At 35.8% G+C, this 57671-nt stretch carries 55 protein-coding genes and 2 tRNA genes (2 of these 57 running past the window's edge); 39 read left to right on the top strand and 18 right to left on the bottom strand.

Annotation, left to right across the window (positions count from 1 at the left end; translation table 11 throughout):
* From G551_RS0104010 to dnaG, 3 genes are all read left to right on the top strand, one after another.
* On the top strand, positions 1-390 hold the 3' portion of the coding sequence (locus tag G551_RS0104010; RefSeq protein WP_027884350.1) for a hypothetical protein. The gene continues 357 nt to the left of window position 1, outside the view; 390 of the gene's 747 nt are visible here — the last part of the coding sequence; its start codon lies off the left edge, out of view; it ends in the stop codon at positions 388-390.
* 93 nt (positions 391-483) lie between these two features.
* On the top strand, positions 484-1560 hold the full coding sequence (locus tag G551_RS0104005; RefSeq protein WP_027884349.1) for a hypothetical protein: 1077 nt from the start codon (positions 484-486) through the stop codon (positions 1558-1560).
* 116 nt (positions 1561-1676) lie between these two features.
* A complete protein-coding gene (dnaG, locus tag G551_RS0104000) occupies positions 1677-3638 on the top strand; it encodes a DNA primase (RefSeq protein WP_027884348.1) in 1962 nt (653 codons plus the stop codon).
* A 124-nt stretch (positions 3639-3762) separates the two neighbouring features.
* Here the strand turns inward: dnaG and nadE are convergent, their stop codons facing one another.
* Positions 3763-4551 (bottom strand): NAD(+) synthase, encoded by a 789-nt coding sequence (nadE, locus tag G551_RS0103995; protein ID WP_027884347.1) that lies wholly within the window; start codon positions 4549-4551, stop codon positions 3763-3765.
* Between the two features lie 103 nt (positions 4552-4654).
* On the opposite strand from nadE, the gene gldB reads away from it, so the two are divergent.
* The 3 genes from gldB to G551_RS0103980 are packed head-to-tail and all read left to right on the top strand — an operon-like array spanning position 4655 to position 6317.
* Complete coding sequence (gene gldB / locus G551_RS0103990; protein WP_027884346.1) at positions 4655-5620, top strand: gliding motility lipoprotein GldB; 966 nt, start codon at positions 4655-4657, stop codon at positions 5618-5620.
* A gap of 2 nt (positions 5621-5622) precedes the next feature.
* On the top strand, positions 5623-5958 hold the full coding sequence (gene gldC, locus G551_RS0103985; protein WP_027884345.1) for a gliding motility protein GldC: 336 nt from the start codon (positions 5623-5625) through the stop codon (positions 5956-5958).
* Entirely contained in the window at positions 5958-6317 is a 360-nt protein-coding gene (locus G551_RS0103980; protein ID WP_027884344.1) for a hypothetical protein, read from the top strand. Before gldC ends, G551_RS0103980 begins: the two co-directional genes overlap by 1 nt.
* An 11-nt stretch (positions 6318-6328) precedes the next feature.
* Here the strand turns inward: G551_RS0103980 and yihA are convergent, their stop codons facing one another.
* Positions 6329-6925, bottom strand: coding sequence for a ribosome biogenesis GTP-binding protein YihA/YsxC (yihA, locus tag G551_RS0103975; RefSeq protein ID WP_027884343.1), 597 nt, complete (start codon positions 6923-6925; stop codon positions 6329-6331).
* Between the two features lie 3 nt (positions 6926-6928).
* On the bottom strand, positions 6929-7693 hold the full coding sequence (locus G551_RS0103970) for an alpha/beta fold hydrolase (RefSeq protein WP_027884342.1): 765 nt from the start codon (positions 7691-7693) through the stop codon (positions 6929-6931).
* 283 nt (positions 7694-7976) lie between these two features.
* On the opposite strand from G551_RS0103970, the gene mraZ reads away from it, so the two are divergent.
* From mraZ to G551_RS0103895, 15 genes are all read left to right on the top strand, one after another.
* Positions 7977-8447, top strand: a complete 471-nt coding sequence (mraZ, locus tag G551_RS0103965) for a division/cell wall cluster transcriptional repressor MraZ (protein WP_027884341.1) — start codon at positions 7977-7979, stop codon at positions 8445-8447.
* Positions 8434-9330 carry a 16S rRNA (cytosine(1402)-N(4))-methyltransferase RsmH gene (rsmH, locus tag G551_RS0103960; protein ID WP_027884340.1) on the top strand — a complete coding sequence of 299 codons (897 nt, stop codon included), beginning with the start codon at positions 8434-8436 and terminating at the stop codon, positions 9328-9330. The genes mraZ and rsmH overlap by 14 nt, the downstream gene beginning before the upstream one ends.
* Before the next feature lie 3 nt (positions 9331-9333).
* Positions 9334-9651 (top strand): FtsL-like putative cell division protein, encoded by a 318-nt coding sequence (locus G551_RS0103955; protein WP_027884339.1) that lies wholly within the window; start codon positions 9334-9336, stop codon positions 9649-9651.
* Positions 9652-9654: 3 nt separating this feature from the next.
* Entirely contained in the window at positions 9655-11622 is a 1968-nt protein-coding gene (locus tag G551_RS0103950; protein WP_027884338.1) for a penicillin-binding protein, read from the top strand.
* Positions 11619-13082 carry a UDP-N-acetylmuramoyl-L-alanyl-D-glutamate--2,6-diaminopimelate ligase gene (locus tag G551_RS0103945; protein WP_027884337.1) on the top strand — a complete coding sequence of 488 codons (1464 nt, stop codon included), beginning with the start codon at positions 11619-11621 and terminating at the stop codon, positions 13080-13082. Before G551_RS0103950 ends, G551_RS0103945 begins: the two co-directional genes overlap by 4 nt.
* Before the next feature lie 16 nt (positions 13083-13098).
* Positions 13099-14328 (top strand): phospho-N-acetylmuramoyl-pentapeptide-transferase, encoded by a 1230-nt coding sequence (mraY, locus tag G551_RS0103940; protein ID WP_027884336.1) that lies wholly within the window; start codon positions 13099-13101, stop codon positions 14326-14328.
* Position 14329: 1 nt separating this feature from the next.
* Positions 14330-15664: a UDP-N-acetylmuramoyl-L-alanine--D-glutamate ligase gene (murD, locus tag G551_RS0103935; protein WP_027884335.1), complete on the top strand. Its 1335-nt coding sequence runs from the start codon at positions 14330-14332 to the stop codon at positions 15662-15664.
* A gap of 7 nt (positions 15665-15671) precedes the next feature.
* Positions 15672-16910, top strand: coding sequence for an FtsW/RodA/SpoVE family cell cycle protein (locus tag G551_RS0103930; protein ID WP_027884334.1), 1239 nt, complete (start codon positions 15672-15674; stop codon positions 16908-16910).
* On the top strand, positions 16907-18001 hold the full coding sequence (gene murG, locus G551_RS0103925) for an undecaprenyldiphospho-muramoylpentapeptide beta-N-acetylglucosaminyltransferase (RefSeq protein WP_027884333.1): 1095 nt from the start codon (positions 16907-16909) through the stop codon (positions 17999-18001). The genes G551_RS0103930 and murG overlap by 4 nt, the downstream gene beginning before the upstream one ends.
* Positions 18002-18061: 60 nt before the next feature.
* Positions 18062-19417 (top strand): UDP-N-acetylmuramate--L-alanine ligase, encoded by a 1356-nt coding sequence (gene murC / locus G551_RS0103920; RefSeq protein ID WP_027884332.1) that lies wholly within the window; start codon positions 18062-18064, stop codon positions 19415-19417.
* Positions 19407-20123, top strand: a complete 717-nt coding sequence (locus G551_RS0103915; protein WP_027884331.1) for a cell division protein FtsQ/DivIB — start codon at positions 19407-19409, stop codon at positions 20121-20123. The genes murC and G551_RS0103915 overlap by 11 nt, the downstream gene beginning before the upstream one ends.
* 13 nt (positions 20124-20136) lie before the next feature.
* Complete coding sequence (ftsA, locus tag G551_RS0103910) at positions 20137-21552, top strand: cell division protein FtsA (RefSeq protein ID WP_027884330.1); 1416 nt, start codon at positions 20137-20139, stop codon at positions 21550-21552.
* A gap of 48 nt (positions 21553-21600) precedes the next feature.
* The gene (gene ftsZ, locus G551_RS0103905) at positions 21601-23637 is read left to right on the top strand and encodes a cell division protein FtsZ (RefSeq protein ID WP_027884329.1); all 2037 of its coding nucleotides are present in this window, start codon (positions 21601-21603) and stop codon (positions 23635-23637) included.
* Between the two features lie 102 nt (positions 23638-23739).
* On the top strand, positions 23740-24186 hold the full coding sequence (locus G551_RS0103900; RefSeq protein ID WP_027884328.1) for a GatB/YqeY domain-containing protein: 447 nt from the start codon (positions 23740-23742) through the stop codon (positions 24184-24186).
* A gap of 25 nt (positions 24187-24211) precedes the next feature.
* Positions 24212-24285: transfer RNA gene (locus G551_RS0103895), tRNA-Arg, on the top strand.
* Between the two features lie 61 nt (positions 24286-24346).
* Here the strand turns inward: G551_RS0103895 and G551_RS0103890 are convergent.
* Both G551_RS0103890 and G551_RS0103885 read right to left on the bottom strand, forming a co-directional pair.
* Positions 24347-25813 carry a T9SS type A sorting domain-containing protein gene (locus tag G551_RS0103890; protein WP_027884327.1) on the bottom strand — a complete coding sequence of 489 codons (1467 nt, stop codon included), beginning with the start codon at positions 25811-25813 and terminating at the stop codon, positions 24347-24349.
* Between the two features lie 110 nt (positions 25814-25923).
* A tRNA-Leu gene (locus tag G551_RS0103885) sits at positions 25924-26008 on the bottom strand.
* Positions 26009-26181: 173 nt separating this feature from the next.
* Between G551_RS0103885 and G551_RS0103880 the strand changes: the two genes are divergently transcribed.
* Entirely contained in the window at positions 26182-27570 is a 1389-nt protein-coding gene (locus G551_RS0103880; RefSeq protein ID WP_027884326.1) for a dipeptidase, read from the top strand.
* Between the two features lie 176 nt (positions 27571-27746).
* Complete coding sequence (locus G551_RS0103875) at positions 27747-28262, top strand: hypothetical protein (RefSeq protein WP_027884325.1); 516 nt, start codon at positions 27747-27749, stop codon at positions 28260-28262.
* On the opposite strand, the gene G551_RS0103870 is transcribed toward G551_RS0103875, so the two are convergent.
* The gene (locus G551_RS0103870) at positions 28259-29365 is read right to left on the bottom strand and encodes a DUF748 domain-containing protein (RefSeq protein WP_027884324.1); all 1107 of its coding nucleotides are present in this window, start codon (positions 29363-29365) and stop codon (positions 28259-28261) included. The genes G551_RS0103875 and G551_RS0103870 overlap by 4 nt on opposite strands.
* Positions 29366-29577: 212 nt before the next feature.
* Here G551_RS0103870 and sbnA point away from each other — a divergent pair, with 212 nt between their 5' ends.
* Entirely contained in the window at positions 29578-32385 is a 2808-nt protein-coding gene (gene sbnA, locus G551_RS16385) for a 2,3-diaminopropionate biosynthesis protein SbnA (RefSeq protein WP_229797304.1), read from the top strand.
* A gap of 6 nt (positions 32386-32391) precedes the next feature.
* Positions 32392-33855: a type III PLP-dependent enzyme domain-containing protein gene (locus G551_RS0103855; protein ID WP_027884323.1), complete on the top strand. Its 1464-nt coding sequence runs from the start codon at positions 32392-32394 to the stop codon at positions 33853-33855.
* Between the two features lie 85 nt (positions 33856-33940).
* Here G551_RS0103855 and G551_RS0103850 read toward each other — a convergent pair whose 3' ends face one another.
* The 7 genes from G551_RS0103850 to G551_RS0103820 all read right to left on the bottom strand — a co-directional run bounded on the left by G551_RS0103850 (position 33941) and on the right by G551_RS0103820 (position 39586).
* Positions 33941-34936, bottom strand: a complete 996-nt coding sequence (locus tag G551_RS0103850) for a metal-dependent hydrolase (RefSeq protein ID WP_027884322.1) — start codon at positions 34934-34936, stop codon at positions 33941-33943.
* Between the two features lie 228 nt (positions 34937-35164).
* Positions 35165-36940 (bottom strand): MutS-related protein, encoded by a 1776-nt coding sequence (locus tag G551_RS0103845; protein ID WP_027884321.1) that lies wholly within the window; start codon positions 36938-36940, stop codon positions 35165-35167.
* A gap of 53 nt (positions 36941-36993) precedes the next feature.
* Positions 36994-37371 (bottom strand): MmcQ/YjbR family DNA-binding protein, encoded by a 378-nt coding sequence (locus tag G551_RS0103840; protein ID WP_027884320.1) that lies wholly within the window; start codon positions 37369-37371, stop codon positions 36994-36996.
* A gap of 1 nt (position 37372) precedes the next feature.
* Entirely contained in the window at positions 37373-38014 is a 642-nt protein-coding gene (locus G551_RS0103835) for a DUF4230 domain-containing protein (RefSeq protein WP_027884319.1), read from the bottom strand.
* Positions 38015-38047: 33 nt separating this feature from the next.
* Positions 38048-38398, bottom strand: coding sequence for a DUF4260 domain-containing protein (locus G551_RS0103830; RefSeq protein ID WP_027884318.1), 351 nt, complete (start codon positions 38396-38398; stop codon positions 38048-38050).
* Positions 38399-38586: 188 nt separating this feature from the next.
* Positions 38587-39333, bottom strand: coding sequence for a cyclase family protein (locus G551_RS0103825; RefSeq protein ID WP_027884317.1), 747 nt, complete (start codon positions 39331-39333; stop codon positions 38587-38589).
* 67 nt (positions 39334-39400) lie between these two features.
* Positions 39401-39586 (bottom strand): hypothetical protein, encoded by a 186-nt coding sequence (locus G551_RS0103820; RefSeq protein ID WP_027884316.1) that lies wholly within the window; start codon positions 39584-39586, stop codon positions 39401-39403.
* A 34-nt stretch (positions 39587-39620) separates the two neighbouring features.
* On the opposite strand from G551_RS0103820, the gene G551_RS0103815 reads away from it, so the two are divergent.
* Entirely contained in the window at positions 39621-40007 is a 387-nt protein-coding gene (locus G551_RS0103815) for a pyrophosphohydrolase domain-containing protein (protein WP_027884315.1), read from the top strand.
* A gap of 185 nt (positions 40008-40192) precedes the next feature.
* Here G551_RS0103815 and G551_RS0103810 read toward each other — a convergent pair whose 3' ends face one another.
* Together G551_RS0103810 and G551_RS0103805 are read right to left on the bottom strand one after the other, a co-directional pair.
* Positions 40193-41896 (bottom strand): BamA/TamA family outer membrane protein, encoded by a 1704-nt coding sequence (locus tag G551_RS0103810; RefSeq protein ID WP_156876753.1) that lies wholly within the window; start codon positions 41894-41896, stop codon positions 40193-40195.
* Between the two features lie 340 nt (positions 41897-42236).
* A complete protein-coding gene (locus G551_RS0103805) occupies positions 42237-43304 on the bottom strand; it encodes a branched-chain amino acid aminotransferase (RefSeq protein WP_027884313.1) in 1068 nt (355 codons plus the stop codon).
* 110 nt (positions 43305-43414) lie between these two features.
* Between G551_RS0103805 and G551_RS0103800 the strand changes: the two genes are divergently transcribed.
* The 4 genes from G551_RS0103800 (at position 43415) to G551_RS0103785 (ending at position 46098) form a co-directional block, all read left to right on the top strand.
* A complete protein-coding gene (locus G551_RS0103800; RefSeq protein WP_027884312.1) occupies positions 43415-43948 on the top strand; it encodes a DUF4920 domain-containing protein in 534 nt (177 codons plus the stop codon).
* A complete protein-coding gene (locus G551_RS0103795; RefSeq protein WP_051191249.1) occupies positions 43948-44400 on the top strand; it encodes a hypothetical protein in 453 nt (150 codons plus the stop codon). The genes G551_RS0103800 and G551_RS0103795 overlap by 1 nt, the downstream gene beginning before the upstream one ends.
* Before the next feature lie 2 nt (positions 44401-44402).
* The gene (mnmD, locus tag G551_RS0103790) at positions 44403-45083 is read left to right on the top strand and encodes a tRNA (5-methylaminomethyl-2-thiouridine)(34)-methyltransferase MnmD (protein WP_027884310.1); all 681 of its coding nucleotides are present in this window, start codon (positions 44403-44405) and stop codon (positions 45081-45083) included.
* 112 nt (positions 45084-45195) lie between these two features.
* A complete protein-coding gene (locus G551_RS0103785) occupies positions 45196-46098 on the top strand; it encodes a TIGR01777 family oxidoreductase (RefSeq protein ID WP_027884309.1) in 903 nt (300 codons plus the stop codon).
* Positions 46099-46152: 54 nt separating this feature from the next.
* Here the strand turns inward: G551_RS0103785 and G551_RS0103780 are convergent, their stop codons facing one another.
* The gene (locus G551_RS0103780; protein ID WP_027884308.1) at positions 46153-46830 is read right to left on the bottom strand and encodes a YceI family protein; all 678 of its coding nucleotides are present in this window, start codon (positions 46828-46830) and stop codon (positions 46153-46155) included.
* Positions 46831-46990: 160 nt separating this feature from the next.
* Between G551_RS0103780 and G551_RS0103775 the strand changes: the two genes are divergently transcribed.
* The 7 genes from G551_RS0103775 to G551_RS0103745 all read left to right on the top strand — a co-directional run bounded on the left by G551_RS0103775 (position 46991) and on the right by G551_RS0103745 (position 53835).
* On the top strand, positions 46991-47575 hold the full coding sequence (locus tag G551_RS0103775; RefSeq protein WP_027884307.1) for a nucleotide exchange factor GrpE: 585 nt from the start codon (positions 46991-46993) through the stop codon (positions 47573-47575).
* Between the two features lie 32 nt (positions 47576-47607).
* Complete coding sequence (gene dnaJ / locus G551_RS0103770) at positions 47608-48738, top strand: molecular chaperone DnaJ (protein WP_027884306.1); 1131 nt, start codon at positions 47608-47610, stop codon at positions 48736-48738.
* 189 nt (positions 48739-48927) lie between these two features.
* Positions 48928-49857 carry an ABC transporter ATP-binding protein gene (locus tag G551_RS0103765; RefSeq protein ID WP_027884305.1) on the top strand — a complete coding sequence of 310 codons (930 nt, stop codon included), beginning with the start codon at positions 48928-48930 and terminating at the stop codon, positions 49855-49857.
* Complete coding sequence (locus G551_RS0103760) at positions 49850-51148, top strand: ABC transporter permease (RefSeq protein WP_027884304.1); 1299 nt, start codon at positions 49850-49852, stop codon at positions 51146-51148. The genes G551_RS0103765 and G551_RS0103760 overlap by 8 nt, the downstream gene beginning before the upstream one ends.
* 107 nt (positions 51149-51255) lie before the next feature.
* Positions 51256-52155, top strand: a complete 900-nt coding sequence (locus G551_RS0103755) for a DUF6268 family outer membrane beta-barrel protein (protein ID WP_027884303.1) — start codon at positions 51256-51258, stop codon at positions 52153-52155.
* Positions 52156-52157: 2 nt separating this feature from the next.
* The gene (locus G551_RS0103750; protein ID WP_027884302.1) at positions 52158-53321 is read left to right on the top strand and encodes a sigma-54-dependent transcriptional regulator; all 1164 of its coding nucleotides are present in this window, start codon (positions 52158-52160) and stop codon (positions 53319-53321) included.
* Between the two features lies 1 nt (position 53322).
* Positions 53323-53835, top strand: a complete 513-nt coding sequence (locus tag G551_RS0103745; protein WP_027884301.1) for an outer membrane beta-barrel protein — start codon at positions 53323-53325, stop codon at positions 53833-53835.
* 1 nt (position 53836) lies between these two features.
* Here G551_RS0103745 and G551_RS0103740 read toward each other — a convergent pair whose 3' ends face one another.
* Complete coding sequence (locus tag G551_RS0103740; protein WP_051191246.1) at positions 53837-54436, bottom strand: hypothetical protein; 600 nt, start codon at positions 54434-54436, stop codon at positions 53837-53839.
* 532 nt (positions 54437-54968) lie between these two features.
* On the opposite strand from G551_RS0103740, the gene G551_RS0103730 reads away from it, so the two are divergent.
* Positions 54969-56498 carry a GH3 family domain-containing protein gene (locus tag G551_RS0103730; RefSeq protein ID WP_027884299.1) on the top strand — a complete coding sequence of 510 codons (1530 nt, stop codon included), beginning with the start codon at positions 54969-54971 and terminating at the stop codon, positions 56496-56498.
* A gap of 188 nt (positions 56499-56686) precedes the next feature.
* Here G551_RS0103730 and G551_RS0103725 read toward each other — a convergent pair whose 3' ends face one another.
* Positions 56687-57286 (bottom strand): hypothetical protein, encoded by a 600-nt coding sequence (locus tag G551_RS0103725; RefSeq protein ID WP_027884298.1) that lies wholly within the window; start codon positions 57284-57286, stop codon positions 56687-56689.
* Positions 57287-57418: 132 nt separating this feature from the next.
* On the opposite strand from G551_RS0103725, the gene G551_RS0103720 reads away from it, so the two are divergent.
* A protein-coding gene (locus tag G551_RS0103720; protein ID WP_027884297.1) for an MATE family efflux transporter crosses the window boundary here: on the top strand, positions 57419-57671 show its beginning. 1109 nt of this gene lie beyond the right edge of the window; the window shows 253 of its 1362 coding nt (coding positions 1-253); its start codon is at positions 57419-57421; its stop codon lies off the right edge, out of view.

Raw genomic sequence — 57671 nt, 5'->3', positions numbered from 1 at the left:
ATTCAACCTGAAATAGAAATTGAAAAACCGGTTCTAGCAAGTGTAGATCTTCCCGCAGCAGAAACTAAAAACAGAGCTCAGTCGAAAGTTATTCCGCAGAAAAAGGAAGAACACAAAGCACAAGAAATTAAATTTGAATTAGAAAGTTATAGTTCTCTAAAACAATTAGCACAAACCAAAACTCCTTCTGCAGAAGAGGAAGCTGCGCAATTATTAAATGATGCCCGAGAGCGTGTGAAAATTAGAAACTTCAACAATTATTATAACAGAATTAGTGCACAAAATCTGTTAGAAAATATTGAGGTTGAAGACAAGCAAAGCTTCAAAGAAAAAGTTTTTTACGCCTTAGAAAGCGGTTTTTACAGAGTAAAAAATTCTGTTATCGAATAAATTAATCAAAATCAATCATTCATCAATCCACTAAGTTTCTTCCCTTCTAAAAAGGGAAGGGTAGAGACGAAGTGTCTAAAATCAACAAAAATCATGAAAACAATTATTATTAGTCTAGCCTTATTTATTGCTGCTGCAGTCGGTTATCAATCTCAAGCGCAAATTAATATTGAAGTGAAAAACAACATTGAGTTAAAGATCGAGGAGTTACAAAAACAGAAAAATAAAATTGAAAAAATTGAAAAAGATAAACTTCGAGAAGAAGTTCAAGAAATTAATGAACGTTTAGATAATAACGAAATTACGGCTACAGAAGCGGCAGAATTAAAAAAAGCAGCAGCAGAAAAAAGAGCTTTAAATATCGAAAATCAATTAAACATCATCGATGAAAATATTGCACTTTTAAAGCGAAATACAAAAACGGAAGAAGACGAAGATGGCGAGGAGCAACAAGAGATCGATTCGTATTATACCTCATTAGAGTTTCTAAAATTTGATGGTGAATTTGAGGATGATGAAAAAGCTTACGATTCGATACCAAAAAGAACAACTAATGGTTTGACGATGGCATTAGGTTTAAACAATACTTTGATAGAAGGTCAATCTTTAGATGATTCTCCTTACAAGATAGGAGGAAGTAGGTTTTTTGAATTAGGATATGAATTTGAAACTGTATTGATAAAATCTGGTTTTGCAAGATTAAGATATGGAGTATCATTTCAGTTTAACGGTTTAAAAGCCGATGATAATATGTACTTTGTAGAAGATGGTGATCAAACGGTTTTAGAAGAGTTTCCTTACGAGGTAGATAAAGCCAAATTAAGAATGGATAACTTAGTGATTCCGTTACATTTTGAATTCGGACCAAGAACTATAACTTATGGAAAAAATGCAGCACATTATGATTTAAGTAATTTTAAAGTAGGTTTGGGAGGTTACGCCGGATTAAATTTAAATACAATTCAAAAGTTAAAATATAAAGAAGACGATAGAGACAGAAAAGATAAACTTTCACAAAGCTATAATACTAGTAATTTTATTTACGGTTTAAGCGCTTACGTAGGTTACGATAATATTGGTTTGTACGTAAAATACGATCTAAACCCGATTTTTAAAGATAACCCAATCGAGCAAAATAATATCTCAGTTGGTTTACGAGTAGGAATATAAGCTAAGTTTCATTTTTAATTTTGAATTAGAAGAAAAAGGGTAAACCAAAGTTGTTTACCCTTTTTTTATATTTTAGTACTTTTGCAAATTGAAACTTTCCAAGATTTTAAGCTGAAATGATTAAAAAATCGACCATAGATCAAGTGTTTGATGCCGCTCGGGTAGAAGAGGTGATTGGCGATTTTGTGCAGTTAAAAAAATCGGGTTCTAACTACAAAGGCTTAAGTCCGTTTACCGATGAGCGTACACCGAGTTTTATGGTGAGCCCGGTCAAACAGATCTGGAAAGACTTCTCTAGCGGAAAAGGTGGCAATGTTGTGGCTTTTATTATGGAGCACGAGCATTTTAACTATCCGGAAGCTATAAAATACCTCGCCAAAAAATACGGAATCGAAATTGAAGAAACCGAGCAAACCGACGAGCAAAAGCAACTTGCCGATGAGCGCGAAAGTATGTACTTGGTTTCAGAATTTGCCAATAAATTTTTTCAGAAAAAACTACTAAAAACCGAACAAGGTAAAGCCATTGGTTTAAGTTATTTTAAAGAGCGCGGTTTTACCAACGAAACCATAGAGAAATTCGACCTAGGGTATTCTCCCGATATTTGGGATGCTTTTACAGAAGAAGCCTTAAAGCAAGGTTATCAATTAGAGTTTTTAGAAAAAACCGGGCTTACGATCGTTAAAGAACAAAAGAAATTTGATCGATTTAAAGGCAGAGTGATGTTTCCCATTCATTCGATGTCGGGAAGAACGCTTGGTTTTGGAGGTCGAATTTTAACCAACGAGAAAAAAGCTGCTAAATATTTAAACTCTCCCGAGAGTGATATTTACCATAAAAGTAAAGTGCTTTACGGTATTTATTACGCCAAACAAAGCATAGCGAAAGAAGATAATTGTTATTTGGTAGAAGGTTATACCGATGTGATCCAAATGCATCAAGCCGGGATCGAAAATGTGGTGGCTTCTTCAGGAACGGCGTTAACGCCCGAACAAATTCGGTTAATTAATCGACTCACTAAAAACATTACGGTACTTTTTGATGGTGATGCTGCCGGGCTTCGAGCTTCGTTACGCGGTATAGATTTGATCTTAGAACAGGGAATGAATGTGAAAGTTTGTGCGTTCCCGGAAGGTGAAGATCCCGATAGTTTTGCTAAAGCGAATACCAAAGAAGATATCGAAGCTTATCTTCAGCAAAATTCTAAAGATTTCATCAGTTTTAAGGCGTCGCTTTTGGTCGATCAAGCGCAAGGCGATCCTATTAAAAAAGCTGAAGTAATTCGAGATATGGTCAATAGTATTGCGAAAATACCCGACCAAATTCAGCAAGAGATTTACTTGAAAGAATGTACTCGAATTATGGATGTTTCAGAAGACGTTCTCTACAGTACATTAGCGCAACTCAACGCAAAAAATAATAAAGATAGCGGTCGAAAAACTTCAACACAAAAAAAGAATTTCGAGGTTATTAAGCAACCCAAAGAAGTTCGACCAAAAGTAGATCGTCAATTCGAGTTAGAGCGTAACATTATAAGTTTATTACTTCGTTACGGGAAGGTTGAAGATGAATTTGAAGAATACGTTTATAAAGAAGATCGCGATGGAAATCTAGAGCTCGAATTAGAAAAACAGGAAGCTAAAGTTTACGAAAAGATCTTTCTAGATCTTCAGGAAGATGAGATTGAATTTACCAACGATAGTTTCCGTTTGTTGTACGAGCAAATTATTTATGAATTCAACACCAAAGAAGATTTAAAGGTTGAAACTTTTATTAATCAGCTTTCACCGGAGCAGGCTTCAGATATTACTTCCATTTTAATGGCTGAAGAAAAAAATGTACTTCACCGCTGGGAAGATCAAGATATTTTTGTACAACCCCGAACTAAACTTGAAGCTCGCGAAGTAAACGACACGATTCTAAATTTACGTTTGCACTTGGTCAAACAAAAGGTGGCTGAGTTAATGCAAGACGCTAAAAAAGATATTGCAGAACATCACCAAGAAATCTTAGAACAAGTGATCGAGTACAAAAAACTGGAGATGAATATTGCTGAACGTATTAAACGCGTTCTGTAATTTTTTAGTTGAAATAACTTCTGTTCTCATCATCTCCAATGGTCACGATAACCTCTTCGAAGCGTCAATCAAAAATCTCATTCTGTTTAATTTAACCAAATATTCAAGTTGAATAAAAAATTCTTTACTTCAAATTCAACGGAATTTCACAAACCGGTATAGGTTGCATTTTATGTTGGTTAGCGGTGTTTAGTTTTTTGTAGATTTTGAAAACTTCTAATTTTCGACCTTCAAAATTATCGGCTGTTTTACCAAGATCATCCATATGCATCGCCCATTCTAACTCTGGGTAAGTTGCTCCGATCTGGTCTTCATCGGTACGATCATCACCCCATAAACCATCGGTTGGCGCTGCGGTTAAAATTTCTTCGTGAATCCCTAAATGCTCAGCGATTTCATAAACTTCTGTTTTTAATAGATCTGCGATCGGACTCAAATCTACACCGCCATCGCCGTATTTTGTGTAAAAACCAACACCAAAATCTTCCACTTTATTTCCCGTTCCGGCAACTAGCAAACTTTCTAAAGCAGCAAAATAGTAAAGCGACGTCATACGTAATCTGGCGCGAGTATTGGCTAACGACATAAACCGTTCTTCTTCATTTTCAACCTTCGGTAAAGAGGCTAATAAACTATCAAAAACCGGAGTAAGATTTACTTGTTGTAATTCAACATCATCAAAGTTTTCTTTTAACCAATCTATATGGCGTAAAGCTCGACTTACTTGATTTTCGGCTTGATGAATAGGCATTTCTAAACACTTAACTTTTAATCCTGTTTTCGCACAAAGCGTAGAGGTTACTGCAGAGTCAATTCCGCCGCTAATACCAATCACAAAACCTTTTACATTGGCTTTTTCAGCATAATCTTTTAACCAGTGAACAATATGATCTACTACTTTTTGAGTTTGCATGGACTACTATTTTAAGTTTATAAATTACCTTTGCTACAAAAATAAGCTTTTAAGTATAATTATAAACGTTTACGGGCGTTAAAGCAATCATAAGAACAGGAGTATGATTAAAAAAATAGCATTTCTATTTCTCACAATTGGATTACTAATAAGTTGTAATAATGAAAGCGCAGTTGAAGAAGAAATCTCTAAAATTCCGGTAGAAGTAAAAATCGATCGTTTCGATAAAGTTTTTGCTGAAGCTACGCCGGAAGATCTTCCGCAGTTAAAAAAAGAATATCCGCTTTTATTTCCGAAGCAATATCCCGATTCTGTTTGGGTAAATATGATGAACGATACAATTCAGCAAGAATTAAATCGGGAAACTGTAAAAGCCTTTCCGAAGTTTGAGCAAGAGGAAAAGATAGAAAGTCTTTTTCAGCATTTAAAATATTATTTTCCGCAGTTTCAAGTACCTAAGGTAATTACGGTTACTTCAGAAGTCGATTATCGCAATAAAGTGATCGTGGCAGATAGCGTGGTCTTGGTTTCGTTAGATACGTATTTAGGTGAAGAGCACAAGTTTTACATTGGTTTACAAGAATATTTAAAGAAAAACTTTCGCAAAGAACAAATTGTTCCCGATATGGCAACTGCTTATGCCGAGCAATTTGTACCGCAACCACAAGGCAGAACCTTCTTGGCAGCAATGGTTTATTACGGTAAAATATTATATCTGAAAGATCGCTTAATTCCTAATTTTTCTGAAGCGCAACGAATGGGTTATACTGAAAAAGAAATGGAATGGGCATTAACTAACGAAGAGCAAATTTGGCGATATTTTATAGAGCACGAAGTTCTTTACGATACCGATAGTGAATTGCAGCGAAGATTTATTAATTTAGCGCCTTTTTCAAAATTTAGATTGCAGTTAGATAATGAAAGTCCGCCACAATTAGGGCAATATATGGGATGGCAAATTGTGCGACAGTTTGCAGAGAAAAACCCGGATGTTTCGTTGTCAGAATTGCTGCAAACCGATGCGGAAGAATTATTTAAAAAATCGAATTACAAACCTAGAAAACCATAAGCATGTCAAATAAAAAGTCTGAAATAAAAATACAAGTTGAGGTCGACGAAAATAACGTGCCCGAGAATTTAAACTGGAGCGCGCAAGACGGCGGTATTAATAATGAAGAAGCAAAAGCAATGTTACTTTCACTTTGGGATAGCAAGCAGCAAGAAACTTTGCGTATCGATCTATGGACCAAAGATATGCCGGTCGATGAGATGAAGGTGTTCTTTCATCAAACTTTAGTGGCGATGAGTGATACGTTTTACCGCGCTACCGAAGATGAAAAAATGATGGAAACCATGAAAGATTTCTGCGATTATTTTGCTGATAAATTAGAACTGAAAAAAGAGTAATGGCAAAACTCGTAATGGTTTATAATGCAAATTCTGGTAAAGCAAACACTTTATTAGATGTAGCGCATAAACTTTTACGCCCAAGCACTTATACGTGTAATTTGTGTAAACTTACCCATAACACATTTACAGAACATCGATTATGGAGAAATTTTAGAAAAGCATCTTCGCATGAATTAGAGTTTCTCCATAAAGATGAATTTCAAAAACAATACGCATCAAAATTTGGTTATAAATTTAAATTTCCGATTGTCTTAATCGAAAATCAAGGGAGTTTAGAAGTACTTATTTCTTCGGAAGAATTAAATCAACTCACTACTACAAAAGAGCTGATTAATTTATTGAAATCTAGAGTGTAAGCGGAAGAATTTTATAGCGAATTATTAATCTCTTCGATGTAATTTAAAAGCTCGTCTCGACCAATTTCTTTGGAAGAAGAAGTAACAAAATAAGGTGGTACGCTTGCCCAAGTTTCTAAAAGCTTCTTTTGGTAATCTTCAATATTACGCTCTAAAGCATTCGGCTTCAATTTATCAACTTTTGTGAAGATAATCGCAAACGGAATCATATGTTCGCCCAACCACTGCATAAATTCAAGATCTATTTTTTGCGGTTCGTGGCGAGAATCGACTAAAATAAAAGCAGAAACCAGTTGTTTTCTGTTCTTAAAATAATCGGTAATAAATTTCTGAAAAGTCTTTTTCTCTTTTTTGCTGACTCGTGCATAACCATAACCCGGTAAATCTACCAAATGCCATTCTTGGTTAATGAGAAAGTGATTAATAAGTTGCGTTTTTCCTGGTCTGCCCGATGTTTTAGCTAAGCTTTTTCGCTTTGTTAACATATTGATCAGCGAAGATTTACCAACATTACTTCTTCCTATAAAAGCATATTCCGGTAAATTGCTTTCAGGACATTTTTTAACGTCACTGTTGCTAATTACAAATTTGGCAGATTTAATATCCATGGCTTATAATTGCTTTTCTTTTAACCAATGGTTGAGCAATTGGTTAAACTCATCTGGATGTTCCATCATCGCAGCGTGGCCACACTTGTCGATCCAGTATAATTCAGAATTAGGAAGAAGTTTATTAAAATCTTCGGCTACTTCCGGCGGAGTAACATTGTCTTGTTTTCCCCAAATAATACAAGTTTCGGTATGCATTTTTGGTAAATCTTTCGCCATATTGTGTCTAATAGCACTTTTGGCAATGGCTAAAGTTTTTACCAATTTATTACGATCGTTTACCGTTTCAAAAACATCATCTACGATCTCTTTTGTCGCTACCGCAGGATCGTAAAAAACATTTTCAGCTTTCTTTTTAATATAATCGTAATCACCGCGTTTAGGATAACTTTCGCCCATAGCGCTTTCGTAAAGCCCCGAGCTTCCGGTAATTACTAAGCCTTTAATTTTTTGAGGATATAGCTTGGTGGTCAACAATGCGATGTGACCTCCTAAAGAGTTTCCTAATAAAATTACTTCAGAATAATTTTTAAAGTCAATAAACTCCTTAATATATTTTGCAAAGTTGCTCACACTGGTTTTAAGCAGCGGCATGGAATATAGTGGAAGTTCAGGAATCACAACTTTGTAACCGTTCTCCGGAAAAAATTGTGCTACACCGTCAAAGTTACTTAAACCTCCCATTAAACCATGTAGGATAATTATTGGAGTGCCTTCTCCTTTTTCAATATAATTAAACTTTCCTTCCGATTTAATTTCTTCTTTCATCAATAAGAATTGCGGTTAGCAAACGCAAATATAGAGATTATTGTTTAAGAATGAATAAATAATCTGTTATCAACACGAAAAGCTTTTTTATTCACAAGATAAAGGCATTCTTTTAGAAAATTCTTACCACTAATCTCCACTTTTTGTAAATCGCTAATTATCAGTAATTGTAAGGGTTTTTAGGAGTTGAATACAGTTAAGGATTTAAAACTTATCAACAATGTGGTAAAATGTGGTAAAAAGTGGTAATATTTTCAATATATTTGAACTAAGAATTCTTAGCGTGGTAAATTTAATAGGCTCATACGAATGTAAGATCGATGCGAAAGGTCGATTAATGGTGCCTTCAAAACTAAAATCACAACTTCTGCCAATGTTAGAAGATGGTTTTGTTTTGAAGCGTTCTGTGTTTCAGCCTTGTATAGAGTTATACCCGATGAGCGAGTGGAATGCTTTAATGAAGAAAGTAAACTCGCTTAACCGCTTCAAAAAGAAAAACAACGACTTTATTAGAAGGTTTACCGCTGGGGTTAAAATGGTTGAGGTGGATGCAAATGGGCGTCTTCTCGTGCCAAAAGACCTTTTGAATTTTGCTGAATTATCTAAAGAAATTGTCCTGTCTTCTGCGGTGAATATCGTAGAAATTTGGGATAAGAATAAATATGAAGCCGCTATTGAAGATGCAACCGACGACTTTGCAGATCTAGCGGAAGAAGTAATGGGAGGACTCGATGAAGAACTTGGAATATCATAATCCGGTATTGTTAAAAGAAACTGTAGATGGTTTAAATATTAAACCCGACGGCGTTTACGTAGATGTGACGTTTGGCGGCGGTGGTCATTCTCGAGAAATTTTGAGTCGTCTTGGAGAAAACGGAAAATTATTGGCTTTCGATCAAGATCCTGATGCTAAGCAAAATGTGATCGACGATAAACGCTTTACTTTGATTCCTGAAAATTTTCGATTTCTACGTCAGTTCTTAAGATTTTACGGTCACAAAACTGTAGATGGAGTTTTAGGAGATTTTGGAGTTTCTTCTCATCAATTCGATGTGGCGGAACGTGGTTTTTCAACTCGTTACGATTCACGTTTAGATATGCGAATGGATCAAACCAGTAAGTTGAGCGCTTACGAAGTGATTAATGAGTATACTGAAGAACAATTACGTTCGGTTTTTTATCAATATGGTGAATTGAAAAATGCGCCAAAGCTAGCAAGAGTAATTGTTGAAGAAAGAAGCGTGAATCCTATTGAAACCGGAGATCAGTTAAAAGAATTATTAATGCCGCATCTTTTTAAACATCGGGAGTTTAAAATCTTGGCGCAAATCTATCAAGCGATTCGTATTGAAGTGAATCAGGAGATTGAAGTGTTGAAAGAGTTTTTAAAACAAACCGAGCAAGTTTTAGAGAAAGGCGGTCGCATTAGTTTGATCTCGTATCATTCCTTAGAAGATCGTTTGGTGAAAAGATATATAAGAAACGGACTTTTTGAAGGCGAGCCGGAAAAAGATGTGTTTGGTAGAGTAGAGGTTCCGTTTAAAAAAGTAGGGAAATTAGTAGTTCCTACAAAAGAAGAGATTCAACAGAATAACAGAGCGAGAAGTGCAAAACTTCGAGTAGGAGAAAAAATTTAGGTAATGAAAAACAGTATCTACGATTTTTTAAAAGGAAAGTTTTTAATAAGCGATGATGCGCTTAAAAACTGGAGTTTTATTCTGTTTTGTACGGCTTTGGCAATTGTCATGATCGCTTGTTCGCATAGTGCAGAGCGAAAAGTACATGAGATTGCAAGGTTAAATAAACAAGTAAGAGAGTTAAGAAGTGAGCATGTCGATTTAGAAAAAAATCTTATGCAGCTAAAAATGGAATCGACCATTTTAAAACAATTAGAAGGTACCGGTTTGGGTTTGTCTAAAAATCCACCACAAAAAATAGTCATCTTAAATAAGAAGTAATTCTTGGCAACAGAAAAACACATATTGTATAGACTTTACATTATCGCCGGCGGTATTTTGCTATTTGCTTTTGCGATCGCGTTTAAGTTGGTGAATATTCAGATTGCTGAAGGTGAAAAATACAAAGAGCTTTCAGATAAGCGCGTGTATAAAAACTTTACGATCCCCGCGAATCGCGGAAATTTATACGATGCTGAAGGAAATCTTTTGGCGACTTCGGTACCGGAGTATGATATTCGTTTTGATGCGTTAACCGTTTCTCAGGAAAATTTCGATTTATACTTAAATCCATTAGCTAAGGAGCTTTCAAAAATGTTTGGTAAGCCCGAGTCGTATTATGTAAATGTTTTACGAAGAGCACGCGCTAACAAAAATCGTTATTTCTTAGTGGCGAGAGGTGTTGGTTATTCACAATACGTGAAAATTAAAGAATTCCCGATGTTTCGCTTAGGAGCTTATAAAGGTGGTTTTATTTCAGAACAACGTACAGTTAGACAGCGCCCATTAGGGAAAATCGGAGAGCGAACTGTAGGTCACGGTCAAGCCGGTTTAGAAGGTGCTTACGATGAATATTTAAAAGGGAAAGATGGTCATCGTTTAAAACAAAAAATTGCTCAAGGACAATGGAAACCGATTAGTGATGAAAACGAACGTGAACCAAAAGACGGGTTAGATGTCGTTTCAACCATCGATATTAATATTCAAGATATTGCGCATCACGCATTGCTTTCTCAGTTAGAACGTTTTCAGGCAGATCACGGAACCGTGGTGGTGATGGAAACCAAAACCGGAGAAATTAAAGCGATGGCCAATTTAGGTCGAACCGATGATGGTAAATATTACGAAAAAAGAAATTATGCAGTTTGGGAGTCGCACGAACCCGGCAGTACTTTCAAATTAATGGCAATGGTCGCCGCTTTAGAAGATAAAGTGGTCGATACAGCCGATGTGGTCGATACCGAAGACGGAACAGTAAAATATTACGATCGCGTAGTTCGTGATTCTCATCGTGGAGGTTACGGTGAGATTTCGGTAGCGCGTGCATTCGAGGTTTCTTCAAACACTGCTTTTTCAAAATTTATTTATGAAGGCTATAAAGACAAACCGGAAGCTTTTGTAAATCGTTTAGATTATATGGGCTTAAACCGAAAAATTGGTTTAGAAATTAAAGGAGAAGGTTCTCCTAAAATTCCGCATCCGGACGATAGCAATTGGTACGGGACAACGCTGCCGTGGATGTCTTTTGGTTACGGAGTTTCTATTACGCCTTTACAAACTTTAGCATTTTATAATGCTATTGCAAACGATGGCGTAATGATCAAGCCTAGGTTGATCAAAGAGGTACGCGATCGCGATAAGATTATTTACGATTATAACGAGCCGGTTATTCAGAATTCGGTGTGTTCAAAAGAAACTGCAGAAAAGGTTCGTGAGATGATGAGGCAAACGGTAAAACGTGGTACGGCAACCAATATTTATAATGAAAACTTTTCGATGGCCGGTAAAACAGGAACTTGTCTAACAGGTTATGGCGCCGGGAAAGGTGGTTCAGAATATATCGCTTCGTTTGCAGGTTATTTTCCGGCAGAAAATCCTGAGTATTCTTGCATTGTCGTGATTAGTAAACCTGATCGAAGTATTGGTTATTACGGGAATATTGTGGCCGGTCCGGTTTTTAAAACCATCGCTCAAAAAATTTATACCGATACGCCAAACGTAGATCAAATCGATCAGCAGGAGGCGACAAATAATGAAGTTAATAAAGACTTCGAGAAATACTTTGCGGTTTCTCAAAAATATAAAACCATCGTTCCCGATGTAAAAGGACTTCCCGCGATGGATGCGGTGGCGATTTTAGAGAATTTAGGTTTACAGGTAAAACTTAATGGTTCTGGTAAGATCAAAAAGCAATCGATTCAAAAGGGAGAAAAAGTAAAACCCAATCAGCAAATTTTAATTTCATCAATTTGATTCAGTTAAAAGACATATTATATAAAGTTTCTATTGAAAAAGTGATCGGCGGTACCGGCGTTGCGATCAATAACCTGCATTTCGATTCTCGACAAATTCAGTTAAATGATGTATTTGTAGCGATCCGTGGCGCTTTATCAGACGGACATCAATTTATTCGTCAAGCTGAAAATCAAGGAGCTTTAGCGATTGTTTGTGAAGAATTACCGGAAACGCAAATTAGCGGAATCACTTATGTTCAAGTTGAAGATACTAAAATGGCGCTGGCATTGATCGCGAGTAATTTCTACGGAAATCCTTCAGAAAACTTAAAACTGGTTGGTGTTACAGGAACTAATGGTAAAACGACGATTTCAACCTTATTGTATCAGTTGTTTTCAAAAGCGGGATTCAAAGTTGGTTTAATTTCAACCGTAGCAATTAAAGTAGGAGAAAAAGAATACGGTACAAAATTAACCACGCCAGATTCAATCACCATCAATAAATATTTAGCTGAAATGAACGATGCCGGAGTGGAGTTTTGCTTTATGGAAGTAAGTTCTCACGGAATCGATCAGCATCGCACTAGCGGATTAACATTCGCCGGCGGAATTTTCACCAATCTATCGCATGATCATTTAGATTACCACAACAGTTTTGCGGAATATCGAGATGTAAAAAAGCGATTTTTTGATGAATTACCAAAAGATGCGTTTGCATTAACCAATGCAGACGATAAAAATGGAGCGATTATGCTTCAGAATACCAAAGCGAAAAAATATACTTATGGTTTAAAAACCATGAGCGATTATAAAGCGCAAATCCTCGAAAATAGTTTTGGCGGTTTATTACTGAAGTTAAACGGAAATGAGATCTGGAGTAAATTGGTAGGTAATTTTAACGCGTACAATTTAGCGGCTATTTATGGTACGGCAGATTTGTTAGGTTTAGCAGAATTAGAAAATCTTCAGTTAATCAGTGATTTAACGGCAGTAAGCGGAAGATTTCAGTATTTCGTTTCCGAAAAAAAAATCACCGCAATTGTAGATTACGCACATACGCCCGATGCGTTGAAAAATGTATTAGAAACCATCAACGTGATTCGTACAAAGAATGAAGAATTGATTACTGTAGTGGGTTGTGGTGGCGATCGCGATAAAACGAAGCGGCCAAAAATGGGACATATCGCTTCAGAGTTAAGTACCAAAGTGGTGTTGACGAGCGATAACCCAAGAACAGAAGATCCCGATCAAATTATAGAAGAGGTAGAAGCTGGTGTCGAGCCACAAAACGTAAAGAAAGTGGTTGCGGTTACCAATCGCAAGCAAGCAATAAAAACGGCTTGCGTAATGGCAGAACCTAACGATATTATTTTGATCGCAGGTAAAGGTCACGAAACTTACCAAGAGGTAAATGGTATCCGATCAGATTTTGATGATATGAAGATTGTAAAAGAATTATTAAGTCAATTAGAGAAATAAAAGCAAAACATATACAATGTTATATTACTTATTTCATTTTTTAGAAGAACAATACGAATTGCCGGGCGCGCAGATCTTTCAGTTTATCTCGTTTCGTGCTGCGTTGGCAATTATTTTGTCTCTATTGATTTCTACCATCTTCGGAAAAAGAATCATTAATTACCTGCAAAGAAAACAAGTTGGAGAAAGTGTTCGTGATCTTGGTTTACAAGGTCAAACTGAAAAAGCAGGAACTCCAACCATGGGAGGTGTGATCATTATTATGGCAACGCTAATCCCGGTGTTATTGCTCGCAAAACTAGATAACGTATATGTTTGGTTGTTAATCATCACGACCATTTGGATGGGAGTGATTGGTTTTATCGACGATTACATCAAAACTTTCAAGAAAAACAAAGAAGGTTTACAGGGGAAGTTTAAAGTGATCGGTCAAGTTGGTTTAGGGATAATCGTGGGAGCTACAATGTACTTTCATCCCGATATCACGGTAAAAGAGCAGGTAAGAACCGATGTGGTAAAAGAAGAAATTACCGATGCTAAATCATCTAATTACCAAGAAGAAAAGAAGTCTTTAAAAACGACCATCCCATTTGTTAAAAATAATGAGTTTGATTATTCAAGTTTAATCACTTGGATCGATACAGATTATGCAAAATATGCGTGGATCATTTTTATTCCGATCGTGATCTTTATTGTGACTGCCGTTTCTAACGGAGCCAATTTAACCGATGGGATCGATGGTCTTGCGGCAGGTACTTCAGCAATAATTGTGCTCACGCTCGGGCTCTTTGCTTGGGTTTCGGGTAACATTATTTTCTCAGATTACCTTAATGTCATGAATATTCCGAATTCTGGTGAAATGACGGTTTATATCGCTGCATTTGCCGGAGCATTAGTAGGCTTTTTATGGTATAATACGTTCCCTGCACAAGTTTTTATGGGCGATACCGGAAGTTTAACGATTGGTGGGATCATCGCGGTTTTAGCGATCGCAACTCGAAAAGAATTATTGATCCCAATTCTCTGCGGAATTTTCTTGATCGAAAATCTATCGGTAGTGATGCAGGTGAGTTGGTTTAAATATACTCGGAAAAAATTTGGCGAAGGAAGAAGAATTTTCTTGATGTCGCCATTACATCACCATTACCAGAAAAAAGGTCAGCACGAAAGTAAAATTGTTGTCCGTTTTTGGATTATCGGGATCCTGTTAGCAGTGATTACGATTGTAACCTTAAAACTAAGATAAATTGAAGCGCTTAGTAATTCTTGGTGGTGGCGAGAGCGGAGTAGGAACCGCGTTATTAGGAAAAGCAAAAGGCTATGAAGTTTTTGTTTCAGACAAAGGAAAAATAGCCGAAAAGTATAAAGATGTTCTTATAAATAATGAGATCGATTGGGAAGAAGAGAAGCATACTGAAGCTTTAATTCTTAATGCCGATGTGGTGATGAAAAGTCCGGGAATACCAGAAAAAGTAGAAATGGTACAAAAGCTTTTTCAAAAGGGGATTCCGGTGATTTCTGAAATTGAATTTGCTTCCGCATTTACCAACGCCAACATAATTGGCATTACCGGAAGTAACGGTAAAACCACTACGGCAACGTGGACAGACTATGTGCTGAAAAACGGAGGTTTAAACGTGAGTTTGGCTGGTAATATTGGCGACAGTTTCGCTAAAGAAGTGCTGAAAGATGAAGCTGAACATTATGTGTTAGAATTAAGCAGTTTTCAATTAGACGGAATTGAAAGTTTTAGGCCACACATTGCAGTGTTAACCAATATTACGCCCGATCATTTAGATCGATATGATTATAAATATGAAAATTATATCGCTTCTAAATTCAGCATTACAAAAAATCAAACCGAGGAGGATTATTTTATTTATGATGCCGATAATCCTACCATCGCAGAGTGGATAGAGAAATTTGAAATAAAAGCAAAAAAGCTGCCGCTAACTTTTCAGCAAAAAGTAAAAGAAGGCGCGTACGCAGATGAACAAAATATTATAGTAAAAATAGAAGACAACGAGTTTATTATGGCAAGAGAAGATCTAGCATTGAAGGGTGAGCATAACACGAAAAATGCCATGGCTGCATCAACAGTAGCACAACTTTTAAAAATTAGAAAGCAAACCATTCGTGAAAGTATGGGGAGTTTTCAAGGAGTTGAACATCGTTTAGAAAAAGTGTTGAAGATCAATAACGTGCAGTACATCAACGATTCTAAAGCAACCAATATCAATGCAACCTATTATGCGTTAGAAAGTGTGTCTGCAGAAACGATCTGGATTGTTGGAGGTGTCGATAAGGGAAATAAATATGAAGAATTATTGCCTTTAGTAAATGAAAAAGTAAAAGCAATCATTTGTTTAGGGGTCGATAATGCACGCATCAAAGAAGTATTTAGCAATTGTGTAGAAAATTTAGTAGAAACTCAATCGATGAAAGAAGCGGTGCAATTGGCTTACCATTTAGGAAATCCCGGTGATACCGTTTTACTTTCTCCGGCTTGTGCGAGTTTCGATCTATTTCAGAATTACGAAGACCGCGGAAGACAATTTAAAGATAACGTAAGAAACTTATAAAAAATTAGTGGCATTAAAAGATCACATATCATCTAACAATGTATTTTCCTATTTAAAGGGAGATAAAGCCATTTGGGCAGTTGCTGCGCTTTTGGCAATATTTTCATTTATTCCGGTGTATAGTGCAAGTAGTAATTTAGCTTATTTGTATGGCGATGGCGGTACTTTTAAATACCTAATTACGCATTTTGTGCACCTGTTTTTAGGTTTTGTTATTATTTATGCAATTCATCGTATTCCCTATCATTATTTTAAAGGTTTGTCTATTTTAATGATTCCTGTGATCGTAGGTTTGCTTATTTACACCTTGGCTCAAGGAACGACAATTGGTGGCGCAAATGCAAGCCGTTGGATCACTATTCCTATCATTAACAAGACATTCCAAACATCAACCTTGGCATCGGTGATCTTAATGATTTACGTAGCGCGCTATTTATCGAAGATACACGAGAAAAAAGTTACGTTTAAAGAGACAATTTTACCGCTTTGGTTGCCCGTAGGTGTAATTTTAATGCTAATTTTGCCGGCCAATTTTTCGACAACGGCGATCATATTTTTAATGGTCATGACACTGGTTTTTCTCGGTGGTTATCCTTTAAAGTATATCGGAATAATTTTAGGATCAGGAATATTATTCCTTTCCATTTTTGTTTTGTCGGCGAAAGCTTTTCCGGGTGTTTTCCCGAACAGGGTAGATACGTGGATTAGTCGTGTAGAGAATTTTGCGAATGATGAAGATACAGAAGCCGATTATCAAATTGAAAAAGCAAAAATAGCGATCGCTAGAGGCGGTTTAGCGGGAGCAGGAGTAGGTAAAAGCATTCAGCGTAATTTTTTACCACAATCTTCTTCCGATTTTATCTACGCCATTATTGTTGAAGAAATGGGCTTGTTGGGAGCTTTTGGGGTAATGCTCGCTTACCTGTTTATATTATTCAGGCTTGTCGTTATTTCAACCAAAGCGCCAACTATTTTTGGGAAGTTAGTCGTCGTGGCTGTTGGTTTGCCTATTATTTTTCAGGCATTGATCAATATGGCAGTCGCGGTAGAATTATTTCCGGTAACCGGGCAAACGCTGCCTTTAATTAGTAGCGGTGGTTCATCGATTTGGATGACGTGTTTAGCCTTAGGTATTGTGCAAAGTGTGGCGGCGAAGCGAGAAGAAATTAAAAAACAAGAAGAAGAATTAAGCTCGATAGAAGACGATAACGATAACCCGTTAGAAATTTTGAGCGAAGCAATATGAGCAAATTAAAATTCATACTATCTGGAGGAGGAACTGGCGGACATATTTATCCGGCGGTTGCCATTGCCGACGAATTAAAACGTCGTCATCCCGATGCTGAATTTTTATTTGTCGGCGCGCAAGACCGCATGGAAATGCAAAAAGTGCCAAAAGCCGGATACAAAATTGAAGGTTTATGGATTAGCGGAATTCAACGAAAATTAACGCTACAAAACTTAGCTTTTCCGTTTAAGTTGTTGAGCAGTTTACGCAAGTCGAGAAAGATTATTAAGAACTTTCAACCCGATGTAGTAATTGGTACCGGTGGTTTTGCAAGCGGACCTTTATTGAAAGTAGCGAACCAAAAAAATATTCCTACCGTTTTGCAGGAGCAAAATTCATTTGCGGGAATCACAAATAAATGGTTAGCCAATCAAGCCGATAAAATTTGCGTTGCCTATGCAGGAATGGAGAAATTCTTTCCGAAGGAAAAAATAAGATTTACAGGAAATCCGGTAAGACAAGATCTTATCGAGATTCAAAATAAAGAGAATGAAGCAGAAGCTTATTTCAATTTAATTCCGAATAAAAAAACGGTTTTAGTCATTGGCGGAAGTTTAGGAGCAAAACGTGTTAACGAATTAATTGAAGCGAATCTAAGTTATTTTGAAGCCAATAACTTACAACTGGTTTGGCAAACCGGGAAGCTGTATTTCGAAAAGTATAAAAAATACCAATCGGCAAACGTTCAAGTACACGAATTTTTAGACCGAATGGATTTAGCTTACAGCGCGGCAGATATGATTATTTCAAGAGCAGGCGCCGGTTCGGTGAGTGAGTTGTGTATGGTGGCAAAACCGGTGGTGTTTATTCCGTCGCCAAACGTAGCAGAAGATCATCAAACCAAAAATGCGATGAGTTTGGTAAAAGAAGAAGCGGCTATAATGTTGAAAGAAACCGAACTGGAAGAAAAATTTCAGCAAGAGTTTTCAGCATTGATCAGTTCAGAAACGCTTCAGCAAAAATTAAGTGCAAATATCTTGAAACTGGCAAAACCAAATGCGACAAAAGATATTGCAGGCGAAATTGAAAAATTAATTAAAAAGAATTAAAATCCTGCAACGTTTTAAAAACCTTGTAGGTATGAAAAAAGTAAGATTTTAAAATAAAAAATGAGCTTGTTTAACCACATACAAAATATTTATTTTATCGGCGTTGGCGGCATCGGGATGAGCGCTTTGGCCAGGTATTTTGTGCAACAAAACAAGCAGGTGGGCGGTTACGATCGTACACCAAGCAAGATCACAAAAAAGTTAGAAGAAGAAGGTGTACAAATTACGTTTACCGATCGTGTAGAAGAAATTCCTTCTTCATTTACCCATAAAGAAAACACTTTGGTGGTTTATACTCCGGCTGTTTCAGCGGAAAATCAATTATTTCAATATTTCAGGGACAGAGGTTTTGGGGTTAAGAAAAGAGCGGAAGTTCTTGGGATGATTACAAAAGATTTTCCAACACTTGCAGTAGCTGGCACTCACGGCAAAACAACAACTACTGCCATCTTAGCACATATCTTGAAGCAATCCGGGGTTAAGCTCACCGCTTTTTTAGGCGGAATTAGTGAAAATTATCACACCAATTTTATCAACGACGGGCACGAAGCTGTTGTGGTTGAAGCCGATGAGTTCGATCGTTCGTTCTTGCATTTACACCCAACAATCGCAGCCATCACGTCGATGGATGCTGATCATTTAGATATTTATGGCCAAGCGGAAGAATTGAAAAGAACCTTTTTAAGTTTTGCTGAAAAGGTAACCGATAAATCTAACTTTTTCTTTAAAAAAGGATTAGAGTTAGAAGGCAATTCGATTGCGATTGAAGAGAAAGCCGATTATCAGATAGAAAATGTGAAAGTTGAAAACGGCTCCTACATTTTCGATTTTGTGAGTCCGAAAGAAATTATCAAACAAATCGAATTCAGTTTACCCGGCAAACACAATTTAATGAATGCCGCAACCGCGCTTTCAATTGGGGTGAAGTTTGGGGTTGAAGGAGAAAAATTAGGCAAAGCTTTAGCCAGTTTTAAAGGCGTGGAGCGAAGATTTACTTATCATTTAAAAACTGAAGAAAAAGTTCTTATTGAAGATTATGCACATCATCCGGAAGAGATTTTGGCGGTGCATCAAGCCGTTCGAGAAATGCATGCCGGTAAAAAAGTGTTAGCGGTATTTCAGCCTCATTTATTCAGCAGAACTAAAGATTTTGCCGATGAGTTTGCAGACAGTCTTTCGAAGTTTGACGAAGTGATCTTGATGGAAATTTATCCGGCTCGAGAAAAGCCGATCGCAGGCGTCAATTCAGAATTATTACTTAATAAGATTACGAACGATAAAAAACAACTCGTTAACCGAGAAGATTTACGAGAAAAAATAACCACGTCTTCAGCAGAAGTTGTTGTGATGATGGGAGCCGGAGATATAGGAAATGAAGTAGAAACCATTAAAGTTGCGTTAAACCGTGAAAGTTAATTGGAATTACATAAAAGCTTTTGCAATATTGGCTTTGGTCGTATTTCTGTACAGTTTTTCTTCTCGAAGAAACGCTGCTAGAAAAATTACCGAAGTAAAAATTCAATTTACTAATGGTGAAAACCTGTATGTGACTGAAAATGCAGTTAATAAGTTGTTGATAGTAAATGCGGATACTCTTCATAATGAAGGGAAAGAAATCATAGATTTGAAAACGTTAGAAAATACCTTAGATACACACGAAATGATTAAAGAAGCAGACGTGTTTCTAACGGTAGATAAAAAACTAATTGCAAACATAACTCAACGAAAGCCATTGGCTAGAGTGTATGGTAGAGAGTCATTTTACATAGATACCCAAAGTAAAAAAATGCCCTTGTCTAAAATTTATTCGGCACGCGTACCGTTGGTAACAGGCATTACAGAAAAAGACATTCCTCAAGTTTACCCTTTACTTACCAAAATTGAAAACGATAAATTTTTAAAAGAACACATTACCTCAATTTCAAAAGGTAAAGAAGAGAATTATAAACTGGGCTTACGAGTGCTCGATTTTGAAGTAGAACTAGGTAAAATAGAGAATTTAGAACAGAAAATTAAAAACTTTAAAGCCTTTTATAAAAAGGCGATGAAAGATAAAAAGCTGAATGCTTACCGTCGTGTAAGTCTTCAATTTGATAATCAGGTTGTTTGTACCAAAAAGTGACATTGTTTTGACTATGAAAGATAAAGATATTGCAGTAGGACTTGATATTGGAACCACTAAAATTGTAGCCATGATCGGCCGTAACAACGAGTACGGTAAAATGGAAATTCTCGGCATCGGGAAATCTAAAAGTTTAGGAGTTCATAGAGGCGTAGTTAATAACATTACACAAACTATTCAATCGATTCAGCAGGCAGTGCAAGAAGCAGAAGCTAATTCTGGGATGGATATTAGCGGAGTAGTAGTTGGGATTGCCGGACAGCATATTAGAAGTTTACAACATAGCGATTACATTACCAGAGAAAATTCCGACGAAGTTATTTCTGAACGTGATATCGATATGTTGTGCAACCAAGTACACAAATTAGTGATGCTTCCGGGTGAAGAAATTATTCACGTATTACCGCAAGAATATAAAGTAGACGGTCAAGCCGAAATTACAGAACCAATCGGGATGTACGGCGGTCGTTTAGAAGCTAATTTCCATGTAGTAGTCGGGCAAATTTCATCGATCAGAAATATTGGTCGTTGTGTAAAAAGTTCTGGGCTAGAATTAGCTGGAGTAACCTTAGAACCTTTAGCATCAGCAAATGCAGTATTAAGCCAAGAAGAAAAAGAAGCCGGTGTCGCTTTAATCGATATAGGAGGTGGTACAACTGATTTAGCCATTTTTAAAGACGGTATTATTCGCCACACGGCAGTAATTCCTTTCGGCGGAAATGTAATTACAGAAGATATTAAAGAAGGTTGCTCGATTATCGAGAAGCAAGCTGAATTGTTAAAAGTAAAATTTGGTTCAGCCTGGCCGGGAGAAAATAAAGACAATGAGATCGTATCTATTCCAGGACTTCGAGGCAGAGAACCTAAAGAAATTACGCTAAAAAACCTTTCGAAGATCATTCATTTTAGAGTGGTTGAAATTATCGAACAGGTATTTTTAGAAATAAAAAATTACGGTCACGACGAGCAAAAGAAAAAATTAATTGCGGGGATCGTCATTACCGGTGGTGGTGCGCAATTAAAGCATTTAAAGCAGTTAGTTGAATATATTACAGGTATGGATACGCGTATTGGTTATCCTAACGAACATTTAGCCGGCGATAGTGATCCAGAAACAACCAGCCCAATGTACGCAACTGCCGTAGGATTGGTGTTGAATAGTTTAGAAAAAAATCAAAAACGAGTTGAAGAGGAAGAAGCCGCAGCTGTTGCAGAAAAACAATTACAACAAGAAGCTGAAGCACAACCGGAACAGTTTGTTGAGCAACCCTTAGAAGAGCCACAACAACCGATCAACGAAGAATTAACAGAAGAAGATCCTAAAGAAGAAGAGCAGGAAGAAACCTATAAAAAGCCTAAAAAACATCGCAAGAACATTTTTGAAAAATGGTTCGACGATTTTAAAGATTTTTTAGACAACGCAGAATAAATAGCTAGAAAAAGAAAACAAGACATTAAAACCGAAAATTATAGAATTATGAGCAGCACAGAATTCGACATTTCATTCGATTTACCAAAAAACCAATCCAATGTGATCAAAGTGATTGGAGTAGGTGGTGGTGGTTCTAACGCCATTAACCATATGTTTCACCAAGGAATAAACGGGGTAGATTTCGTGGTTTGTAATACAGACGCGCAAGCCTTAGAAAACAGTCCGGTGCCTATTAAAGTTCAGTTAGGAGTAAGTTTAACTGAAGGATTAGGAGCAGGAGCAAATCCCGAAATTGGAGAAAAAGCTGCTTTAGAGAGTTTCGACGATCTAAAAACCTTGTTAGATAAAAACACCAAAATGGTTTTTATCACCGCAGGAATGGGTGGTGGTACCGGTACAGGAGCTGCGCCGATCATCGCCAAGCAAGCCAAAGATATGGATATTCTAACCGTAGGTATTGTAACGATTCCTTTTCAATTTGAAGGGAAAATGCGTAACGAGCAAGCGCAGTTAGGAGTAGAGAAATTAAGAAAGAACGTAGATTCTCTTATTGTGATCAATAACAATAAGTTAAGAGACGTTTATGGTAATTTAGGTTTTAAAGCAGGATTCTCGAAAGCTGATGAAGTGCTGGCTACAGCTTCTAGAGGTATTGCAGAAGTAATTACGCATCACTACACGCAAAATATTGACTTGCGTGATGCAAAAACCGTATTAAGCAATAGCGGTACGGCCATTATGGGATCGGCAACAGCTTCGGGTAGCAATAGAGCGCAAGAAGCAATTGCAAAAGCCTTAGATTCCCCCTTATTAAACGATAATAAAATTAGCGGAGCTAAAAACGTATTGCTGTTAATCGTTTCTGGTTCAGAAGAAATTACGATTGATGAAATTGGTGAGATCAACGATCACATTCAAGGAGAAGCAGGACACAGCGCCAATATTATTATGGGTGTTGGTGACGACGAAAGTTTAGAAGAATCAATCTCGGTAACCATCATTGCCACGGGTTTCGATCTTGAACAGCAAAACGTAATTGTGAATACAGAAACTAAAAAAATTATTCACACTTTAGAAGACGAGCAAAAAGCTGTTCATAACTTAACGCCGGGTCAAACCACACCGAGGCAAACTGCTCCGCAAGAAAGAAAAGCGCCAGAACAAAATAGAATAGTTCATACGCTAGAAGATGAAGTTGAAGAAAAACCTGCACCAAAAAGAGAAGAGCCAAAAAATGAAATGAACTTGGTGCCAACTTCAGAATTGATTAAGAATATTGAAGTTTCTTATGAAGACATCAGCTATAACGAAGATGATTTCGTGATTATCGATGCAGATCAAGAAGCGAAAGAAGTTGAAGTAAACGAGCCGGAAGAAATTTCAGCACAAACAGAAGAAGATGAGCAACCAACGATGTTCACGTTCGATTTTCCTTTAAATGAAGAAAAAGTTGAAGAGAAGATAGAAGAAACTCCTTCAGCAACAAAAAATGAAGTGGAAGAGCCGGATCATAAAGTTTACTTCAGCCTAGAAGAAGAGGAAGTTGAAGAAGATGTTAAAAACATCGAAGTGAATAGTGGGATTGAAGTAATTTCTGCTGAACAAAACGCTAACGGAGAGAAAAGATATTCTTTAGAAGATTATATGGAGTTGGAAGAGCGTATAGAAAACGCAAAACCACAAGCAACATCGACTCCGCAACCTCAAAAACCAACTCAACCTGAGCCTAAGGCAGAAGAGTTTAAAGTTGAACGTAGAGAAGTAAAACAGGAAGAAAAGCAAGCTCCGCAGCAACCGGCTTCAGGAGAAATAGACCCTTTTGAGAATCCGATTTCAGAAGATTTAATTGCTAGAGCTGCAGAACGTAGAGCGAGAATGAAAAACTTCAACTACAAATTCAGAAACAACAATAATATCGATGAAATCGAGAAGCAGCCTGCTTATAAAAGAGCAGGATTAGACCTAAATAACGAAGGTTCTGCGACAAACGATAAGATTTCTAGAACCAGTTTAGGTACCGATAGTAACGATGAGATTACGTTAAGAACCAATAATTCGTTTTTACACGATAACGTAGATTAAGCCTAAAACACAAAAACAGAGAAAAACCCGAAGTTTACAAAACTAAACTTCGGGTTTTTTGATGGAGATTACTATCTTCGCAAGACTAAAAATTTTCTATTTATGAGTTTAGAAAAAGACGTGATGACGCAAATGAAAGCTGCGATGAAGGCAAAAGATGCTGCAGCTTTAGAAGCTTTAAGAGCTGTAAAAAGTGCTATTCTATTAGCAAAGACAGAAAATAGTCAGCAAGATTTATCTGAAGAACAAGAAATTAAAATTCTTCAGAAATTAGTAAAGCAGCGTAAAGACAGCGCTATTCTTTACAGAGAGCAGAATAGAGAAGATTTAGCAGAACCGGAAGAAAAACAAGCAGAAGTAATCGCTCAATTTTTACCGGAGCAGTTGAGTGAAGCAGAAATTGAAGCAAAAGTAGAAGCAATTATTGCAGAAACCGGAGCTGAAGGAATGAAAGATATGGGAAAAGTAATGGGCTTAGCTTCTAAAGAATTAGCCGGTAAGGCCGATGGTAAAACCATCTCGATGGTCGTGAAAAAGAAATTAGCTTAAACAAAAACTAGCTTACACAAATAAAGGCCCCGTGGCGCAACTGAATAGCGCATCAGATTTCGGCTCTGAGGGTTGCAGGTTTGAATCCTGCCGGGGTCACAAAAAAACCACGCTAATTAGCGTGGTTTTTTAATTTTCAATTTTTAAAACTTAAAGGCTTTTACTCTACTATCAATTTTTCGGTTTTTATAGCATTTCCTTTTTTAAACTGAAGAAGATAAATTCCTGAAGCTAAAGAAATCTCAAGTTGATTTTGCCCTTCTTGTAAAGTTTTAGAGAAAACTTCTTTTCCGGTTAAATCGACAATACGAACTTCTTCTACTAACTGCTCGTTATTAATAAATAGTTGCTGTTGAACTGGATTAGGGAAAAATGAGACCTGTTCAAACTCTTGTTCATTTACAGCTAAGCTTTCGCAGCCAACAGGATCGTAAAGTACTTCCCCTAAACTATTATCATCAGTTTGATGAAAAATTACACTTTCAGCATCGGCTAAAGTATTTGCTTGACCTTCGATCCAGCAGTTGTGTAATGCTGTAATAGTGTTTGGAGTGTTATTGTATAAAGCGTAAGTATTTCCGCCGTTTCCGTTGTTGGCAAAAACATTTCCGCCGGGATTGTCTTCATTATCACCTAAATTGACAGATGCTTCACCAATAACCGTAATTCCCCATAAATTTCCGCGAATTTCATTGTTGGTCGCCACAACTTCTTGCGTGTTAGAAGATGAATTCAAAGAAATACCGCTTCCGCCAAGGTTTGGGACTCCTTGTGTGTCGTTATTTTCGATCACATTATTTCGAATGTATGCGAAAGAATTTCCGCCAACTACAGTAATTCCGTAGCGATTATTAGTAATAGTATTATTATCGATAATACTTCTTATTTCACCGCCGGTTAAATTGGCAACTGCGATCCCGCCAACTAGATCGAGTGTAGGATCTCCAATAATTGTGTTTTGCGTAATTTTTAAAGTATCGATTCCCGATGGTCCCATATTAATTTGTGGTCGGTTTTGATTACTTTGTCCGTTACCTTCTAAATAATTCCCGTTAATAATTGCTGAAACCTCTTGATTAGCTCCGGAAGCAACTGCCGGTAGATCGTTTTCTAAAAAGGTGTTGTTTTCGATAATTGGCGAGCCGTAAGAAACAGAAACTACCGCTCCGGTAGCTGCTCCACTCACATTATACGCTAAATAACTATTGGTAAGCGAAAAGTTTGGCGTAAGCACTCGCAAACCACCACCGTTTTTAATGACGGTATTGTTAATGCTAATCTGCGAATCATTTTCAAATCGAAAACCTTCGTAAGGCGTTAAACTATCAGTTGCAGTGATCACCATTTCGCCACTAGACGGATTACTGCTGAAGTTACCATAAACTTGAATAAGAACATCTTGATTTACATATAAAGAATCTGCAGCATCAAGTGTAAAGGAATCGTTTTCGGAAATAATTAAATCTTCTGTAAGCGTATAGCTTGTACCATTAAATGTAAGCGGAGAAGCTGTTGCATTTAATAAATCTTGCATTGTCCAATTCACTCCGGTGTCTGGGGTAGTAAATTGTGCTTTTGCGCCCAAAAAGCATAAAAATGCCAATAGGCTGAGAGAAATTTTTTTCATAAGATTATTTATTGGATTATATAGTTTTTACTAGATAAATATAAGCCTTTGGTATTGAAAATAGAAAAGGCTAGAAATAAAAAAAGCTTCTCGATTAGAGAAGCTTTTTCTGGTGCGGGCGGAGAGACTCGAACTCTCACACCTCGCGGCACTAGATCCTAAGTCTAGCGTGTCTACCAATTCCACCACGCCCGCATAAAACTTAGCAACAAACTTAGCAACAAACTTAGCAACAAACTTAGGACGGTTTGCTAAGCGGATGCAAATATAAATAAACATTTCAATATTCAAAGAAAGTATATCATAAAATTTCAGTTTTAAAAAACATGTTGGTATCTTGGCATTTCAACAAATAAAAAAATGATCTCATGAACAAGAGCAAAGCTTATATAGAAGAGCATAAAGATCGCTTTTTACAAGAATTAATAGAACTGCTTAAAATACCATCGATAAGCGCAGATTCTGCTTACAAAGAAGATGTCCTGAAAACTGCAGAAGCGGTAAAAGAACGTTTAGCAGAAGCGGGCTGTGAACTAACAGAAATTTGTGAAACTCCGGGTTATCCTGTGGTTTACGGTGAGAAAATTATCGATAAAAATTTACCAACGGTCTTGGTTTACGGGCATTACGATGTGCAACCGCCAGATCCTATTAATTTATGGGATTCACCTCCTTTTGAACCGGTCATTAAAGAAACCGAAACTCATCCTGAAGGAGCTATTTTTGCACGGGGCGCTTGCGACGATAAAGGGCAAATGTACATGCACGTAAAAGCTTTAGAGTACATGGTCAAAAACGACGATTTACCGTGTAACGTAAAGTTTATGATCGAAGGAGAAGAAGAAGTAGGGAGTGAAAATTTAGGCTGGTTTATTGAGCGCAATCATGACAAATTGAAAAATGACGTGATCTTAATTTCCGATACAGGAATGATCGCCAAAGATACTCCTTCAATAACCACAGGTTTGCGTGGTTTAAGTTATGTTGAAGTAGAAGTTACAGGTCCTAACCGCGATTTACATTCTGGTTTGTATGGTGGCGCTGTTGCCAATCCGATCAACGTGTTAACCAAAATGATCGCTTCGCTTCACGATGAAAACAAACACATTACCATTCCCGGCTTTTATGATAAAGTGGAAGAACTTTCTATGGAAGAAAGAGCGAAAATGGCAGAAGCACCCTTCAGTTTAGAGAAGTATAAAAAAGCACTGGACTTGAATGATGTTTATGGAGAAGAAGGTTACACAACGAATGAGCGAAATTCAATTAGACCAACACTTGATGTGAACGGAATTTGGGGCGGTTATATTGGTGAAGGAGCTAAAACCGTGATCCCAAGTAAAGCTTTTGCAAAAATTTCGATGCGTTTAGTGCCTAATCAAGATTGGAAAGAAATTACAGCACTCTTCAAAAAACATTTTGAAAGTATAGCGCCAAGCGGAGTTACTGTTGAAGTAAAACCGCATCACGGTGGGCAAGGTTATGTGACGCCAATCGACGGGATCGAATACCAAGCTGCCAGTGAAGCATATCAAGAAGTTTTTGGTAAAGAGCCAATTCCGCAACGAAGTGGAGGAAGTATTCCTATTGTTTCTTTATTTGAAAAAGAACTAAAAAGTAAAACTATTTTAATGGGATTTGGCTTAGATACCGACGCCATCCATTCACCCAACGAACATTTTGGAATTTGGAATTATTTAAAAGGAATTGAAACCATTCCTTTCTTCTATAAACACTTTGCAAGACTAAAAAAATAGAATTTTTAGTAAAACCTCTTCCTTTTGAAGAGGTTTTTTTCTTTTTATCTAATTTTAAATATTAACTACGGTTTGGAATAAATATTGATTTATCTTTACGGAAGATTTATTTTTAAGCCATGAATGCGTATCGACTTTTAATTTTTGTTAGTCTTACATTTTTCTCATCATTAAAAATGCTTGGGGTAAATTCTGCTGAAATAAATGGTATTGAAATTCAGCAAATCAATCAGATCATTATTTCTGTAGATGAAAGCGGAGTAATTTTATTTAACGAAGAAAAAACCGAATTAAGTTCATTAGAAAAACAAATTTCTGAGAGAATCGATTTTTTTGTTGAAAAGGGATTTGATAAGCCTACTATAACCATTAGAATTTTTGAAGATACTTCAAAAGAAATTCTAGAAAATATTAAAGCTGAAGTAAGAAAAACTTCTATTGAGTTTTTAGACGTCCAGCAGACTAAAAAAGTTGAAAAGAAAGTTGAAGAAGTAGATAGCCTCGACATTCAGAAATACAAAAAGATCATTAGTGCTTGGAAACAACAAAGCGAAACAGATCGTACTTTTAATAAAGCCGATGTAGAATTTGTAAGAAATGTTTACAAGCGGATGAACTTTAACCAAATGATGCGTGCCGGTAAATTGCCTTCATTTGTACCAAAGGTTGAAGATCTAGATACGATAAATTAGTCTTTTTTCTTTTCTTTTTTAGCTTCTTGAAATGCATCTTTAAACTCTATATCTTCATCTACTTGCCCTTGAAAAGCTGAAATCCACGCATTTTTGAAAATATTAAAAACGGTTGGCCAGATTTTCGTTTTAGTTTGATTGAGATCACCTTCAATGGGAGCTTTGGTCGCTAGAGTGTCGGTTCCTTGATTTTTCAGAATAAATTTAAAAACGCCTACAAATCCTTCCCAAAGTGTTTTTAAAAATCCATCATCTTTTCCAATTAATTTGGTGTCTTTCAATAAGGGTTTAACGTAGCCTTTTAAATAACCATCGGAAATGGCAAATTCAGTAAAAACTCCTAAAGTTCCCTCTTCAAAATCAAGTCCGGCGTAATAATTTGTAAAGTCGTTCAAAGCGGTTACACTTGCATTTTCTAAAGAAAGTGAAACATCCATATCGGGTATTTCTTTAATTAAGTTAATTCTGGCGTCTAACTTAAGTTTTCCGTTACCAATACTGGTTCCGGTCGCGGTAACCGGTGAAGGCAACGTGCGTTCGGTCTGTCTTACATTTCTTAAGTTTTGAGCGCTCAAACGCAAATCGTTGATGTATAAATCTATGTTTGGTTCGGCTTGTAATTGTACAAAACCCAACTTTCCATTATATACTTCAAAATGGTTAACATCTAACGGAACTAAATCTGTGAGCGCTTTGGTCCAATCTTCTTTATCGGGCTCTTCATCCGCAGTTTTTTCTTGATCTTCAAAAACATAGATCACTTCCGGACTTTGCATCTCGATTTCACTTACAATCTTTCCTTTTAAAAGTGAGCTCCATTCAATAGAAATATCGGTCTCCGGAAAATTAAGAAAAGGTATTTCTGTTTCTGCGGTTTTCTTGTTGAGGTAAAGCCCTTCAATTGTGTAAGCGCCTCGAATTAAAGAAAGATCAATATCTTCAACTTGACCGTAATAACCGGGAATATCAGCCAGAACTTTGTTGACATAGTTTTTAATAAGCGTTGGTAAATACAGTCTAAACGCTATAAGAATAACAATAATAGTGATTGGTAATAGATACCTTTTTTTCTTATATCTTTTTTTAGGTTTAGACTTACTCATTGCTTTTATTTTAAGCTAATTTGTAAGTTTTTTCTGTTATTCTAGGTTAACGAAGTCATAAAAACGTAAACAATAGTCAAGCTAAAGTGCAAGATTCTTGAAAGACCTATTTTTCAAAATATTAGTAAATACTGTTATTGTTTCATTAATAAGGATATTCTTATGAGTAAATGTGTCTACATTTATTTCAAAATCAAGAAAAAACTTATTATTTGAAAATAAATACCGCTATAAGAGAACAACTTCAGGTTTCCAATTCTATTTTGGAAACGATAGGAGACACCCCATTGGTAAAATTGAAGCATATTCCATTGAATTCCACATGTGAAGTCTTTGCGAAACTTGAAAGTTTTAATCCTAGCTGTAGTATAAAAGATCGAACTGCTTACAATATTCTTCAAAAAGCAATTGAAGCTGGAGAACTAAAAAAAGGAGATACGGTGATCGAGTCTAGTTCGGGCAATATGGCTATTGGTCTTGCACAAGCTTGTTTGTTACTAGATATAAAATTAATTGTAGTTGTAGATCCTAAATTAAATAAAGCTACAGAGCAGTTACTACAAACCTATGGGGCTACTATCGAAATGGTTACAGAACCGTTAGAAGAAGGAGGATTTCTAGGCGCTCGTTTAGCCAAAGTAAAAGAATTACTCAAAACGACTGAAAATAGTTTTTGGAGTAATCAATATGGGAACCTCAATAATCCGCTTACACATCAACAGACCACAAAAGAAATTTATGAAGCTTTAGCGGGAAATCTGGATTACCTTTTTGTGGCAACTAGTACTTGTGGTACTTTAATGGGATGCGCAAGTTATATAAAAGAGCATCATCCGAAAACAAAAGTCATCGCTGTAGATGCCGTAGGAAGCGTTCTTTTTGGAGGAGAAGCCGGACCTAGAAATATACCGGGGCACGGTGCTGGAGTAAATTCTCAATTTTTGAATGAAAATTATATTTACGATTTTATTAAAGTGAATGATCTTGAATGTGCGATGGGTTGCTGGGAGTTGCTAAAGAAAGAAAGCATTTTAGTAGGTGGTTCTTCGGGTGCTATTATTAGTGCTTTCCATAAGTATGAGTCTCAATTAGAAGAAGGAGCTCGTTGTGCACTTTTGTTGAGTGACGGCGGAAATAGGTATTTAGATACAATTTACAACCAAGAATGGTTATTAAAAAATATTCCCGGAGTTTATGATTCGCTAACTCCTATTGGCGGTTGGAAAATTAAACCTGCTTCAGAATTTTCTGTGGCGATTATTGGTCTTGGTCCAAAAGGTTTATATGGTTTAGAGCGTTTATTGGCTACTATTAAAGCTTCTAAAATCGAAAATCAAATCCATATTCATCTGTACAATAAAAATCATTTTTTTGGAGCGGGAGATGTTTATAAAACTAATCAGCCTAGTTATTTGAAAATGAATTTTGCAAATGAAAAAATAGACATTCGTCCAAAATCTAAACCTGAGCCAATCACAAATCGGTTATCAAGTTATGTAAGTTGGCTAAGTGAATATTTAGGTGAAGAAGAAAGCTCATTGCTAAAGCAATTTTCATCACGCAGTACCGTGGGTAAATATCTTTCTTATTGTTTTGAAATCTTAGTAGCAGAAGCTCCTAAAAATGTAAAATTCCATGAACACACAGAAGAAGTAATTAATATTTCTAAAAGAGGAGAATTATTGAAAATTGAAACTATTTCTTCTTCCGAGAAAAAAGAAATAGTAATAGTTAACCATCTATTGTTAACCACAGGACACGCAGGTAATCGAACTTCGAGTTTAGAAAAAGAAAATACTTCATACATTAATTTTATATATCCCGTATCTAAAAAATTGTCTCCTGTTCAAGCAAATTCAGTGGTAGCGATAAAAGGGATGGGATTAACTTTTATAGATGCCGCTTTAGCCTTAACAGAAGGTAGAGGAGGAAGTTTTTTAGGGAAAGCTGAAGAAATGCGCTATATAAAATCTGGCGACGAACCTCAACTTATCTATCCTTATTCCAGATCTGGTGCGCTCATGATTCCAAGAGTAGGAGAGATGCCCGCTTCACCGTCCTTGCGTTTTTTTACTGCTGAAAATATGGATGCTTTAAAGGGAGATTCTACTTATAAATTTAATTTTACAAAAGAATTATTACCCTTAATCAAGAAAGAATTCACCTATCGTTATTATAAATTAGCATTTCAAAATGTAGGAGAAAATCTAAACAATTCGTTAGCTTATGATGAAATGAAAGCACAAATTGAAGTTTTTCATTTAAAACATCCAACTGAAAAAAAGTTCAGTTTTAAAGAACTGAAAGATCCCTTTTCAGATTCAGAAAAATATAATTCTTTTACCGCAAATCATTATTTAGAGGAAACATTGAAGCAAGTTTCATTAGGGAATAAAAGTCCGTTGTTAGCTGCTATAAGCGCCTGGCATGATATTAGTCCTATATTTAATGACATCTATAGCTTTGGAGGACTTACCGCAACATCACATCAAATTTTTGATACCGATTACGCACCATTTTTTAACCGTATTAGTTACGGTCCGCCACTAGAAAATATGTATAAAATATGGGCTCTGGTAAAAGCAGGAATTTTTGATTTCACTTTCGGTAAATCTCCTAAAATTGAAAAATCAATCAATCAACAATTAGTCTTAAGCAATTCAGTAGGAAATTTCAGTAAGCAAGTAGAGATCGATCATCATATTGATGCGCGAATCCCTAAAATGAATTTGAAAACAGATTGTTCGCCACTTTATCAGAATTTGTTGAAGAGCGGATTGGTAAGGCCTTTTCAAAATTTAAATGCTGAAGATAATTATTTTACCGGCGGAATCGATTTAACAGAAAACGGGAATCTGATAGATAAAGAAGGAAATATAATTGAAAATATAACCGCTTACGGAACTCCTACTGAAGGCGTCACCTTCGATAACGATACACTTTCTAGAAGTCGAAACGATTTCGGATCAATCTGGGCGAGCAATGCAGTGAAAACCATCATTAAAATTAATAAGAACTAGGATTAGATGAATAATAAAAATTACACAAAAGGAAATCAACAAGAAGGACTTACTCCAATCACTTCTAATTGGATGCATAAAATCATGAAAGAACAAGAAGTGGTTCAAGAGCTTTTTACGACCTATGGTTCTCCTCTAAATATTCTACATCCCGATTCTTTCGCTAAAAATTGCAATACATTTAAAGAAGTTTTTCAGCAGTATCAGGTAAAATCTCAACTCTTTTACGCAAGAAAAGCCAATAAAGCTAAAGCGTTTGTAAAACGAGCCTTTTTAGAAAATATTGGGGTAGACACTGCTAGCGAGCGTGAACTTGAACAGTCACTAGAACTTGGCGGTGATGGCGATCATTTAGTGCTTACTTCAGCAATAAAAACCGAAAAGCAAATCCGTATCTCAATTCAACATCAAGTTCCTATCATAATTGATAATCACGATGAATGTTTATTGATCAATAAATTGGCACAGGAACTCAACTGTAAAGCACGTGTAGGTTTTCGGTTAAGCGGATTTTATGTAGATGAAGAAAAACTTTATAGTCGCTTTGGGTTTGATATCGAAGAAATTGAAGAGTATTTAATCACGAATGTAGGTGAAGATAAAAAGTTGAATAAGTTTAATGTGGAAGGAATACATTTTCATTTAGATGGTTATTCAACAAAGCAAAGAAGTGAAGCTTTATTGCAATGTATCCAGTTAATAAAAAAATTGAATGCACAAGGTTTTACTTTTCGATTTATCGACATAGGTGGAGGTATTTTAATCAACTATTTAGAAAGTAAAACTGAATGGTTAGATTTTGATGCAAAACTGAAAAAAAGTTTAAAAGGTGAAATTTCTCCAGTTACATTTAATAATAACGGACTCGGTTATTGGCTCGAAGACGGAATTGTAAAAGGAGAACGAAAAACCTATCCTTATTATAATGAAATTAATACCGATAAATTTTTAAATGAAATTTTAGCTTATACAGATAACAGCGGAAGTTCCATTGCATCATTGCTCAGAGATCAAAATTTAGAAATTCGAATCGAACCAGGAAGATCCTTAGTGAATCAATCGGGTATCACGATGGCAAAAGTTGTACATCGAAAAAAAGATGCCAAAGGGCAATGGTTGGTCGGTTTAGAAATGAATATGAGCCAAATGATGAGTTCAAGCGCAGACTTTATGCTAGACCCTTACGTAATGTATGCCGATTTAGAAGATAAAGAAGCAGAAAACGAAGCTGTAGAAGTTTATTTTACCGGTGCTTATTGTTTAGAAAGAGATGTACTATTAAAGCGAAAAGTAAAATTACCCAAGCTTCCGGAAATTAATGATGTAGTTGTTTTTGTAAATACGGCGGGTTATATGATGCATTTTTTTGAAACCCAAGCGCATCTTTTTCAATTAGCGACTAATCTGGTTTATACAGAAAAATCAGATTCAATAGGAGTAACCGACTTTAAAAAAGATTCGGAAGATTAATTCTTACAAAACAGAAAATAACTCCTGAATACTGTTCACTATTTTCTAAGCGACAATTTGCCGGTACAAAATCATTCGAAGTGACTTAATTCCCCAAAATTCTTTCCCATAATTCACTCAATAATTTTTTAGCATCTCGAGTGTCTTTTTCTTTTTCAGTGATGATCACTTTGCCATTTTTCTTTTCTAATTGAAAGCTGAACGTAAAGTTTTTAGCGGAAGGAGAAAAACCTAACAAACCAAAACGTAAATCATTCAAGTAAAGTTTTTCATTCTCTTTGGTGATCGTGTACCAACCTTTAGTGATCTTGATGAGTCGCTGCACATTTTCTTCGTCTTTTAGATCTTCTAACCATTCGTGATTTTTTGGGTAAGCGGTAAATTGAATGGGTTTAGTATCAAAGAAAGAATAGTGCCCGATGAGGTAAGCGTCTTTTGTATCTACATTTGCTGTCCATAAAATCGTATTGAACGGAGAAGGCTTGGTTTCAATTTCTGAATATTGAATGTTTTGTTGCTGAAGTGCTTCCGTAAATTTTTGATAAGTAATCCCTTTCAGGATTAGCGTTAACAACATATATGCAGAACTAATGATTAATCCCAAATTATTAAGTTTTCTCCGTTTTGGAGAAGTTCTTTTCTTTCGCATCGCTAAAATCACAAAAACTAAAAAAGGTAAAGTATAAAGCGGATCGATCACAAAAATGTTCTTATAAGCTAAGCGTAAATCTAAGGGCCAAAATAATTGCGTTCCCCAAGTCGTATGCGCATCGAGTAATGGATGCGTGAGAAAACCCCAGAAAAACAGCCAAGACCAATTTTTCCAACTTACCGTTTTTTCCCAGCGGGAAACGAGCCAGCCAAAAACTGGAGCAAAAACAACTGAAAATACAATCGAGTGCGTAAACCCACGATGAATTTCTAAGGCAGTCACCGTATCGGTAAAATGGGAAGCAAAGGTGTCGAAATCTGGAATGGTACCGGCAATTGCTCCGTAAAGCATTGCTTTATTTCCCACTTTTTTTCCTAAAACCGCTTCACCAACGGCTGCTCCTAAAACGATTTGTGTTAATGAATCCATTTTCTATTTAATTTATTTTTTGAATTTGAAATCGAAAACGAAATTGAAGTCGAAGTCTTGATTTGTTTTCGTCATCCTGAACTTGTTTCAGGATCTCATCACGATGAACAAGGATAACTTTTTAAAAGTTTTAGACTGAAAATTATTTATTCAACTCAAAAATCAAATCTTCCTAACTCCTAACTCCTAACTCCTAACTCCTAACTCCTAACTCCTAACTCCTAACTCCTAACTATCGACAATATTCATTTTACGAAGTAAAAACGACGCATTCATATTTTGGCAAATCCCATCTTTAAATTGATAATCAAAATGCAATTCGTCATTAATAATTTCAGCATCAAAATAATGGTTTTTTACTTGCGGTAATTCGTTTGCTACCTCGCATAAACTTAGATCGTGCGTCGCAATAATTCCGGTAGAATGGGAGTTCACGAGTTTTTCAACAAATTTTCGAGAACCAATTGCTTTGTCGGTCGAGTTGGTTCCTTTTAAAATTTCATCGAGAATAATAAAATATTTATCATTTTTAATTTCATCAACAATAAATTTAAGTCGGCTCAATTCAGAATAAAAATAAGAAGCTTCATCGGCTAGAGAATCTACCGTTCGCATACTGGTGATGAGTTTGATGGGAGAATATTCACAAGTTTTGGCACAAACGGGAAGCCCAACATTTCCCATCACGATTTGTAATGAAACGGTTCTTAAAAATGTACTTTTCCCCGCCATATTAGCCCCGGTAATAATAAAAAATTCTTGCTGATCGATCTGATAATCGTTTGTAACCGCATCTTTCGGATTGATTAACGGATGCACCGCTTGCGTAGTTTTTAAGACCACTTTATTTTGCTGAATTTTCGGGAATGTATATTCTTGATGATTAAATGCAAAACCGCCTAACGAATTGTAGGCATCAAACTCATCGATCGCTTTAAACCAGTTATCGGTATGGTGCGAATAGGTTAAAATCCATTGTTCGAGATCGTAAGCCTTCCAAAGATCCCAAAGCATAAAACCGCTAATAAGCTGACCGAAAATCATAAAATTCTTTCGCTCTAAGCCATCTATAATTTTTGAAAATTCTTTGAAAACGACAGAAGCTTTTCTCTTTTCAATTTCGATTTTTTGTTGTTGTTTTCGGTTTAATTCCGCTTCAAAAGTGTTGTTTTCAATCAAGCCTAATAACAAGTGATATTGCTGAAAAGTGCTTTGTATTTCATTTACATAACCCGAAATTTCATTTACTTTTTTAGCGTAACGACCAATAATTGTCCAACCGATCACAAACCAAGCGGCCAAATAATACCAAGGAATCATCTCTATCGATAGCGCAATAAATAAGCCCAGAGAAACTACCGTAAAAATTTTAGGAAGCCATTTAAAAATTGAAGGAACAAAAGCTTGATAATTACTGAACCAGTCTAAGATAATCGACGATCTAACTTTTGCTTTCACCATTTTGGCGACCGCAGTAAACTCTTGTCTAAAATCTATTTTTTCAGCAAGCTCTTTGATGCTTTCCTGTTTTTCTTCAATATAGGTAATATCGTTGCTGCTCAATAAATCGGCTAACTTTTGCTTACCGGAAGCAAGTGCTGTTCTGTTTAAATATTGAAAAAATGAGCGATCTCCAAACAAATCGATATCCTGACTAAATTCGTGTTGCGGATTTACAAATTCTTTACCGTTAGGTAAGTCGTAAAAATCGCGGTGAAGAACTTTTATTTCGGTTTCGTTTAAGGCGATGAGTTGCTTTAATTTTTCTTTTTCTTGCTGAAGGTCGGTATGTCTGGAAACTAGAAACAAAAAACTGGCAATCGCTAAAAACACAAATAATAACACCAATGCGGTATTGCTCGAAAAAAAGTAGATTAGAAAAGCGAATACGAGAAAAATTGCTAAGCGTAACATACTCGAAGCAAAAAGCTTTCTTCGAATCTGGCTTAAAGAAGTTTGGTGTTGCTGAAGCTTATCTTGATAAACCGATAAAGGTGATTTCATGAAATTCTTATTGAAGTGTAATTTGTGCTAAAATACAGAACTTCCCGAAGAATTTATGACTCCATTTCTTTTAATTCCTGCTTTTGTTTTTTAGTCAATTTACTTACCACCAACTCGTAACTGTGATTAATAAAATGCTTAATTTGTTTTTCGGTAAGTTGAGAACCATTGATCACGACCGTGTTCCAATGTTTTTTGCTCATATGGTAACCGGCATAAATCTCTTCAGGATATTTTTCGCGCAGCTCGATCGCTTTCTCGGGATCGCATTTTAAATTGATCGCGGGATTACCCATTTCCCATTTTTCTAAACCAACGAGCGCAAACATTTTGCCCATCACTTTAAACACCAAAGTATCTTCATCGAAAGGAAAATCTTCTGTCGCGCCTTTAAAACTCAAGCAATATTCGCGAAGTTCTATAATATCCAAATTATTGGTTTTTAAGTTCTTGTTCTACTTTCGAAGAAGCTAATTTCTGCTGGGTAGAAGCGGTTTCTAACGCTGAATAATCTAATTTCCAATTGATGGTTTCTACCAATTTTTCAATCAGCTGAATGGTTTCTAGAGCTTGCGAAGAGGCTTCTTTTAACAAACCGCTGTTCGGTATTTTATCGACAATATGTTGTTTGGCCTCTTTATTAATATCGGTAAGATCTGAAGAAGTAAACGGGTTTGCCCAACCTTCACGTTTGTCGTAATATTTAAAATCGGTTTCGATGGTTAGTAATTCCGGCTGTGGGAAATTACTTAAATAAATGGTTTTCTTCTCGACATCAGAATTCATCTTAATTTTGGTGAGATCAAAACCTACGTGCGCTTTGGCTTCAATTAAAATAAGTGCTTTTTTGCTTCCTAAAAATAAATTAACCCATTTATCTTTTACGTTTTGATAATGGTAAATTTCAGAAAAATCGCCTTCTACAGTAATAAATTTACAAACGGCTCTAATTTTTTCCATGAGCACGACCGATTGTTTTTCTTCTTTCTCTTTTCGTTTTGAAGAGTTGAAAAACGAATACACAAAATATGCAGCAATGGCTCCGGCTGCTAAACCTATAAACAGTAATTCCATCTTAACAAAAGTTAATCGCTTCGAAGTTATTGATTATTTCCCTATTTCTCCCAAATGTGTGAATTTAAAACCTTTTTCGTATTTGAGTCTGTAGCCAAAAATCCTGTCAAAACTCGCGTGAGAAAAAAGTAAAACCCCTATCATTTGTACGATTTCAGAAGTTATAAAAATTCCGAAGAAATAAATAGCGATCGCCACAAATTTATGATGAAATAGATTGTAAGTAAATGCGCCCACTTTTGTGATGATTAAATACCCCAACATCCCAAGATCGGGCGCTAAAAACAAACCAATAAACCACCACCAAGAGAAATTTAGTTGCGAAAATAGAAAGATGCCAAGTAATAGCATCGCAAGTTCTTCGAGTTTTAAAGATGTTTTCATTTGAACGATTGATAGTTTTAGTTGAATAAATTACTTTTTTCATTTGAATAACCTATTAGGATGAGATCCTGAATCAAGTTCAGTATGACGAATCAACTTCAATTTCAACTTAAACTTCGGCTTCGAATTTATTTTCAACTTCAATTTCAATTTCGAATTCAACTTCTGCTTAATCTTCAACTTCAATTTTAAAGTATTTTATAAAGTACCGGTTTGCTGGGAGAAGCGTCGTTTTTAATCGAAGCAATTTGTAAATTCAGTAAATATTCGCCGTCTTTAATTTTATTAGAAACATAAATAAGTTCGGTAATGGTCGCGTCTTTTCGAGTATTTTCGGGGTAATTCCAAAAAGCGCGATGCGCAAGTAGCTGTCCGTCATCTTTTTCTTTATCTACCGAGGGCAGGTCGATCAATAAATGTTTAATCCCGCATTCTCGAATATAAGTTGCAGCCTCTTCTAACAGATAAGGCCAATTGGTATGGCTGTATTTTCGTCGTCTTTTCTTTTTGGTATTGGGTAAAGTTCTAATCACCAAAGCTTCCGCTTCATTTTTAGTCAGGTAATGTTGCAATTGTTTTTTAGAAATAGCGGCATCTTCGCCATAATTTTCTGGCACTAAAGAGATCACTTTTGCGGTAAAGAAAAACTGTTTTAAAGCTTTATTTACGCTGTAAAAATCTTCAGAAATATGGCCAACACATTCGGTGTGCGTTCCGTGTGCGTGCGGATTAAATTGTAGGTTATTAAAATTTACCGATGAGCCTTCAGAAACCTTAGCGATCCATTTTCCTTCTTGTACCGGTTCGATCGTTGGTTGCTCTAAATACCAGGCAATCGGGTTATTTTCATCTCCGCTTAAAGTGATCGAGAGATCGAGCGGTTTCGATAAGTCTACCGTAATAGTTTTGTTTTCGAGTTTAATTTTGGTAATCATTATGCTATTTTTGTTCAAGCTCTAATATAACCAATTCAGCAGAAAAGCAGGTAAAACTAAGGTAGTCTTAATGTAAATATGTTTTAATTACAAATAAGGTGGCGATAAACACTAAAAACCCAATTAGTATTAAAATACTCCATTTGTAATATTTTCGATGAAGTTTTGCGTCTTTTCTGTAGCTAATTACCATTACAATAGCAAAAGCGATCACAAAAAAAACAGCGAACATCCATTGGCCTTCGGTAAACATTTTTTCTATTTTTAGGCAAAATTAATCTATTCTTATGAAGAAACGTATCGACGCCGTAAAAGAATTTCATACCGCATTTGGTTTAAGCTATAAAGAAGAATTAACCGCTAGTTTGGGAGAAGCCAAAAACCTGCTTCGTTTTAACTTGATGAAAGAAGAAAACGAAGAATATTTAGAAGCCGCCAACAATAACGATATGGTTGAAGTTGCCGATGCGCTCGGCGATATGCTTTACATACTTTGCGGCACGATTATCGAGCATGGGATGCAACATAAGATCGAAGAAGTTTTTGAAGAAATACAACGTAGCAATATGAGCAAATTGGGCGCCGATGGTAAACCAATCTATCGCGAAGATGGAAAAGTTTTAAAAGGTTCTAATTATTTTAAACCCGATATCCAACAAATATTAGATAAATAATGGTGTTGCCTGAGGCCGGGCTATCTGTTGCAAGTCCGCAGTAAAAAATCAAAAAAACTAAGCCTGCAAAAAGCTTCTGAGGTCGCTCTTTGCAGGCTTGTTTTTATATGCTTTTTTGCTTTACGGGCTTTTCACGACTATCCCTAACATTTTTAGGTTTTAGGTAGTAGGAGTTAGGTAATGAGTTAGCGATATTCTAAAATATGCGGCTCGCGGAAATTATATTCATCTAAACGAAAAAGATTATCAAAATTACCGTTAAACTGCATGATGTTTTCTCCTTGTCCTGGCATATTGGGAAAGAGCGAAAACGAAAGCCGAATATTCTCAAACACAAAATAATCGTTGCTAATCAGAAAGCCAAAACCAAATCTTGTGTAAGCGTCATTTTTAAAAAAAGGGTCGGGTTCTTCACCAATAAAACCAATATCGAAAGCAATAAACGGACTCATACGAAAACCCAGCCAACTAAACGGAACATACGATTGCGTTTGAAAGTTAAACACAAACTTTCGGGTACCATAAACTTCTTCACTTCTAAAACCGTCAATACCATAATAACCGCCTAAATTAAGCCGGTCGGTAATAATATCTTCTCGATTAATACCTACCGTCATATTGGTTTTTACAAATTGCCGTAAATACCAATTTCCAAAATGAAAAATAGGAGTAAAATACGTTCCTTGCGCTTTAAATAACGATTGGCTGGCATTACCACCTCTAAAATAAGAACCGTATTGTAAGTTGGCTGCCAAATACCCAAAATCGGCAAAATAATTGGTAAGCGTAAGATCTGCTCCTAAATAAAAATTATTTTTTCCATCTTGGTTTTGCACTCCCGAATGGATGAAGTAACTATGACCAACGCCAATATCTTCAATATCTCCATTTCTAAAAATATAACGATCCCGAACATAATTAACCTGCCGAATACCAATAGAACCAAGTTTTATGTTTTGATTAGAAAAGAAGGCTACCGAGTCTACTTTTTCATCGGGTTTTTCTAAAAACTCTCGTTGTGCAAACCTTGCGGCAATAATTAAGTTCGTAGGTAAATCTCCTTTTTCTGTTTTTTTTTGGATGGGGATGGCGTAACCACCCCAAACATTAAAGGTGTTTGTTTTTAGCGGTTTTCGAAGGATACTATCTAAATTTTGATCGTAAAAATTTTCGTAATACTGCCTTCGTTCTGCACTTACTTCTCCTGCCCATCGAGTGTATGGCGAATAGAAAGTTCGGTTAATTCGAGCTAAATTTCGATAAGACTGATCAATGTTTACATCGCGGTAAATTTCAGCATTAATATAAGAATTGTAGAGGTTTTGAGCCCGGTAACCTAAAGTAAAGCCTTGGCGATCTGTATTTTCAAAATCTTGTTTATAACCGGCAATGTATTGATGCCCTAATCCGAAAAAATTATATTCAGTCAGCCTAATTTCTCCGTCGTTCGCAGAAATATCTCCATCTACTCCCAAACTCCAGCTATCTAAAACATAAATATGTAAATCGATAGAATCTGAGGTTTTTGAAATTTCTTCAGGTCTAATTAAAGTTCTTCTTACAAAATTTCTTCGACGTAATAAACGTTCAGATTCGAGTACGATCAACGAATCGAGCGGAGTGTTTTCTTCTAATAAAATTAATCCTCTTATCGTAAAAGGTTTGGTTTTAGCGTGTAAGGCGTTCCCTAAATTATCGATTCTTCGAGAAGGTTTTACGGTGGTATCTTTTTCACTATAACCAAAAGGATCGTAGGTGGTAATTCTAATTTTTCTAATGATCTTCCCTTGGTGCTCGGCAAAATTACGATCTAAAAGACTTTCAATTTGTCGTTGTGATTTTTTTTCATCAGAAGGGTTTACCGGTTCAAACATTAAACCGTGCAGCATTTTTGTGAATTTACTGCCTTTCGATTTTTCTTGTAGGTTTTTATAAAACTGTTCACTCTTTTTTAGTTGAATTGAATCGCGCTTATCTATCGTAGATAAGGTATCCTTTTTTTGAGCAAAAAGGGGCAAGCAGAACAAACAACATAAGAGAACAATATACCTCAATTCAAAACCTTCTAAGTGAATGCAGCAAACATAGATATTTTTTCTTAATCGGTATTTAAGATTAAGATTTGTTAACGCTTTTCAATAAACGGTATTTCACATTTTGAAAAGTTACTGAATAAAAAAAGCGCTACCAAATTGGTAACGCTTTTGTGATTTTAAAAGAGAAAGAAGTTTATTTTACTTCGTGTCTCCATCCAAATTTATCTTCAGCTTGATTATACTGAATATCTTGTAGTTTTTGTTTGAATCTCGCTCCGTAAGAATTTTCAACTTCCGGTAATTCATAATATTTTTCATTAAAATCAAAACCTAAGAAAGGTACGATTGTCGCAGCCGTTCCTGCACCAAAAATTTCTTTTAATTCTCCGTTGTTGGCGGCTCCAACAATTTCTTTAACGGGAACACGTCTTACTTCAACAGTTACGCCATCATCTTCAGCTAACGCAATAATACATTTACGTGTAATTCCATCTAAAATACGATCGTTAGTAGGAGCAGTAATTAATTTATCGCCTACTCTAAAGAAAACGTTCATTGTACCACATTCTTCTAAATATTCGTGCGTGTTTGCATCTGTCCAGATCACTTGTTGGTACCCTTTTTCTTTTGCTAAATTGGTTGGGTAAAACTGTGCAGCATAATTACCGGCAGCTTTTGCAAAACCAACACCACCATCGGCAGAACGACTGTATTTTTGAGCGATCGTTACTTTTACAGGGTTAGAATAGTAAGCTTTTGCCGGGCAGCAAATAATGATAAAACGATATTCATCTGAAGGTGATGCAGAAACACCATTTTCTGTCCCGATCACGAATGGTCGAATGTATAATGAATTTCCGCGTCCTTTCTTGATCCAGTCTTTATCTAATTTTAAAATCGTTTCTAAAGCTTCAAAAAAGTATTCTTTAGGAAAAGCCGGCATAGCTAATCTTTCTGCAGAAATATTGATACGGTTAAAATTGTCTTCTGGTCTAAATAACCAAATTTTATCGTTGTCGTCTTTAAAGGCTTTCATTCCTTCAAAAACCGCCTGACCGTAATGAAAAACTTTTGCAGAAGGTTCCATAGGAATTGGGCCGTAAGGTAAAACCTGTGGAGTTTGCCACTTCCCATCTTTATAATCACAAATCATCATATGGTCTGAGCAATGCTTTCCAAATGCTAAATTGTCAAAATCTACCTCGTTAATTCTCGAAGAAGAAGTTTTTGTGATATTTAAAGTGGTACTTTGAGTTTCCATTGTTGTGTGTTTTTAAATTTTTACAAAAGTATTAAATTAAAAATACTTGAAAAACTTCTAATATTCTTAAATTTGTATTAAATTATATTCAGTTAAATCCTATTTAAATTATGAAAAAAATAATTTTTGCCCTTTCAATTTTAGCTTTAGTGAGTTGTAAAGACAATTCTGAATCATCATCTCAAGAAAAGCCACAAGAAACTAAGGATATGGCAATTACGACAGAAAGTAATTTTGCAAGTTTTGGTGAAAAAATAAATGAAGAGAACGTGATCAGTGCTTCAGAAATGAAAGAAAAGTTTGAAGCCATGCAAGTAGGAGACACGTTAAACGTGAAATTTAAATCGACCGTCGATAAAGTTTGTAAGAAAAAAGGATGCTGGATGACGTTGAAGTTAGACGATTCGTTAACTTCTTTCGTAAAGTTTCAAGATTATAGCTTTTTTGTGCCTTTAAATGCAGAAAATAGAGCAACCATTGTTGAAGGAAAAGCTTATGTAACCGAAACTTCTGTGGAAGAATTACAACATTATGCGCAAGATGCCGGTAAATCTGAAGAAGAAATCGCTGCCATCACCGAGCCTGAAAAAGAATATGCTTTTATGGCTACCGGAGTTTTAATGGAAGAACCAGAAGAAAAATAATGCAAAAATTCTTTTTATATAGTATTGCGATAGTCGCTTTAGTAAGCTGTAAACAGGCAGAAGAAAATAAAGCAGAAGATACAGTCGCAAATAATAAAGAAGAAGTAAATGAGCCATTTCAGCTATATCAAATGTCTGAAATGGCTTCTTTTATGGAAGAAATGTATGCCGAACATCAAGTTTTAAAAGAACAAATTTTAAACGGCGAAACGCCAGACAGTTTGAGTTACGACTTGCTAAATCTGCATACGGCAACGATGACCGACAGCTCAGATTACGATGAGCGTTTTAAAAATATGACGAAGGTTTTTGTCGAGTACGAAGAAAAAATCGTGAGCGATCCGGCTAATGCAAAAGCTAATTATAACCAAGCGGTGCAACTTTGTATTTCTTGCCATCAATTAAAATGTACCGGACCCATCCCAAGAATAAAAAAACTCTTGATCAAGTAATTTTGAAACGAGAAATAATCACCACAGGAGACGGTTCAACCACTATTCATCTTCCGGAGTTGAACGAGCAATATCATTCTAAACACGGCGCGATGCAAGAAGCTTATCACGTGTTTATAAAAATGGGATTAGCTTTTTTACTTGAAAAAAATGCGACACAACCAATTCATATTTTAGAAATTGGTTTTGGTACGGGCTTAAATGCTTTGATCACTTCAATAGAAGCTGAAAAACATGAAGTTTCTATTCATTATAAAGGAGTTGAAGCTTATCCTGTTGAAATGAATGAGATTGAAAAACTCAATTATTCTATTCAATTTAAAGAAGAAAAGAAAAAGGCTGCAGAAGTTTTTTCTGCTATTCATCAAGCAACTTGGGAAACTTCAGTAAAGATTACCGATTATTTTCAGCTTACTAAAGAGCAGAAGTTTTTTAAAGAAATAGAAGACGAAAATACGTTCAATCTTATTTATTTTGATGCTTTTGGTGCGCGCGTACAACCTGAACTTTGGGAGCAACCTATTTTTGAAATTATGTATAAAGCGCTCAAACAAAATGGTGTTCTGGTCACTTATTCAGCTAAAGGGAGCGCAAGAAGAGCAATGCAAGCTTGCGGTTTTGAAGTTGAACGTTTGCCGGGACCACCGGGAAAACGAGAAATGCTCCGTGCTGTGAAAGTGTGATTTCTTCGATAAAAGGTAAAGCCGAAATTTATTTACTTCTTTGGTGTTAAACCTGTACTAATTAGTATTTCAGAACTAAACATTCTTTCTATTTTCAACTAAAAAAAAAGAAATGAAAGTTTTAATTACAGGAGCGACAGGCTTGGTTGGTTCTGAGATTGTGAAACTTTGCGAAAAAGAAAATATAGCGGTAAATTACTTAACGACTTCAAAAGAGAAGATTGAAAATAAGCCTAATTACCAAGGTTTTTATTGGAATCCTAAAACAGGTGAAATTGATAAAAATTGTTTGAATGGCGTTAGTAAAATTATAAACTTAGTCGGCGCAAGTGTTTCTAAACCTTGGACATCTTCCAATAAAAAAGCAATTTTAAATAGTAGGTTAGATTCTGCTAATTTGCTTTTAAAAACCTTGCAAGAAAACGAGAACGATATTACACAAATCGTTTCAGCAAGTGCAATTGGGGTTTACCCAGATTCATTAACCACTTTATATCACGAAGATTTTCCCGGCAAGGCCGATAACTTTTTAGGCGATGTTGTTGTAAAATGGGAAGCTGCCGTAGATCAATTTGCAAATGCCGGTCTTGAGGTTTGTAAAATTAGAATTGGTTTGGTGTTATCAGATAAAGGTGGCGCATTAACTCCCATCAAAAAAGTTGTGAATAATTATGTAGGTTCACCTTTAGGCAGCGGGAAGCAATGGCAATCGTGGATTCATATTGAAGATCTGGCAAGGATATTTTTATTTGCTATTGAGAAAAATTTAGATGGGGTTTATAATGGAGTAGCGCCCAACCCGGTAAGTAATAAACGTCTTACGTATGCAATTGCTAAAAAATTAAATAGACCTATACTATTGCCTAGAGTACCAAAGTTTATGTTGAAGTTAATTTTAGGTGAACGGTCAACTTTAGTGCTTTCTAGTCAACTAGTGAGTAATGGAAAATTAGATGCTTTAGGTTTTATTTATTATTATAATTATATAGGTCCTGCTTTAGAAGATTTAATATAAAAAAAGCCGCTATCAATTTTAATAGCGGCTTTTTTGTAAGCTTTAATTTTATAATTATGCTTTGTTAGCAACAACTTTAATCTCTAATTGAATATCGTCACTAATTACGTTATCTCCTACAAGGCTATCAAAAACAGATTTAGATCCGTAGTTTACATCCCAATCAGTTCTGTCGATAGTGAATTCTTCACTAGTCACAACTAATCTGTCTTCTTCCATAGAAGTAGTTACAGGAATGTTTACGTTTTTAGTATTTCCTTTTAAAGTTAAGTTTCCTTTTAACCATGTTTTACCGTCTTTTTCTTCAACACCGGTTACTTCAAAAGTAGCTTTCGGATATTCTTGTACGTTAAAGAAATCTCCTTCTTTACCTTCTACAGTTCCCATTAAGTGAGCTTCAAGGTTAGATTTTTGGTCACCTTCTAGGTCGGTAGCTTTAATAGATTTCATATCGATCGTTACTTTACCACTTTCGATTTGTTCTCCGGCTACGCTAAACTCTCCGCTTTCAACAGCGATAGTTCCTTCGTGACCACCACCAACTGGTTTTGTTCCTGCCCAATTAATTACAGACTCATCTGCAGAAATGCTATACACAGCAGCTTCTTCAGTAGCTTCAACTACTTCTTCAGCTTCTTTTGCTTCAGTTTCATTTTTAGCTTCATTCTTACAAGAAATTACAGACATACCTAATGCTGCAACCACGAACATGTTTAAAAATACTTTTTTCATTGTTATGATAATTTGGTTTAATTGAATTACACACAAAAATAAGTCTTGGTAAAACTTTAATTCTTAAATAATTCTTAAATTATAAGAATGACATTTTGACATTTTTTTAGAATTGGCAATACATTTGTCAAAAGAAGATTATTATAAAGTGAATAAAACAATGAGTAAAGATAAAGAGCTAAATAAAGAAGAAGAATCGTTAAAAGAAAACCTAGAAGAAACCATCGATCAAGCGATTGATGAGGTTGAAGGTGAAAACGATACAAAAGATGCTAAAGAAGAAAAAGAAGAACTTTCTGAAACCGATAAGCTAAAGCAAGAGGTTGAAAAAGAGAAAGATAAGTTTTTGCGTCTTTTTGCAGAATTTGAAAACTATAAAAGAAGAACCAGCAAAGAACGTGTAGAATTGTTTAAAACTGCCGGGCAAGACGTTATGGTTTCTATGCTTCCGGTTTTAGATGATTTTGATCGAGCTTTAAAGGAGATTGAAAAATCTGACGATGAAAACCTTTTTAAAGGAGTAGAATTAATCAGTAACAAATTAAGAGAAACTCTTAAAAACAAAGGTTTAGAGCCAATGGCTGTAAAAGCAGGTGACAAATTTGATGCAGATTTGCACGAGGCGATTACTCAAATTCCTGCGCCAGAGAAAAAGCTGAAAGGTAAAATCGTAGATGTAGTAGAAAAAGGCTATACCTTAGGAGAAAAGATTATAAGATATCCTAAAGTAGTTACTGGTAAGTAAGCCGATTTTAAAAATTTTAGAAATTTATATTGATGAAAGAAGATTATTATGACATATTAGGTGTTAGCAAAAATGCTAGTGCTGCAGAAATAAAGAAAGCATATCGTAAAATGGCTATTAAGTACCATCCCGATAAAAATCCGGATGATACCAAAGCAGAAGATATGTTTAAAAAATCTGCAGAAGCCTATGAGGTGTTAAGCGATCCTGACAAAAGAGCACGTTACGACCAAATGGGTCACGCAGCCTTTGATGGTTCTGGTGGCTTCGGTGGCGGCGGAGGTATGAATATGGACGATATCTTCAGTCAATTTGGTGATATTTTCGGTAGCGCTTTTGGCGGTGGCGGAGGTGGTTTCTCTGGTTTTGGCGGCTTTGGTGGCGGTGGTCAACGAAGAGCAAAAGGGAGTAACCTACGTATTCGTGTAAAACTTTCTTTAGAAGAGATTGCTAACGGAGTAGAGAAGAAGGTAAAAGTTAAACGAAAAGTTCAAGCTGCAGGTACTACTTATAAAACCTGTTCAACTTGTAACGGTACCGGTCAAGTAACACGCGTTACCAATACCATTTTAGGTAGAATGCAAACAGCTTCACCTTGTAATGTTTGTGGAGGTAGCGGTCAAATGATCGACCAAAAACCATCCGATGCCGATGCGCAAGGTTTAAAAGTACAAGAAGAAACCGTATCTATTAAAATACCGCCTGGAGTTGTAGAAGGTATGCAGCTTAAAGTAGGGGGTAAAGGTAATGAAGCTCCGGGTAACGGAATTGCAGGAGATTTACTTGTCGCTATTGAAGAAAAAGAGCACGAAAGTTTACAGCGTGAAGGTGATAACTTGCATTACGATCTTTACATAAGTTATCCAGAAGCTGCTTTAGGTGCGTCTAAAGAAATACAAACTGTTAGTGGTAAGGTTCGAATTAAAATTGAAGCCGGAGTACAAAGCGGAAAAATCTTAAGACTGCGAGGTAAAGGTATCCCAAGTATTAATGGTTACGGTAAAGGAGATTTATTGGTACACGTAAATGTTTGGACGCCAAAAACACTTTCTAAAGAACAAAAAGACTTCTTTGAAAAGATGCAAGGTGACGAGAATTTTGAGCCAAACCCTGAAAAGAGTGATAAATCATTTTTTGAAAAAGTTAAAGATATGTTTTCATAAATCGGTTTATTAACAAAATTTTATATATATTTGAATATCACTATTTAGTTATAGTGATATTTTTCTTTTTCATAGCAATTTTTTTCCCATCCTTAAGTCTATCAATTTAAGGATGGGTTTTATTTTTAAGCCAGTTTGTAAAAATAAATTGATTTAGATTTATCTATTTTTGCTGAATAATTGATGCATATGCAAAACCTCTTAGTCGCAGATAAAGTTTCTAAAAATTACGGAGATTTTAGAGCCTTAAATCAACTTTCTATAGAAGTTCCCAAACAAAGTATTTTTGGTATTCTTGGTCCTAACGGAGCAGGAAAAACGACCTTTATTCGAATTGTGAATCAAATTACGATGCCCGATGAAGGTAAAATACTATTAGATGGAGAACCGCTTCAACCAGAACATATTCAGTATATTGGGTATTTACCGGAAGAGCGAGGTTTGTATAAAAGTATGAAGGTTGGAGAGCAGGTTTTGTATTTAGCGCAACTTAAAGGCTTATCTAAAAAAGAAGCTACAAAACGTTTAAAATATTGGTTTGAGCGTTTAGAAATTGGCGACTGGTGGAATAAAAAAATACAAGAGCTTTCTAAAGGAATGGCTCAAAAAATTCAGTTTATCGTTACGGTTTTACATCAACCCAAACTGCTGATTTTTGATGAACCTTTTAGTGGTTTCGATCCTGTAAATGCTAATTTAATTCGTGATGAAATTTTAAAATTGCGTGAAGATGGTGCGACGATCTTATTTTCAACCCACCGGATGGAAAGTGTTGAAGAGCTTTGCGATTATATGGCACTTATTCATAAATCGAATAAATTATTAGATGGGAAGGTTTCTTCCATCAAAAAGAAATTTAAATCGAATACCTATCAAGTAGGGGTAGAGGTTGAAAATGAAGAGTATTTTCTTCAACAGGCAAAAGAAAAATTCAACATAGAGCCTACATTTTTTCATAGCATTCATCAAGACTTACAAGTAAACATACAAATCGCAGAACAATATTCGCAAAACGATCTATTGGCTTTTTTAATGAATCACGGTCGTATTAATCATTTTGTAGAAGTTGTTCCTTCAGTAAACGATATTTTTATTAAAACCATTCAGTCGCATGCGTAATTTAAAGCTCATTATTATAAGAGAATATTTGGCTCGTGTTCGTAATAAAACGTTTATGATCATGACGTTTTTGAGTCCGATTATTATGGTTGGGATGGTTGTTTTAATTGCTTATCTAAGTAGTTTGAACAGTGATGAAAATAAAATTGTGGCTATTTATGATGAAAGTGAAACTTTCTTTTCAGAATTTTCTTCAGATGAAGATATTAGCTATTTCGATTTTTCAGATATGCCATTAGAAGCTGCGATCGATTCGGTAGATAAAAAAGATTATTACGGATTGTTGTTTTTCCCCAATTCTACCGATAATCAATACTTAGCAAAGCATACTGAATTTTTTGCCAATAAAGCGCCGGGTATTTCTTTTATTAATCAAATTGAAAATAAAATCTCTTCCGTTTTAACTGAAAAAGAGTTGCAACGACGCGGCGTAGATCTAAATGCAATTAATCAAGCAAAAACAGAAGTAAACCTTCAGATCGAAAATTTTTCAGGTGAAGAAACCTCAAAACTTTCCAATTACGTAAAAATGTTTTTTGGGGGAGCCGCCGGTTACTTGTTAATGATGTTCATTATTATTTATGGGAATATGGTGATGCGCAGTGTAATTGAAGAAAAAACCAACCGCATTATCGAGATCATTATTTCTTCGGTTAAACCTATCCAATTAATGATCGGTAAAATTCTCGGGACAAGTTTCGCAGGAATAACTCAATTCGCCATTTGGATTGTCTTTGGAAGCATACTTCTTTTTGTGGTCACCGGTATTTTTGGCGTCGATATTTCAAGCTCAACTCCCGTTCCTGCCACGCAATTAGATGCAGGTTCTCAAGATGAAATCAGAAAATTATTAACCGATATTGTTCATCTTCCATTAGCAAAAATCATCGGTTGCTTTTTAATTTATTTTATTGGCGGTTACTTTTTATACAGTTCGGTTTACGCTGCTATTGGCGCAGCTGTCGATAGTGAAACCGATACGCAACAGTTTATGTTTCCTATCATTATCCCACTTATGCTAGGGATTTATGTAGGTTTCTTTTCTGTGATCGATAATCCTCACGGGATGGTGAGTACCATTTTTTCATACATACCTTTAACCTCTCCGGTGGTAATGTTAATGCGTATTCCTTTTGGTGTCGCATGGTGGGAAATTTTACTTTCAATACTCATTTTAGTCTTGTCTATTTTCGCTTTAGTTTGGATCGCAGCTAAAATTTATCGAGTTGGTATATTAATGTATGGTAAAAAACCGAGTTATAAAGAGTTATATCGCTGGTTAAAATATTAAGGAGTTTTTTAAGAATTCCCCAAAATAAAGTTAAGAACAATTATCTTTTAACACTATTCTATTAAATTGGCTCATTGTGTTTATTTAAGCATAACTAAACTAACTCTATGACCAATTATAAAAAGATATTTTTCATACTTAGCATTTGTTTAATATCATTTTCTGTACAATCTCAAACTACAGATCTAGCGAGAATTGAGTATTTAAGAATTCCTTTTTCAAACGGAAACCAGTCTTTAAACAGATTCCGTGCATTAATTCAAGCTCCAATTCCTATAAAAAAAGATTATTTAGTAATCGGTCTTGAATATCGTTACCTCGATTTAGATTTTGAAGGAGAATTACCTTTTGATCCTCAACGTATCGGAAATACCCAACGTTTTGAAGGAAGTGTTGGCTATATAAGAAAAATTAAAAATTCTAATTGGAGAATAGCAGGTAAAGTAGGCTTAAGAATTGCCTCTAATTTTGAAACATCTTTGGTTAATGACGACTTTATTTATCAGGGAGCAATCTATGCGATAAACGACGTGAAAGAACGTAAAGAAGGAGAAGTAGTAGTAGGCAAACCCTATCGTTGGATTTTAGGTCTTATCTATAGCACAACGCCCGGAAGAAATTATCCTATCCCTTTAGTAAATTACTACAGAGAAATCAATAAAACCTGGTCGTATACAGCCGGAGTGCCAAAATCATTAATTCGTTATAGCTTCAACGATAAAAATCATTTACAGGCATTTGCTACTTTAGATAATTTTTTCGCTAATATTCAGAACAATGTGCAAGTTGCGGGTTCATCTAGAATAGGTGAAAATATTTCGATGACCAATGTTACTTTAGGGATTGGTTTTGAGCATTACTTTACCGATCATTTATTATATTACTGCTACGCTGGTCATACGGTTTATAATGAATATAGAATAAGAAATAACGATCGAGACGATGTGTTTGTAATCGAAAATGATAATACATTTTACATTCGTAGCGGACTCAAATTTAAAATATAATTATGTCTAAAATACTGGTTATTGAAGATGAAGCAGCCATTAGAAGGGTGCTAAAAAAAATACTTACCGAAGAAAGTAAAGATTACCTCGTAGAAGAAGCCGAAGATGGTTTAGCTGCGATGGAAAAAATAAAAGAAGAAGATTACGATTTAGTGCTTTGCGATATCAAAATGCCAAAAATGGATGGCATTGAAGTTTTAGAAGCTACTAAAAAAATAAAACCGGAAACACCTTTTGTGATGATTTCCGGTCACGGCGATCTAGAAACAGCTGTCGATACGATGAAGCTTGGCGCTTTCGATTACATTTCTAAACCGCCAGATTTAAACCGATTATTAAATACGGTGAGAATAGCTTTAGACCGTAAAGAATTGGTAACCGAAAATAAGCGATTAAAGAAAAAGGTAAGCAAGCAATATCAAATGATTGGTGAATCTAGCGAAATCAACCAGATCAAAGAAATGATCGAGAAAGTAGCACCAACCGAAGCGCGTGTGCTTATTACCGGAGAAAACGGTACCGGTAAAGAATTGGTTGCACATTGGTTGCATCAAAAGAGTGAACGTTCTAAAGGCCCGATGATCGAGGTGAATTGCGCCGCGATCCCTTCAGAATTAATAGAAAGTGAATTATTTGGTCACGTAAAAGGAGCTTTTACTTCTGCCAATAAAGATCGCGCCGGTAAATTTGAAGCTGCAAACGGCGGAACTATTTTTCTAGATGAAATTGGCGATATGAGTCTGCCGGCACAAGCCAAAGTTTTACGAGCGTTGCAAGAAAATAAAATTCAGCGTGTAGGGAGCGATAAAGACATAAAAGTAAATGTACGTGTGGTAGCGGCGACCAATAAGAACCTGAAAAAAGAAATTGAAGACAAAAAATTTCGAGAAGACCTATACCATCGTTTAGCGGTTATTTTAATTCGAGTACCAAAGCTTAACGATCGCCGAGACGATATTCCGTTATTGGTCGATCATTTCACTAAAAAAGTAGCAGAAGAACAAGGCACGCAGCAAAAAGAATTCAGTAAAGAAGCGCTTCAGCTTTTGCAAGAATACGATTGGACGGGAAATATTCGGGAATTGCGAAATGTTATCGAACGTTTAATTATCTTAGGCGGAACTAAAATCGATAAAAAAGATGTCGAACTTTTTGCCAGTAAATAGATTGAAAAATTCTCTAATCATACTAAGCCTCTTTATCGGAGGCTTTTCTGCTTTTTCGCAACAAGCCATCGATTTTGGTTTGGGCGCCAACATAAGCACCGGTTTACAAGACGAATGGGGTATTCATCTAAAATCTCAATATCATTTAAATGAAAAGTGGAATCTCTACGGAGAGTACAACTTATTTTTTAGAAGAGATGTTATTGCCCAAAATACCGAGACTTACCACGCATTTGGTCTGGGAGCCAATTACCAGATCTTTCAAGTTTCTACTGCTAATATTTATGCAGGTTTAGGTTATGTGGCCAATAATTTTCCTATCGATGAGCGAAACCCCGATACCACAGAATTATTCTTCACAACCGGAAACATTAACCACGCCGCCAATTTAAAGTTGATGGGAATTTTGCCGCTGGGTGAGCACCTACATTTATTTGCAGAATATAATATTCGCAGTTTCGGCAAACGTTACGATACATTTACCTTCGGATTTATTTACCGACTTTCAGAATAAATTATTTCGTGTATTTATCTTCGTGTTTGGTAGGATCGTATTTCATAAAATACATCGTTTTACCATCTTCACGCTCCCAAGTATGAAATAAATCGAATCCAAATTTTTGATAAACGATCGTGTTTCTTCGGGTTTGTGTTTCAGCATAAAGCGGTAAATTGTATAAATGAGCGCGACGTAAAAATTCATCTTTCATCTCTTTACCAACCTGAGTGTCGGCACCACGCGCATCTTTAGAAATTCCCCAAAACCAGCAATATAAGTAGTCTTCGTTCGCAGGACGCTGATTTTTAATGTACTTCTGGTTCTTTAAAATGGTCGAAACATTTTTAAAGCCCGTTACATTTAAAACCAATTTTATATTTTCAATCGTTTCTTTAAAAAAGCCGGTTTTGCTCGTGCTGTTACGCAACACGATCGCAATTCCCATTTCGTTAGAAGAAAGGATCAATGCATCTTTAGCAATTGCTTTTTCAACCATATGTCGCGCTAAATATTTAAAACGCGCATCACGATCTCCACCTTTTTTTACAATCTGCATCGATGCCGGTGTTTCTTTCAAAATTTCGGCAACCCTGTCTATAATCACTTCTTTATCCAACCTGAAAATATTTTAGGCTACAAATATAAACATTAACAACGATTTTTTCGTCTTTTTTCAGGGGGTTCCCAACTGATGTTGGTCGGGCTTTACGCTATATCTTTTTTTGCCACTTATCAAAGCAAAAAAAGGATGCCGCTACAATCCCTAACCCAAATTCTTCATCAAATTTTAAAAGAAAGCTTAGCGTTATTCCGTGCTTGATCCTGAATCGCATCCAGATAAGAAAAAACTTTTCAAGATGAGATTCAAAATTATAAATTTAGTAAAATTCTAATGAGAAGATTATTCCTGCAAGGTTTGGTAAACCTTGTAGGTATTTCACATTAAAAAAAAATATTTTACGAAGTCAAAAAAAGACCTTGCAGGAGTGCTGAGTTTTAAATAACTAAAAATAAACGCTTAAAGTCTTTAAGGGAATAAATTATATTTAGACTTCCGCTAACATCAATTAACAAACATTTAGGTTGGGGTTTTTCCTTTCAAAAGCATTTCAAATTATCTTTGAGAAACTAAGAAATTCTTTCAGAAAATGGCAATAATAGGTTCTTTAATAAAAGGCGCGATCGACGTTGCAGGAAATTTTGTTTCACATTCAAAACATATCGAAAACCAGCAAAAAGTTTTAAAAAGTTTACTAGAAAAAGCAAAAGACACCGCTTTTGGTAAATATTATGGTTTTCAGCAAATTTTAGAAGCAGACGATATCGCAAAAGCTTTTCAAGAAAAAGTTCCTTATTTCGATTATCATCAAATGCAAGAGCAATGGTGGTACAAGTTGCACGAAGGTTTAGAAGATATTACTTGGCCGGGAAATCCATCGTATTACGCGTTAAGTTCTGGTACGACCGGGAAAACCAGTAAGCGTATTCCGGTAACCGACGAGATGATCGATTCGATTAGAAATGCAGGAATCAAGCAAGTGACCGCACTTTCTAATTTCGATATGCCTTCCGATTTTTTTGAGAAAGAAATTATGATGTTAGGGAGTAGTACCAACCTTCAAGAAAAAGATGGCCATTTAGAAGGAGAAATTAGTGGGATTAGTGCTAGTAATATTCCGTTTTGGTTTCAAGGCTATTACAAACCGGGTAAAGAAATTGCACAAATAGACGATTGGGATGAGCGTGTAAAGCATATTGCCGAAAATGCCAAAAACTGGGATATTGGTGCTTTAAGCGGAATCCCTTCTTGGATGGAGCTGATGCTAAAAGAAGTGATCGATTATCATAACGTAAAAAATATTCACGAGGTTTGGCCCAACTTACAAGTTTACACTTCTGGTGGAGTAGCTTTTGAGCCTTACGAAAAGAGTTTCCAAGCTTTGATGGATAAACCAATTACGGTGATCGATACCTATTTAGCTTCCGAAGGTTTTCTAGCTTGCCAAATGCGTCCTGAAACTTCTTCGATGGAGTTAGTGACCGATAATGGCGTGTATTTTGAATTTGTTCCTTTTGAGCCCGATTACATAAATCCCGATGGTTCTTTAAAACAAGATGCGCCGGTAAAAACCTTAGCAGAAGTAGAGAAAGATGTCGATTACGTATTGTTGATTAGTACCGTTTCCGGTACTTGGCGCTATTTAATTGGCGATACCATTGCGTTTACCGACGTAGAAAGAGCTGAAATAAAAATTACCGGAAGAACCAAGTTTTTCTTAAATGTGGTAGGTTCTCAGCTTTCAGTTAATAAAATGAATAAAGCGATTCAAGAACTCGAAGAACAATTTGATATTGAACTGCCGGAGTTTACCGTTGCCGCTGTAAAAATAAATGGCGAATTTCATCACGTTTGGCATATTGGTACCGATCAAGAAATTTCTGTTTCTGAAGAAGAGCTTGCGGAAGCTTTAGATAAAAATCTAAAAGATGCTAACAAAAACTATAGCGTAGCGAGATCGAAAGCCTTAAAAGGCGTAAAAGTAAATCTACTCCCGATGGAAATTTTTTACGAGTGGAGTGGCGCCTACAAGAAAAAAGGCGGACAAGTAAAAATGGAAAAAGTAATGGGCGAAGAAAAGTACGAAGAATTCACTGAGTTCGTAAAACAGAATTCTTAGTTTTTAAAATATCAAAAAGTTAGATGCTGAATTTAATTCAATACTCATATATACTAAAATCACCTTATCTTAAAAAACCAGATTAAGGTGATTTTTAGTTCTAAATGTTTGTCTACATCATGCTGAACTTGATTCAGCATCTCACCTAGAGCATCAAACCAGCTTTTTCTTAACGAATATCGAAAGATTTATAAACTCTCTTTCTGAAGTTCTTTTTCAACCTCTTTTTCAACATCAGCAATATCGAGGTGATTTACCAGTTCCATAATTTCTTCTGGCGACATGTATAAACGTTTTATTCTGTTTTTATATTTGGGTGAAATACTGGTGTTATTTAAAATAAAATTCTTCGTTGCCAAAATGTATTGATACATTCCGTGTTTTACAGCGTAAGTATCTGCGGCACGTTCCACTTCTTGAATGTGAGTAGTAGAAAATAAGTATTTTAAGGCAAAAGAGATCATATTTAATGTACTTCGATCGCGATAATCCATCACGTGCCCTAACTCGTGACCAATCCAGCCAATAAGCACATCGTCTTCCACATCTAGAATTGAAAATTCTTCTCCTTCAATATGAAACTTTTCAGAAATTAAAATTACATAGGCTCTATTTTTTCGGCTTTTAAAGATACTTGCATACGTTGGTTGCGCTTGCATAGTCGATTTTTTAATCTCTTTTTTAAACCGAAATGCAATGGGGGTATCCTTGAGTTGCGGATAATGGGTTAGAGCAACTTCAACTTGATCTTTTATGGAAAGTGGTATTTCTTTGTTGGTGTAATTCATCATTTAAATATCTACTTTCAATTTAAAAGTTTCAACATTGTTTTTCTATTAAAGTAGTCATAAAACTTCATTATATTTTAAAATAGAATTCCGCTAATTCCAATATCTTTGCACGCCATTTAATGAAGAGCGATGCAACTCACAGCTTACACAAAAGAATTTAAAAAAAACCTGAATATTGCTTACCCGGTAATGTTGGGGCAATTAGGTCATGTGTTGGTCGGGCTTGCCGATAACATTATGGTCGGTAGGTTAGGTGCAGCTCCATTAGCCGCAGTTTCGTTAGGAAATAGTTTAATTTTTATCGCCTTATCGATTGGGATCGGGTTTAGTTTTGCAATTACGCCGCTAATTGCAGAGGCAGATGGCGCTCGAAATATAGAGA

The sequence above is a fragment of the Mesonia mobilis DSM 19841 genome, assembly GCF_000423405.1.
Classification (GTDB): Bacteria; Bacteroidota; Bacteroidia; order Flavobacteriales; family Flavobacteriaceae; genus Mesonia; species Mesonia mobilis.
Note: the sequence above shows the minus strand (reverse complement) of the source record. Positions and strands in the feature narration are given on the sequence as shown.

Coding starts and splice junctions, on each gene's coding strand:
- G551_RS0104005 (WP_027884349.1), top strand. CDS start 484: ATGAAAACAATTATTATTAGTCTAGCCTTATTTATTGCTGCTGCAGTC.
- ftsA (WP_027884330.1), top strand. CDS start 20,137: ATGAAAGATAAAGATATTGCAGTAGGACTTGATATTGGAACCACTAAA.
- G551_RS0103820 (WP_027884316.1), bottom strand. CDS start 39,586: ATGTTTACCGAAGGCCAATGGATGTTCGCTGTTTTTTTTGTGATCGCT.
- nadE (WP_027884347.1), bottom strand. CDS start 4,551: ATGCAAACTCAAAAAGTAGTAGATCATATTGTTCACTGGTTAAAAGAT.
- G551_RS0103855 (WP_027884323.1), top strand. CDS start 32,392: ATGAATAATAAAAATTACACAAAAGGAAATCAACAAGAAGGACTTACT.
- gldB (WP_027884346.1), top strand. CDS start 4,655: ATGATTAAAAAAATAGCATTTCTATTTCTCACAATTGGATTACTAATA.
- G551_RS0103725 (WP_027884298.1), bottom strand. CDS start 57,286: ATGAATTACACCAACAAAGAAATACCACTTTCCATAAAAGATCAAGTT.
- G551_RS0103800 (WP_027884312.1), top strand. CDS start 43,415: ATGAAAAAAATAATTTTTGCCCTTTCAATTTTAGCTTTAGTGAGTTGT.
- murG (WP_027884333.1), top strand. CDS start 16,907: ATGAGCAAATTAAAATTCATACTATCTGGAGGAGGAACTGGCGGACAT.
- G551_RS0103775 (WP_027884307.1), top strand. CDS start 46,991: ATGAGTAAAGATAAAGAGCTAAATAAAGAAGAAGAATCGTTAAAAGAA.
- G551_RS0103785 (WP_027884309.1), top strand. CDS start 45,196: ATGAAAGTTTTAATTACAGGAGCGACAGGCTTGGTTGGTTCTGAGATT.
- G551_RS0103870 (WP_027884324.1), bottom strand. CDS start 29,365: ATGAGTAAGTCTAAACCTAAAAAAAGATATAAGAAAAAAAGGTATCTA.
- dnaJ (WP_027884306.1), top strand. CDS start 47,608: ATGAAAGAAGATTATTATGACATATTAGGTGTTAGCAAAAATGCTAGT.
- murC (WP_027884332.1), top strand. CDS start 18,062: ATGAGCTTGTTTAACCACATACAAAATATTTATTTTATCGGCGTTGGC.
- G551_RS0103880 (WP_027884326.1), top strand. CDS start 26,182: ATGAACAAGAGCAAAGCTTATATAGAAGAGCATAAAGATCGCTTTTTA.
- G551_RS0103755 (WP_027884303.1), top strand. CDS start 51,256: ATGACCAATTATAAAAAGATATTTTTCATACTTAGCATTTGTTTAATA.
- gldC (WP_027884345.1), top strand. CDS start 5,623: ATGTCAAATAAAAAGTCTGAAATAAAAATACAAGTTGAGGTCGACGAA.
- G551_RS0103875 (WP_027884325.1), top strand. CDS start 27,747: ATGCTTGGGGTAAATTCTGCTGAAATAAATGGTATTGAAATTCAGCAA.
- G551_RS0103810 (WP_156876753.1), bottom strand. CDS start 41,896: ATGCTGCACGGTTTAATGTTTGAACCGGTAAACCCTTCTGATGAAAAA.
- G551_RS0103835 (WP_027884319.1), bottom strand. CDS start 38,014: ATGGAATTACTGTTTATAGGTTTAGCAGCCGGAGCCATTGCTGCATAT.
- G551_RS0103795 (WP_051191249.1), top strand. CDS start 43,948: ATGCAAAAATTCTTTTTATATAGTATTGCGATAGTCGCTTTAGTAAGC.
- G551_RS0103970 (WP_027884342.1), bottom strand. CDS start 7,693: ATGAAAGAAGAAATTAAATCGGAAGGAAAGTTTAATTATATTGAAAAA.
- G551_RS0103845 (WP_027884321.1), bottom strand. CDS start 36,940: ATGAAATCACCTTTATCGGTTTATCAAGATAAGCTTCAGCAACACCAA.
- G551_RS0103830 (WP_027884318.1), bottom strand. CDS start 38,398: ATGAAAACATCTTTAAAACTCGAAGAACTTGCGATGCTATTACTTGGC.
- yihA (WP_027884343.1), bottom strand. CDS start 6,925: ATGGATATTAAATCTGCCAAATTTGTAATTAGCAACAGTGACGTTAAA.
- G551_RS0103765 (WP_027884305.1), top strand. CDS start 48,928: ATGCAAAACCTCTTAGTCGCAGATAAAGTTTCTAAAAATTACGGAGAT.
- G551_RS0103805 (WP_027884313.1), bottom strand. CDS start 43,304: ATGGAAACTCAAAGTACCACTTTAAATATCACAAAAACTTCTTCTTCG.
- G551_RS0103850 (WP_027884322.1), bottom strand. CDS start 34,936: ATGGATTCATTAACACAAATCGTTTTAGGAGCAGCCGTTGGTGAAGCG.
- ftsZ (WP_027884329.1), top strand. CDS start 21,601: ATGAGCAGCACAGAATTCGACATTTCATTCGATTTACCAAAAAACCAA.
- G551_RS0103815 (WP_027884315.1), top strand. CDS start 39,621: ATGAAGAAACGTATCGACGCCGTAAAAGAATTTCATACCGCATTTGGT.
- G551_RS0103900 (WP_027884328.1), top strand. CDS start 23,740: ATGAGTTTAGAAAAAGACGTGATGACGCAAATGAAAGCTGCGATGAAG.
- G551_RS0103760 (WP_027884304.1), top strand. CDS start 49,850: ATGCGTAATTTAAAGCTCATTATTATAAGAGAATATTTGGCTCGTGTT.
- G551_RS0103825 (WP_027884317.1), bottom strand. CDS start 39,333: ATGATTACCAAAATTAAACTCGAAAACAAAACTATTACGGTAGACTTA.
- G551_RS0103890 (WP_027884327.1), bottom strand. CDS start 25,813: ATGAAAAAAATTTCTCTCAGCCTATTGGCATTTTTATGCTTTTTGGGC.
- G551_RS0103980 (WP_027884344.1), top strand. CDS start 5,958: ATGGCAAAACTCGTAATGGTTTATAATGCAAATTCTGGTAAAGCAAAC.
- dnaG (WP_027884348.1), top strand. CDS start 1,677: ATGATTAAAAAATCGACCATAGATCAAGTGTTTGATGCCGCTCGGGTA.
- G551_RS0103780 (WP_027884308.1), bottom strand. CDS start 46,830: ATGAAAAAAGTATTTTTAAACATGTTCGTGGTTGCAGCATTAGGTATG.
- G551_RS0103750 (WP_027884302.1), top strand. CDS start 52,158: ATGTCTAAAATACTGGTTATTGAAGATGAAGCAGCCATTAGAAGGGTG.
- mraY (WP_027884336.1), top strand. CDS start 13,099: ATGTTATATTACTTATTTCATTTTTTAGAAGAACAATACGAATTGCCG.
- G551_RS0103730 (WP_027884299.1), top strand. CDS start 54,969: ATGGCAATAATAGGTTCTTTAATAAAAGGCGCGATCGACGTTGCAGGA.
- G551_RS0103955 (WP_027884339.1), top strand. CDS start 9,334: ATGAAAAACAGTATCTACGATTTTTTAAAAGGAAAGTTTTTAATAAGC.